This window comes from Actinomycetota bacterium (assembly GCA_030682655.1).
GTDB lineage: Bacteria > Actinomycetota > Coriobacteriia > Anaerosomatales > JAUXNU01 > JAUXNU01.
Genome location: JAUXNU010000054.1, coordinates 1 through 57,671, shown reverse-complemented (window position 1 = coordinate 57,671; position 57,671 = coordinate 1). Strand labels below are relative to the sequence as shown.

51 protein-coding genes, 1 tRNA gene and 1 riboswitch (1 of these 53 running past the window's edge) are annotated in these 57,671 nt (G+C 63.1%); of the genes, 7 read left to right on the top strand and 45 right to left on the bottom strand.

Annotated features, from left to right (window positions below; translation table 11 throughout):
• The 9 genes from Q8K99_03280 to Q8K99_03240 form a co-directional block, all read right to left on the bottom strand.
• Window positions 1–2,233, bottom strand: partial view of an ATP-dependent Clp protease ATP-binding subunit gene (locus tag Q8K99_03280; protein MDP2181575.1) — the 5' portion only. 308 nt of this gene lie to the left of the window's left edge; only the first 2,233 of its 2,541 coding nucleotides appear in the window; its start codon is at window positions 2,231–2,233; its stop codon lies beyond the left edge, outside the window.
• 188 nt (window positions 2,234–2,421) lie between these two features.
• Window positions 2,422–3,939, bottom strand: a complete 1,518-nt coding sequence (gene lysS, locus Q8K99_03275) for a lysine--tRNA ligase (protein MDP2181574.1) — start codon at window positions 3,937–3,939, stop codon at window positions 2,422–2,424.
• Between the two features lie 3 nt (window positions 3,940–3,942).
• Window positions 3,943–4,416: a transcription elongation factor GreA gene (gene greA, locus Q8K99_03270; GenBank protein MDP2181573.1), complete on the bottom strand. Its 474-nt coding sequence runs from the start codon at window positions 4,414–4,416 to the stop codon at window positions 3,943–3,945.
• 149 nt (window positions 4,417–4,565) lie between these two features.
• Window positions 4,566–4,817 carry a twin-arginine translocase TatA/TatE family subunit gene (locus Q8K99_03265; protein MDP2181572.1) on the bottom strand — a complete coding sequence of 84 codons (252 nt, stop codon included), beginning with the start codon at window positions 4,815–4,817 and terminating at the stop codon, window positions 4,566–4,568.
• Window positions 4,818–4,900: 83 nt separating this feature from the next.
• The gene (locus tag Q8K99_03260) at window positions 4,901–5,554 is read right to left on the bottom strand and encodes a redox-sensing transcriptional repressor Rex (GenBank protein MDP2181571.1); all 654 of its coding nucleotides are present in this window, start codon (window positions 5,552–5,554) and stop codon (window positions 4,901–4,903) included.
• 107 nt (window positions 5,555–5,661) lie between these two features.
• Window positions 5,662–6,786, bottom strand: coding sequence for a site-2 protease family protein (locus Q8K99_03255; protein MDP2181570.1), 1,125 nt, complete (start codon window positions 6,784–6,786; stop codon window positions 5,662–5,664).
• Window positions 6,787–6,814: 28 nt separating this feature from the next.
• Complete coding sequence (locus Q8K99_03250) at window positions 6,815–7,609, bottom strand: S-methyl-5'-thioadenosine phosphorylase (protein MDP2181569.1); 795 nt, start codon at window positions 7,607–7,609, stop codon at window positions 6,815–6,817.
• 71 nt (window positions 7,610–7,680) lie between these two features.
• Window positions 7,681–8,685: an HD domain-containing protein gene (locus Q8K99_03245; protein ID MDP2181568.1), complete on the bottom strand. Its 1,005-nt coding sequence runs from the start codon at window positions 8,683–8,685 to the stop codon at window positions 7,681–7,683.
• Window positions 8,686–8,743: 58 nt separating this feature from the next.
• Window positions 8,744–9,550 (bottom strand): SAM-dependent chlorinase/fluorinase, encoded by an 807-nt coding sequence (locus Q8K99_03240; GenBank protein ID MDP2181567.1) that lies wholly within the window; start codon window positions 9,548–9,550, stop codon window positions 8,744–8,746.
• 143 nt (window positions 9,551–9,693) lie between these two features.
• Here Q8K99_03240 and Q8K99_03235 point away from each other — a divergent pair, with 143 nt between their 5' ends.
• A complete protein-coding gene (locus Q8K99_03235) occupies window positions 9,694–10,149 on the top strand; it encodes a hypothetical protein (protein MDP2181566.1) in 456 nt (151 codons plus the stop codon).
• 11 nt (window positions 10,150–10,160) lie between these two features.
• On the opposite strand, the gene Q8K99_03230 is transcribed toward Q8K99_03235, so the two are convergent.
• The 6 genes from Q8K99_03230 to Q8K99_03205 form a co-directional block, all read right to left on the bottom strand.
• Window positions 10,161–10,400: a hypothetical protein gene (locus tag Q8K99_03230; GenBank protein MDP2181565.1), complete on the bottom strand. Its 240-nt coding sequence runs from the start codon at window positions 10,398–10,400 to the stop codon at window positions 10,161–10,163.
• A 98-nt stretch (window positions 10,401–10,498) separates the two neighbouring features.
• Window positions 10,499–11,188, bottom strand: a complete 690-nt coding sequence (locus tag Q8K99_03225; protein ID MDP2181564.1) for a DUF2085 domain-containing protein — start codon at window positions 11,186–11,188, stop codon at window positions 10,499–10,501.
• 61 nt (window positions 11,189–11,249) lie between these two features.
• Window positions 11,250–11,326 (bottom strand) — tRNA-Pro (locus Q8K99_03220).
• Window positions 11,327–11,484: 158 nt separating this feature from the next.
• Window positions 11,485–13,617, bottom strand: coding sequence for a NapC/NirT family cytochrome c (locus Q8K99_03215; GenBank protein MDP2181563.1), 2,133 nt, complete (start codon window positions 13,615–13,617; stop codon window positions 11,485–11,487).
• Window positions 13,618–13,793: 176 nt separating this feature from the next.
• Entirely contained in the window at window positions 13,794–14,261 is a 468-nt protein-coding gene (locus tag Q8K99_03210) for a RidA family protein (GenBank protein ID MDP2181562.1), read from the bottom strand.
• 5 nt (window positions 14,262–14,266) lie between these two features.
• Window positions 14,267–15,427 (bottom strand): methyl-accepting chemotaxis protein, encoded by a 1,161-nt coding sequence (locus Q8K99_03205; protein ID MDP2181561.1) that lies wholly within the window; start codon window positions 15,425–15,427, stop codon window positions 14,267–14,269.
• A gap of 456 nt (window positions 15,428–15,883) precedes the next feature.
• Here Q8K99_03205 and Q8K99_03200 point away from each other — a divergent pair, with 456 nt between their 5' ends.
• Both Q8K99_03200 and Q8K99_03195 read left to right on the top strand, forming a co-directional pair.
• Window positions 15,884–16,141 carry a DUF1462 family protein gene (locus Q8K99_03200; GenBank protein MDP2181560.1) on the top strand — a complete coding sequence of 86 codons (258 nt, stop codon included), beginning with the start codon at window positions 15,884–15,886 and terminating at the stop codon, window positions 16,139–16,141.
• 15 nt (window positions 16,142–16,156) lie between these two features.
• The gene (locus tag Q8K99_03195) at window positions 16,157–17,311 is read left to right on the top strand and encodes a DUF362 domain-containing protein (protein ID MDP2181559.1); all 1,155 of its coding nucleotides are present in this window, start codon (window positions 16,157–16,159) and stop codon (window positions 17,309–17,311) included.
• On the opposite strand, the gene Q8K99_03190 is transcribed toward Q8K99_03195, so the two are convergent.
• Window positions 17,308–17,616, bottom strand: a complete 309-nt coding sequence (locus Q8K99_03190) for a J domain-containing protein (GenBank protein MDP2181558.1) — start codon at window positions 17,614–17,616, stop codon at window positions 17,308–17,310. The two genes, Q8K99_03195 and Q8K99_03190, sit on opposite strands and share 4 nt — an antisense overlap.
• Window positions 17,617–17,628: 12 nt before the next feature.
• The gene (locus Q8K99_03185; GenBank protein MDP2181557.1) at window positions 17,629–19,623 is read right to left on the bottom strand and encodes a PBP1A family penicillin-binding protein; all 1,995 of its coding nucleotides are present in this window, start codon (window positions 19,621–19,623) and stop codon (window positions 17,629–17,631) included.
• A gap of 132 nt (window positions 19,624–19,755) precedes the next feature.
• Here Q8K99_03185 and Q8K99_03180 point away from each other — a divergent pair, with 132 nt between their 5' ends.
• Window positions 19,756–20,415, top strand: a complete 660-nt coding sequence (locus Q8K99_03180) for a hypothetical protein (GenBank protein MDP2181556.1) — start codon at window positions 19,756–19,758, stop codon at window positions 20,413–20,415.
• Here Q8K99_03180 and Q8K99_03175 read toward each other — a convergent pair.
• Window positions 20,412–21,314, bottom strand: a complete 903-nt coding sequence (locus Q8K99_03175; protein ID MDP2181555.1) for an EamA family transporter — start codon at window positions 21,312–21,314, stop codon at window positions 20,412–20,414. The genes Q8K99_03180 and Q8K99_03175 overlap by 4 nt on opposite strands.
• Before the next feature lie 107 nt (window positions 21,315–21,421).
• On the opposite strand from Q8K99_03175, the gene Q8K99_03170 reads away from it, so the two are divergent.
• Window positions 21,422–21,826, top strand: a complete 405-nt coding sequence (locus tag Q8K99_03170) for a VanZ family protein (protein ID MDP2181554.1) — start codon at window positions 21,422–21,424, stop codon at window positions 21,824–21,826.
• 37 nt (window positions 21,827–21,863) lie between these two features.
• Here the strand turns inward: Q8K99_03170 and Q8K99_03165 are convergent, their stop codons facing one another.
• The 3 genes from Q8K99_03165 to Q8K99_03155 all read right to left on the bottom strand — a co-directional run bounded on the left by Q8K99_03165 (window position 21,864) and on the right by Q8K99_03155 (window position 23,749).
• Entirely contained in the window at window positions 21,864–22,391 is a 528-nt protein-coding gene (locus Q8K99_03165; protein ID MDP2181553.1) for a hypothetical protein, read from the bottom strand.
• Between the two features lie 76 nt (window positions 22,392–22,467).
• On the bottom strand, window positions 22,468–23,190 hold the full coding sequence (locus tag Q8K99_03160) for a DUF5667 domain-containing protein (protein ID MDP2181552.1): 723 nt from the start codon (window positions 23,188–23,190) through the stop codon (window positions 22,468–22,470).
• Window positions 23,183–23,749: an RNA polymerase sigma factor gene (locus Q8K99_03155; GenBank protein ID MDP2181551.1), complete on the bottom strand. Its 567-nt coding sequence runs from the start codon at window positions 23,747–23,749 to the stop codon at window positions 23,183–23,185. Before Q8K99_03155 ends, Q8K99_03160 begins: the two co-directional genes overlap by 8 nt.
• Window positions 23,750–23,898: 149 nt before the next feature.
• Here Q8K99_03155 and Q8K99_03150 point away from each other — a divergent pair, with 149 nt between their 5' ends.
• Window positions 23,899–25,350 (top strand): radical SAM protein, encoded by a 1,452-nt coding sequence (locus tag Q8K99_03150; GenBank protein MDP2181550.1) that lies wholly within the window; start codon window positions 23,899–23,901, stop codon window positions 25,348–25,350.
• A 46-nt stretch (window positions 25,351–25,396) separates the two neighbouring features.
• Here the strand turns inward: Q8K99_03150 and Q8K99_03145 are convergent, their stop codons facing one another.
• The 13 genes from Q8K99_03145 to Q8K99_03085 all read right to left on the bottom strand — a co-directional run bounded on the left by Q8K99_03145 (window position 25,397) and on the right by Q8K99_03085 (window position 37,868).
• Window positions 25,397–26,503, bottom strand: a complete 1,107-nt coding sequence (locus tag Q8K99_03145; GenBank protein ID MDP2181549.1) for a PilT/PilU family type 4a pilus ATPase — start codon at window positions 26,501–26,503, stop codon at window positions 25,397–25,399.
• A gap of 95 nt (window positions 26,504–26,598) precedes the next feature.
• Window positions 26,599–27,516, bottom strand: coding sequence for an NlpC/P60 family protein (locus tag Q8K99_03140; GenBank protein MDP2181548.1), 918 nt, complete (start codon window positions 27,514–27,516; stop codon window positions 26,599–26,601).
• A gap of 181 nt (window positions 27,517–27,697) precedes the next feature.
• A complete protein-coding gene (locus Q8K99_03135) occupies window positions 27,698–28,612 on the bottom strand; it encodes a peptidoglycan-binding protein (protein ID MDP2181547.1) in 915 nt (304 codons plus the stop codon).
• Between the two features lie 8 nt (window positions 28,613–28,620).
• Complete coding sequence (locus tag Q8K99_03130) at window positions 28,621–28,962, bottom strand: hypothetical protein (GenBank protein ID MDP2181546.1); 342 nt, start codon at window positions 28,960–28,962, stop codon at window positions 28,621–28,623.
• A 24-nt stretch (window positions 28,963–28,986) separates the two neighbouring features.
• Entirely contained in the window at window positions 28,987–30,480 is a 1,494-nt protein-coding gene (locus Q8K99_03125; protein MDP2181545.1) for a sensor domain-containing diguanylate cyclase, read from the bottom strand.
• A gap of 34 nt (window positions 30,481–30,514) precedes the next feature.
• Complete coding sequence (locus Q8K99_03120) at window positions 30,515–31,030, bottom strand: chemotaxis protein CheD (GenBank protein MDP2181544.1); 516 nt, start codon at window positions 31,028–31,030, stop codon at window positions 30,515–30,517.
• 5 nt (window positions 31,031–31,035) lie between these two features.
• On the bottom strand, window positions 31,036–31,647 hold the full coding sequence (locus Q8K99_03115; GenBank protein ID MDP2181543.1) for a chemotaxis protein CheC: 612 nt from the start codon (window positions 31,645–31,647) through the stop codon (window positions 31,036–31,038).
• Window positions 31,644–33,698: a chemotaxis protein CheA gene (locus Q8K99_03110; protein ID MDP2181542.1), complete on the bottom strand. Its 2,055-nt coding sequence runs from the start codon at window positions 33,696–33,698 to the stop codon at window positions 31,644–31,646. The genes Q8K99_03115 and Q8K99_03110 overlap by 4 nt, the downstream gene beginning before the upstream one ends.
• Before the next feature lie 3 nt (window positions 33,699–33,701).
• On the bottom strand, window positions 33,702–34,784 hold the full coding sequence (locus tag Q8K99_03105) for a chemotaxis response regulator protein-glutamate methylesterase (GenBank protein MDP2181541.1): 1,083 nt from the start codon (window positions 34,782–34,784) through the stop codon (window positions 33,702–33,704).
• Window positions 34,781–35,152 (bottom strand): response regulator, encoded by a 372-nt coding sequence (locus tag Q8K99_03100; protein ID MDP2181540.1) that lies wholly within the window; start codon window positions 35,150–35,152, stop codon window positions 34,781–34,783. Before Q8K99_03100 ends, Q8K99_03105 begins: the two co-directional genes overlap by 4 nt.
• Window positions 35,145–35,645: a chemotaxis protein CheW gene (locus Q8K99_03095; protein MDP2181539.1), complete on the bottom strand. Its 501-nt coding sequence runs from the start codon at window positions 35,643–35,645 to the stop codon at window positions 35,145–35,147. Before Q8K99_03095 ends, Q8K99_03100 begins: the two co-directional genes overlap by 8 nt.
• A gap of 15 nt (window positions 35,646–35,660) precedes the next feature.
• On the bottom strand, window positions 35,661–36,977 hold the full coding sequence (locus Q8K99_03090) for a methyl-accepting chemotaxis protein (protein MDP2181538.1): 1,317 nt from the start codon (window positions 36,975–36,977) through the stop codon (window positions 35,661–35,663).
• Between the two features lie 48 nt (window positions 36,978–37,025).
• Complete coding sequence (locus tag Q8K99_03085) at window positions 37,026–37,868, bottom strand: CheR family methyltransferase (GenBank protein ID MDP2181537.1); 843 nt, start codon at window positions 37,866–37,868, stop codon at window positions 37,026–37,028.
• 144 nt (window positions 37,869–38,012) lie between these two features.
• Between Q8K99_03085 and Q8K99_03080 the strand changes: the two genes are divergently transcribed.
• Complete coding sequence (locus tag Q8K99_03080; GenBank protein ID MDP2181536.1) at window positions 38,013–38,999, top strand: L,D-transpeptidase family protein; 987 nt, start codon at window positions 38,013–38,015, stop codon at window positions 38,997–38,999.
• A 7-nt stretch (window positions 39,000–39,006) separates the two neighbouring features.
• Here Q8K99_03080 and Q8K99_03075 read toward each other — a convergent pair whose 3' ends face one another.
• The 11 genes from Q8K99_03075 to Q8K99_03025 all read right to left on the bottom strand — a co-directional run bounded on the left by Q8K99_03075 (window position 39,007) and on the right by Q8K99_03025 (window position 57,474).
• Entirely contained in the window at window positions 39,007–42,051 is a 3,045-nt protein-coding gene (locus tag Q8K99_03075; GenBank protein MDP2181535.1) for a cytochrome c3 family protein, read from the bottom strand.
• Window positions 42,052–42,246: 195 nt separating this feature from the next.
• Complete coding sequence (locus Q8K99_03070) at window positions 42,247–44,862, bottom strand: cell wall-binding repeat-containing protein (protein ID MDP2181534.1); 2,616 nt, start codon at window positions 44,860–44,862, stop codon at window positions 42,247–42,249.
• A 47-nt stretch (window positions 44,863–44,909) separates the two neighbouring features.
• The gene (locus tag Q8K99_03065) at window positions 44,910–45,776 is read right to left on the bottom strand and encodes a hypothetical protein (GenBank protein MDP2181533.1); all 867 of its coding nucleotides are present in this window, start codon (window positions 45,774–45,776) and stop codon (window positions 44,910–44,912) included.
• Window positions 45,773–47,236: a hypothetical protein gene (locus tag Q8K99_03060; GenBank protein MDP2181532.1), complete on the bottom strand. Its 1,464-nt coding sequence runs from the start codon at window positions 47,234–47,236 to the stop codon at window positions 45,773–45,775. The genes Q8K99_03065 and Q8K99_03060 overlap by 4 nt, the downstream gene beginning before the upstream one ends.
• 53 nt (window positions 47,237–47,289) lie before the next feature.
• Window positions 47,290–48,507, bottom strand: a complete 1,218-nt coding sequence (locus tag Q8K99_03055) for a cytochrome c3 family protein (protein ID MDP2181531.1) — start codon at window positions 48,505–48,507, stop codon at window positions 47,290–47,292.
• A gap of 5 nt (window positions 48,508–48,512) precedes the next feature.
• Entirely contained in the window at window positions 48,513–49,325 is an 813-nt protein-coding gene (locus tag Q8K99_03050; GenBank protein MDP2181530.1) for a hypothetical protein, read from the bottom strand.
• Window positions 49,326–49,377: 52 nt separating this feature from the next.
• A complete protein-coding gene (locus tag Q8K99_03045) occupies window positions 49,378–52,131 on the bottom strand; it encodes a molybdopterin-dependent oxidoreductase (protein ID MDP2181529.1) in 2,754 nt (917 codons plus the stop codon).
• A gap of 48 nt (window positions 52,132–52,179) precedes the next feature.
• Window positions 52,180–52,821: a twin-arginine translocation signal domain-containing protein gene (locus tag Q8K99_03040; protein MDP2181528.1), complete on the bottom strand. Its 642-nt coding sequence runs from the start codon at window positions 52,819–52,821 to the stop codon at window positions 52,180–52,182.
• Window positions 52,822–53,064: 243 nt separating this feature from the next.
• Window positions 53,065–53,183: riboswitch (molybdenum cofactor riboswitch) on the bottom strand.
• A 123-nt stretch (window positions 53,184–53,306) separates the two neighbouring features.
• A complete protein-coding gene (locus Q8K99_03035) occupies window positions 53,307–54,878 on the bottom strand; it encodes a 6-bladed beta-propeller (GenBank protein ID MDP2181527.1) in 1,572 nt (523 codons plus the stop codon).
• Window positions 54,875–55,921: a tetratricopeptide repeat protein gene (locus Q8K99_03030; GenBank protein MDP2181526.1), complete on the bottom strand. Its 1,047-nt coding sequence runs from the start codon at window positions 55,919–55,921 to the stop codon at window positions 54,875–54,877. The genes Q8K99_03035 and Q8K99_03030 overlap by 4 nt, the downstream gene beginning before the upstream one ends.
• Entirely contained in the window at window positions 55,921–57,474 is a 1,554-nt protein-coding gene (locus tag Q8K99_03025; GenBank protein MDP2181525.1) for a cytochrome c3 family protein, read from the bottom strand. Before Q8K99_03025 ends, Q8K99_03030 begins: the two co-directional genes overlap by 1 nt.
• Between the last annotated feature and the right edge of the window lie 197 nt (window positions 57,475–57,671).

Genomic DNA, 57,671 nt, shown 5'->3' with positions numbered 1-57,671 from the left:
TAAGGCCCATTCCATGCACGAGGAGCTGGTCGCGAAGGCGATCGACCATCAGGTCCACGATCGACTTGATCTCCTCGCTGTCCAGATCGTGGAAGACGATGACCTCGTCAACGCGGTTCAGGAACTCAGGACGGAACATCTTCTTGAGCTCGCCGGTCACGCGCTCCTTGAGGGTGTCATACGACAACCCGGTGGTCTCCTGCGCCGAGAACCCGAGGGACTGGCCCTTCACGATGTCGCGAGCGCCGACGTTGCTCGTCATGATCACGATCGAGTTCTTGAAGTCGACCTTGCGGCCCTGCGCGTCGGTAAGACGACCCTCTTCGAGAATCTGAAGCAGGACGTTGAAGACGTCCGGATGCGCCTTCTCGATCTCATCGAAGAGGACCACCGAGTACGGCTTGCGCCGAACCTGCTCGGTAAGCTGCCCCCCCTCGTCGAATCCAACGTACCCGGGCGGCGATCCGATGAGGCGCGAGACCGTGTGCTTCTCCATGTACTCGGACATGTCGAGCGAGATGAGCGCGTCCTCACTGCCGAAGAGGAACTCCGCGAGAGCCTTGGCAAGCTCTGTCTTCCCAACACCGGAGGGCCCCAGGAAGATGAAAGATCCCGCTGGACGCCGCGGATCCTTGAGGCCGGCGCGGGCGCGACGAATCGCCTTGCTGACCGCGGTGACGGCCTCATCCTGTCCGACGATGCGCTCGTGCACGCTCGCTTCCATGCGCAGGAGCTTCTCGGTCTCTTCCTCGGTCAGTGCGGTGACCGGCACACCGGTCCACATGGAGACGACCTCCGCGATCTCGCGCTCGGTCACCTCGACCACCCGACGGTTGTCGGGTTTGAGCCACTCCTCTTCCATTCCGCGCTTCTCCGTCAAGATCTGCTTCTCCTTGTCGCGCAGACTCGCAGCCTTCTCGAATTCCTGCGCCTCGATCGCACCCTCCTTCTCGGCACGGACACGGCGAAGCCGATCCTCGATCTCCTTGATACCCGGGGGAGCGGTCATCATCTTGATGCGCATCTTGGACCCGGCCTCGTCGATAAGATCGATCGCCTTGTCGGGTAGGAAGCGGTCGGAGATGTAGCGGTCTGCGAGCGTGGCAGCGGCATCAATGGCCGCGTCGGTGATCGAGACGCGGTGGTGCGCTTCATAGCGATCGCGAAGGCCCTTGAGGATCTCGACGGTCTCCTCAACGGTCGGTTCACCGACGGTGATCGGCTGGAAGCGGCGCTCCAGCGCGGGATCCTTCTCGACGTACTTGCGATACTCGTCAAGAGTCGTGGCGCCTATGGTCTGGAGCTCGCCCCGGGCGAGAGAGGGCTTGATGATAGACGCAGCATCGATGGCGCCTTCAGCCGCTCCAGCGCCGACAAGCGTGTGCATCTCGTCCACGAATAGGATGACGTCGCCCCGCTCGCGAATCTCCTTGATGACTTTCTTCAGACGGTCTTCGAACTCGCCGCGGTACTTGGAGCCCGCGACAAGCGCCGCCAGATCGAGCGTGTAGAGTTGCTTGTCCTTGATGGTCTCCGGGACCTCATCGTTGGAGATTGCCTGCGCAAGACCCTCCGCAACGGCCGTCTTGCCGACCCCCGGCTCGCCGATGAGCACCGGGTTGTTCTTCGTACGCCGCGACAGGATCTGCATGACGCGCTCGATCTCGCGCTCACGACCGATGACGGGATCGAGTTTGCCGTCCTTGGCAGCGCGTGTGAGATTGCGACCGAACTCGTCTAGCAAGGCACCGGTGCCGCCGCGTCCGCGCTCCTCGCCGGCCTCGGCTTGCTTGCCGTAGTGACCGGACAGCAGCTGGATGACGGCCGACCGCACCTTCTCCAGATCGGCTCCGAGGTTCAGAAGGACCTGCGCGGCCACGCCCTCCCCCTCGCGAATCAAGCCGAGGAGGATGTGCTCGGTGCCTATGTAGTTGTGTCCCAGCTGCAGGGCCTCGCGCAAAGAGAGTTCAAGTACCTTCTTCGCGCGTGGGGTGAACGGGATGTGACCCGTTGGCACGAAGGTCCCCCTGCCGATGAGCTCTTCGACCTGGGTGTGCACATCCTCGAGGGAGATGCTCAACGACTCCAGAGCCTTGGCGGCGATTCCGTCCTGCTCGCGAATCAGACCGAGCAGCAGGTGCTCGGTGCCGATGTAGTTCTGGTTGAGCATCCGGGCTTCTTCCTGGGCGTACACAACGACCCGGCGAGCCTTCTCTGTGAACCGTTCGAACATCGGACAACTCCCCTTTATCTGGATCGGCCGCGTCCCGCGACCGCGATTCTCGATTGACAGGGTTAGTATACCCGCCCTGCCGTGCCCGCGTGGCGAACGCAAGGGACATCGAGCAAGTCAAATGCCATGATGTGAGTCCGTCAGACTCAGATGCGACCGAAGCGTGCGCGCGCCCGTCGTGGCCGACCCTAGCCCCGTTCGCTCTCCGGGCGCATGTGCGGGAACAACAACACATCGCGGATGGATGGTGAGTCCGTGAGAAGCATGACCAACCGGTCGATGCCGATGCCAAGACCACCCGCCGGAGGCATGCCGTACTCCTGTGCCCGGAGATAGTCGCCGTCCACCCACATCGCCTCGTCGTCGCCAGCTGCTTTCACAGCAGCCTGTGCCTCGAATCGTGCCCTCTGGTCGACGGGGTCGACAAGCTCCGAGAAAGCGTTTGCAAACTCGCGGCCGGTGACAATGAGTTCGAACCGGTCGGTGAGCTCCGGGTCATCGTCGTTTCGCCGGGCAAGCGGCGAGGTCTCTGCAGGATACAGTGTCACGAATGTCGGCTGAACGAGCGTGTGCTCCACAAGCTTCTCGAACAGTTCATTCAGGATCTTGCCGCTGCCCCACGCGGACTCAACCGCAATCTCGTACTGCTCGCACAGCCCGGCCAATTCGCCGGCGGGCGTGCGCACCCCCACATCGCGACCAACCGCTTCGCTCACAAGTTCAGCCATCGTAGCCTGCCGCCATGGGGATACCAGGGAGACCAGAGTCCCCTGGTACTCAAGCTCCAGCTTGCCGAGAACCTCCTCGGCGACGGATGTGATGAGTGACTCGGTCAACTCGCGCATCGTCTCCATATCGCCGAAAGCCTGGTACGCCTCCAGCATCGTGAACTCGGGATTGTGCCTGGGAGACATGCCTTCATTGCGGAAGGAGCGGTTGATCTCGTAGACGCGCTCAAAGCCGCCGACCAGCAGACGCTTAAGGTAGAGCTCTGGCGCGATCCGCAGAAAGAACTCCATGTCGAGCGCATTGTGATGCGTCGCGAAGGGCCTCGCCGTCGCCCCGCCAGGGATGGGGTGGAGCATTGGCGTCTCTACCTCTACGAAGGATCGGTCCTCCATGAAGCGCCTGATTGCGGCAATGATGCGGAACCGCGTCTCAAAGACGGCACGGACCTCCGGATTCGCGATCAGATCGACGTAGCGCTGCCTGTAGCGCGTCTCGGTATCGGTGAGTCCGTGGAACTTCTCGGGAAGCGGCCGAAGCGACTTGGAGAGGAGCTCTACCGTGGCGGGCACGACCGACAGCTCTCCCCGGCGCGTTCGTACGACGATTCCGGTTGCACCGACCCAATCGCCGAGGTCAAGATCGAGCACTCGCACGAAATCCTCTTCGCCAAGGACGTTCACACGGCAGAAGAGCTGAAGATCCCCTGTTGCGTCGCGAATGACGATGAAGGCGAGCTTGCCCTGCTCGCGCTTGGCCACGACGCGTCCCGCGACCGATACGACCGTCCCAGTCTCCTCGCCAGGACCCAGGGACTCGTGCTTCTCGGCCAAGGACGCGGCACGGGCGGTGACATCGAAGCGGGAGCTGTATGGAACCTGGCCCGTCTCTCTGAGACGGTCGAGCTTCGCCCGGCGGACCGCGAACGGATCGTCACTCGATCCGGCCTCGGGGGCACCTGTCCGCTCGACTTCGTCCATTCGCTAGCGGGTGATCTTGCGGACCGTGTACTCCAGAACTCGACCGGAGGGTGTGTTCACCTTTACGGTCTGCCCCTTCTTGGAGCCCATGATCGCCTGCCCGACGGGAGATTCGTTCGAGATGCGGTCGCGCGCCGGGTCGGCCTCGGCCGAGCCGACGAGCTGGTAGACGTGTACGTCACTGTTGTCGGCGTCTTGAAGCTCGACGCGGCAACCGAGAGCGACCTTGTCGCTCTTCTTGGGGGATTCGATGATGGTCGCATGCGCGAGGATCTGATTGACCTCGGCGATGCGGCTCTCCACCCATGCCTGCTCGTTCTTCGCATCGTCGTACTCGGAGTTTTCGGACAGGTCCCCGAACTCCTTGGCTTCCTTGATGCGTTCTCCGACTTCACGACGACGGACGGTCTCGAGATGGTGCAGTTCCTCTTCGAGCCGTACCTGGCCTTCGCGGGTAAGCGCAACCTCTTTGTGCATGCCTTCGGACTCCCTGCTGGGTCTTTGCCGGCGACTAACCGGCTCTCCCTGCTAGCGGACGGGCTGCCCTACAACAGGCAGCCCGAAAATGTCCACGAAAGTATAACCGAAAACCCGGTTCCGGCAAGTCCGGTGCGAAAGGTCGAGGACTACTCCTCGTCCTCTTCCTCGTCCTTGGCGGCGGCCTTCTTCTTGGGAGTAGCCTCTTCGTCTTCGTTCTCGTCCTCGCCGTCGTCCTTGTCCACGCCATCGCGAATCGCTTTGACTGTCTTGCCGATGGACTTCCCGAGCTGCGGCAAGCGCTTCGGGCCGAACAGAACGAGAACGATCAGAAGAATGATGCCCAATTCCATAGGCCCGAGTCCAAGAATCGGGCCTATCGCCAGCGGTAGAACACTCATGATGCCTCCATCTTCGAAGCAAGCCGCTTCCGTCAGCCGACCGTGGGCCAGCGTGAACACCTCGGGTTAATGTAGCACCACCTTCAGGCGTGCGCCACGGTTTCGGTACGTGACAGGTAGTACAGCGTGTGTAGCAGCTCCCGCACCGGGTCCGTGTTGTGAAGCGTTACGCCCTCCGGCACCCTCACCATGACCGAGGTGTAGTTCAGGAGAACCTTGATGTCGACCTCACACATCCGATCCGCTACAGTCTGGGCCGCCTCAGGAGGAACGGCCACGATTCCAATGCGAATGCCCTGCTCTTCGACAACGCGCCTCATGTTGGCGATGTCCTGGACGATGATATCGCCGATTCGAGTCCCTATCTTCGTCGGGCTGTTGTCGAAGATCGCGGCCACTATGAACCCCCTGGCCCGCAGCCCATTGTACGCGGCGATCGCTGACCCGAGATGACCCGCTCCGACGAGGATGATCCGGTGCGTGTGGTCCGAACCGAGGATCCTTTGGATGCGATCGATCAGCAGTACGATCTCGTAGCCGACACCGCGCTTGCCAAAAGAACCGAAGTGGGTGAGGTCTCGTCGAATCTGCGCGGGATTGATGTCAGTCAGCTCCCCGAGCCTTGCCGAGGACACCGTGTAGCACCCGTCCTGTCGAAGCTGAATGAGCACGCTCAGGTACGTCGGAAGACGCTCTATCACGCCTTCAGGTATCCGATCCTTGTCTATTGCACTCACTGGTGAGTCCCGCCGACGCATCCCTGAATGTGAATATAGTAACAATAGTTACAAATGTGAACAAGGCCGTATGCCACGTTTCGCTCCATGGCACGGCCGACCCGGGATCAAACGCCCTCACCCGCTGAATCCTGCAGAGCCGAGACAACATCGGCACGTGTGACGATGCCCACCACGTGCCCGTCGCGCACCACAAGAAGGGCGCCGGGGCGGTCCTTTCCGAGGCTCACGAGCACGTCGTCAACTGGCGTGCTGTCGTCAACGACGAGTCTCGCGAGATCGCGGTCGGCCGCTTGTCCCGCGGTCATCCGGTGCCACTCCTCCTGCGGCACCAGCTTCACCTGCGGCAGGGAGACGAGGCCCACCACGCGGCCGTCCTCGACAACAGGATACCGGCTGTGCCGATCGCCCAGAAAGCGCTCGTGAACGAGCGCATAGAGAGTGGTATCGCCACTGACGACTACAGGATTCGGGGACATGATGGAGCCAACATCCACCTTGGCAAGATGCGACTTGACGACCTGCTGGCGATAGGATCCCTCGGCCAGGAACGTGATGAACCATCCGACGAGACCTGTCCAGATCATCTGCGTCATCCCGCTGAGCACGCCGACCACGGCCCCGCCGATCATCAGGTAGCCAATGACCTGACCGGCCCTGCTCGCCCAGCGCGTCGCTTTGAGGATGTCATGACTCGCTGCCCAAAGAATCGCCCTGAGCACCCGTCCACCGTCCAGGGGGAAGCCCGGCAGCATGTTGAAGACGGCAAGGGACAGGTTGATGAGCGCGAGATACTCCAACGGCCCCCAGACCCGGTCACTCACACCCGCGAATGCAAGAACGGCGTAGACAGCGAAGAAGAGCGCTGCCAGGAGGAGGCTCGCTCCCGGTCCGGCAACGGCCATGACAAGCTCCCGCCCGGGACTGCGCGGCTCCTCGTCCATTTGCGCCAGGCCGCCGAAGATGAAGAGCGTGATCTTCGATATCTTGATGCCGCCCGCCCGTGCCACCAGGCAGTGGCTCATCTCGTGAACGAGAATCGAGGCGAAGAACAGCAGCGCCGTCAGAACGCCGTTGAGGAGCGCCACACCGACAGGCCAGTCGAACACGGCCGGAAACACATTGAATGACAGCAGGCCAGCGAACAATGCGAAGGCAATCAGCCAGGTCGGATGTGCCTCGATGGGAATGCCCAGGAGCCGTCCCAGGCGAAACTGCGGCAGATTGAACACGCGTGCTCCGTCCGTGACCTTCGCTGTGCTAGAACGCGGCGCCATCCAGAGCATGTGCACACGAGCAATCACGACTGACCGGCAATCCCGGAATCATCGTGTACAGCAGGTCTCTGACCTTGGCGTTGTTCTCGTTGAAGACCCTCACGACTTCGTCATTGGTTACGGGCTCGGCGCCCTCTGCACCGGCATCATGGTCGGTGATCAGCGAGATGTTGCAGTAGCAGATCTCCATTTCCCGTGCGAGGTAGCATTCCGGGTACTGCGTCATGTTGATGACTTCCCAGCCCTGCGACGCGAACCACTTGGATTCCGAGCGTGTTGAGAAACGTGGACCCTGGATCACAACGACGGTTCCAGTCGGGTGGGCCTCGATGCCGCGCTTCCTCGCGGACTCGATCGCGACCTGTCTCATCGTCGGGCAGTAGGGATCTGCAGATGATACGTGGGTGGTGATTGGACCGTCGAAGAACGTGTCCTTTCGACCCCACGTGCGGTCAACGAACTGATCGCAGATGACGAAGTCACCAGGCTTCACGCCCTGCTGCAGCGAACCGCAGGCATTCGGGCCGATGATGCGCCCGACCCCAAGCTGTTTCATCGCATAGACGTTCGCACGGTAGTTGATCATGTGCGGAGGCAGCTGATGCTCCTTGCCGTGCCGCGGGAGGAAGGCGACACCCCTGCCACCGATCTCGCCGTACATGACTGGCGACGACGGCGATCCGTATGGCGTGTTGACTCGAACCTCACGGGGGTTGTCGAGAAGCTCGTAGAAGCCACTGCCGCCAAAGACTCCGATCTCGACCTGAGGGTAATCCATGAAGCTGCTCCTTCTTCGTGAGCTTGAACGAAATGCACCGTCGATTGTAGTCTACTTCCCCGGCGTGCGGCTTAGGCCATCGCAAGAAGGTACTCATCATCTTCTCGCGCGGGAGACGGTCGATCAGCGTCTGCGGGAGTCGGCACCGAAAGAGGACGCCTGAACAGGTTGTCCGCGTCAGTCCAGCGCTCCTCGACCGAAGAGGCATGCGGCAGGAGCGCAATGAAGCCCGCTGCTTTCGCGTCCATGTTGTCAGCGTGATGCAGCGCGAGCGCTTCAACGGTCGACGGCCTCTTGGGAGACCCCCACTCCAGCTCACCGTGATGCGAGAGGAGCGCGTGAGAGAGTCGCGTGAGGGTCCGCGGCGAGACACCCGGACACTTGCGTGCAACAGCCTCACGCATTCGCCGCTCTCCAAGCACCACATGGCCAAGGAGGCGACCTTCGTCCGTGTACTCGATCGAGGTGCGGAACTGAAGCTCGTCGGTCTTGCCGATATCGTGCAGAAGCGCCGCAGTGACCAGCATGTCACGGTCGACTTCGTCGTACAGGGCCGCGAGGTGGCGACAGATCGAGGCCACTGCGACCGTGTGCTCAAGAAGACCGCCCACGTAGGCATGGTGGTATGTCTGGGCACCGGGACATGTCGAGAATCTCTCGAGGAACTGCGTGTCCCCGAACACGGCTCTGAGCACACGGCCCAGGTCCCGATCGCGCACGGACCTCACAAGGCCCTTGAACTCGGCTTGAGTCTCTGCGCGCTCTCTCTTGGGCCCGGGCAGCAGGTCCGTGACCTCGTATCTGGAGGCTACTGCCATATGCTCGACTGAGACACGCTTGCGGCCCCGGTAGACGGTCACGATGCCCGTTACGCGTACGACTGAATGTGTCGGAACCGCCGACTCCTGCGCTGAAGGCCGGAACAGAACCGCCGGAATCCTGCCTGACCGGTCGGAGAGCTCAAGCGCGAGATACGCCTCGCCCGTGCGTGTGCTACGCATCTCTCGCGTCGACAACGCGAACACCGCATCCACGCGCGCGCCCTCGGCCAACTCTCGAACGAATTGCGCCTTCATTGCCGACCCTCTCGCCGATCACCGCTGTTTGTGCCAGGGTACCGCGCGGGTCTGACAATCAGAGGAGGGCCTTCACCCGTACCGAGACGCCAGGCTCCACTCCATAGCGGTCCGCCGCGTTGTCCATGCAAAGCGCCAGGGTGAGCCAACCGGAAGAATCGACGAGCGCGACCGGCTCTCCTTGTGCCACGTCAAAGAAGGTCCTGCCAAAAGGAACCTCCGCAACAACATGCCCGAAGGACAGCTCAAGCCTTTCGGGACGGAGTCCAAAGGCCTCGATATCCCGGGCGGACAGGCTCACCCGGACAGATCCGAACCGATCGATGTCCACAACCTCGGCAATGACCGTGCCGTTCTCCACGCGACTCGACTTGAAAGGTGCCGGCGCAAGAACGTCAGGATCCACAGGATGGCCAAGCGCGGAAGGTTCTACTCCGCAAGCAAGCGCAGCTGCTGCCGGCGCAAGAACGTCTCGTGCGTGGAACGTCGCCAGGGGAGCGTGGAAGTCGATCTGCTCGGACTCTATGGCGTATGCCTCCGCCACGCCGCCAGCTCTTTCGGCGGCAGGCATCAGCACGCCGTTGTCCGGCCCCACGAGACTCGTACCTCCGCGCGTGACGATGCACAGGTCCTCTCTCTCCCCTCCCACCCCGGGGTCCACAACTACCAGGTGGATCGCGTCGGGAAGCTGGTACACCCCCGCTGCCGCGACTGCGGCTCCTTTCCGGATATCGAAGGGTGGTATCTCGTGCGCAAGATCGACGACATGCACCATGGGGCAGGCCCTGAAGATGACTGCGCGGCAGACTCCTACCCATGTGTCGCCCAACCCGAAGTCAGAAACGAAGCAGATGATGTTTTGCACGCTACCCCCATCTAGAGAACGGGCCTTCCTTTCGAATATATGCCCCTCTCGTCCGAGACATGTGCCGGTGCGGAGGAAGCGCCCCCTGCTCTCGACTGCCTGATGGACTAGTATGGACGCGAAACCGTCGAAAGGATGGCGCTGTGAGGTCGATTGATCGGCTCGTGGTGTCTGTTGTGCTCGCAGTATCACTCTCCGCATGCACCGTCGTCCTGGTCGGATGCAATCAGAAGATGCAGTACTCCGATCGGGGTGGCTCGTACACACGCGAGGAAGTGATCTCTGTGTTTGACGCTGTAGCCGAGCCGTCTTTCCTCGGACGCCCGACTGAGGAGGCCGATGATCTCCGCCAGAGCCAGCTCTCCTCGTTGCGTTCGAAGGGCGAAGAAGCTTCCGCCCTCGCCACGCTGCTGACCGAGCAGTTCCCCGGCGAGTCCCGCAGCGTTCCCTACTATGCCGAGGCGGCGGTCGTCGGCGGAACAGACGCGTGGATCGTGCTCGAGGCGTGGGGGTCTGAGGGAAAGAACATCGATCGACTGCGGTTGTGGGCGTTCGACCGGGCCACAGGGGACGTGCTCACCTCGGCCGCGCGCAATTAGAAGAGAACAACCTAGAGCGGGAAGACCAGCGAGATCGCATCCCGGTTGACAGCGAGATACGCAGGCTCGTACAGCAGCGCATCTGTCTTCAGATCGAACACCTTGGCATCGGTAAGCGCGAAGAAGTCCTTGGCCTTCGAATTCAGAGCATCCGTGAGCCTGCTGCCTGAGAGTACGTACATTTCGCCTTCAACGCGGTGAGAATCGGTCGCGATCACAACACGCACTCTGTCTTTGTTCGTGTAGACCACCGCACGTCCCCCTTCGCGAATGCCGTCCTCTATCGACTGTACCGCACGCAACTAGGTTTGAGAACCGTATGTCTACCGAAGTGTTCATGCATGACACGCTACGAGACTGCTCCCGCTAGGCCGAGCAGGAACCCGCGCACTGATGCTGCGACGGCGAGCTCCGCAAAGGACACGACGATCGCGAGGAAGACGGCCACAAGTATCTCCCGTTTGCACGATGCCCTCTGATCGAACGGCGGAAGAAGCGCAACCAGAACGAGGTTCACCGAAGCGAAGGTCATGACTATGGATGCCCCTACAGCGATCGCGTAGATCACGCCTGCTCGGGGCCCGGCCCACCACAGGACGGCGAAGGCGGCTGGTAACGCCGCCAGGTATGCGACACCCTGTCCCGGGCCGCCGAGAACGCGTCCTGCCCCCGGACGGCGCCACAACTGACTGTTCAGCAACGGGACCGTGTATGCGGCGATCGCGAATCCCATCGCTAGGCCCGTCGCGAGTCTCAGCGCGTTGGTGCTCTCCCGCAAGCCGAACAGTTGGGTCGCCCCGTCGACTGCTGCCGACAGAAGCCCTACGCCGAGCCACACACCGAGCCACGCCGGCGGAAGCTCCGAAGACCTCCGCTCCCTGTCGAGAGCCACAATCAAGAGGAAGGCCATCGCGAAACCCATGTAGCTCCCGGTATCACGGGCGCACACCGGGAGCTGCAACGCACCGCCGAAGAAGGACCGCTCCGGAAGCTGGTGACACAGGCCATAGCCGAGCCATCTGAGGAACGCCGCAATCATCTGGACTCCGAAAGACGAAACGGCAGACCGACATGATGTCAGCCTGCCGCCGTTGTCATCCTGGTCGGGATGGCGGGATTCGAACCCACGGCCTCTGCGTCCCGAACGCAGCGCTCTACCAAGCTGAGCCACATCCCGACGAGGCGCTATGATACACGGTCGGTTGGCCAGGGGCAAAACCCGGAGTCACGACACCTCTTCGCACACCTGGCCGGGCCGCTCCGGACGAAGAATCACGAGGGCCTGGCTCCGCTGTTGCGGAGCCAGGCCCGTCGCCGATCGCTCTTCTCTCAAGGCTAGTTCTTGAGGTACTTGCCAGCCTCACGTACGTGGCAGTACGAGCAGGTCGTCTCCTCATGGCACTCGAAGCAGGGCGCAGCGCCGGACTTCTTGACCGTAGCCGGGTGGTAGTTCACCCAAGGCGGCTTCGCACCGTCGTACCCGTGGTGGCATTTGTTGCAGAACCGCGTGCTGTGACAGTTCTCACAGGTCGCCTTCTTGAGGCTCTTGTTCTTGAAGCCTGCCTGGTGAACGCCACCATTGCCCTTGCCCTCGGCACCGTAGCCATCGGGGTGCGGCATCTCAAGCTTGTGGCAGCTCTGGCAGAACTTGGCCTTCGCGCCCCCGCTGCCGTGGCAGTAGGTGCAGCCGTCGGGCTGCTTCTCAAAGCTGGAGGGATGGATGGCGGGCTTGTTCAGAGATGGACGCTTCGTCCAGCCCTTCACCTTGTGCGAGACCGGAACGACCTTCTTCGAGGTGTGGCAGTCGACGCAGAAGTCCTGCTTGTGACACTTCTCGAGACAGCCTGTACCACCGTTCTTGTTGACGATCGGGCCGTGGACCTTCAGCCAAGGCGTACCGTTGACAGCACCCTCGTGGTGACAGTCGCTGCAAAGCTCCTTGAAGGTGTGGCAGTTCGCACAGACCTTCCGGTTGCTGCGACCGGTCTTGGCATGGAAGTCCTTGAACTCCTGCTGGTGCGGCATCTCGAGCGCATGGCAACCCTTGCAGAACTTGTTGCCGTTCGGCTCGTCCGGGCCGTGGCAGACCTCGCACGAAGTAGGCTGGGCCTTGAAGCCCTCGGCATGGACGCCGAGCGCCTCCGCCTTCTTGCGCAACCAGTCCTTGGCGGTGTGTGAGGACGGCACCGGCTTCTTCTTGGTGTGGCAATCCGAACAGAACGTCGTCTTGTGACATGCCTCGAGACACAGATCGACGCCGTTGGCGGTGACCGTCTTGGCGTGCTGGGTCTCCCAGACGACCGCGGGATCGTACTTCCAGTTCGACTTCGTGCCATGGTGGCAATCGTTGCAGAACTTGAAGCCGGTCTTGGTGACCTGGTGACACATGTCGCACTTGTCGAGCTTCGTCTTCACGAGCTCGGGGTGGGACTTGTCGACGAATTCCTTGGGGTGCGGGAGCTCCATGCCATGGCAGCTGTCGCAGAAACTCTGCTTGTGGCACGTAGAGCAGTAGTTCACCTGAGCCAGCGGGGGCATTGCCGCAACCCACTCGCTCTCCGCCCCGCCACCGGAAGCATAGGCCTTCTCGGGGCCGAGGAGAGACGCGCCGTTCTTGCTCTCGGTGGCCTCTTCGGAGCCTTCCTCGCCCTTGGTGGCCTCTTCGCTCTTGCCCTCGGTGGCCTCTCCGCCCTCTTCTCCGTGGGCACCCTCGGCCACGGCTTCCTCTACACGCTTGATCTCGGTGAGCGCCATGTCCGCGTGGCCGCGTGGATAGAAGTCGCCCTTGAAGTGGCTCTCGGGCTTGAGCTCGAAGTCCGCAGGATGGCACTTAGCACACGCACCGGGCGCCTTCGCGCCGCTCTCAAGACCGTGGCACCGGAAACACGCGGTCATCTCCATGAAGTCAGCGTGCTTGTAGGCTAGTTCTCCGGTCTTTGGGTTCTTGGTGATGGGTTCCCAGTCGCCGCTTTCGTCATGCGCGACACGGTTGTGACAAAGCGTGCAGTGGACGCCCTCTTCCGAGTGGATCTCGTGGTTGATGATGATACCAGGTCCCGGAGTGATCTCACGGTTCTCCGAGTGACACTGGGTGCACTGCTTCTCCGGCATCAAAGCCAGCGCCACGTGGGACTCGGGATTGAGCGGATTCTCATAGTTGTTCGTGAGGGTGTGAATGCCGCCGAGAATACCGGCCTCCGCCTTGTGAATCACGAACGTGATCGGATCCGCTTGGACAGGCATGTGGCACGCCAGACACGAGATCTTTGAGTGCGCCGAGCGGTTGTAGGCGGAGATAGAGTCGTCCTGCACCTTGTGACACACGTTCGCGCAGAACCAGTAGGTCGATGTCACCCCCAGGGCAACGACGACGAAGGCCGCGAACAGAAGGACGACAACGCCCGTCCAAATGATGTACCGCGGCCGTCGGACCGGGTCCTTGAACCCGGCCAGCGAGATCTTGACCATACACACCTCTCCTTGCTCACCTCGGGGCCAGCATACGCACGTGAAAGACGGCACATGCGTCCGCCTAACTCGCAACGATATAAGAACCCGCCCTATGACTCAACAGAAACACGCAACACGCAGGGAAACTCATCCCCCATCTTCTTCTGCGCCCGGCGCGCAATTCCTGTCCACTGCTACCGCATCGGCTTCAACTTAAACACGACTGAGATCTCAACTGGAGAGTCCAAGGGCAGTCGCGCGACTCCCACCGCTTCGCGAGCATGCTTCCCGCTGTCACCGAATGCGATCACGAGCACCTCGCTGGCGCCGTTCACCACTGCAGGTTGCGCGATGAATCTCTCCGCCGAAGCGACGTATCCGACCACCTTCACGACGGCAGCCACATCATTGAGATCGCACACCGTCGACGCCGCCGCAAGCGCATTCAGAGCGCACTGGCGCGCACATTCCCGGGCCACATCCTGGTCCACTTCCTCTCCGACGAGCCCCGACGTGATGAGAGTGCCGTTGCGCATCGGAAGCTGGCCGGACGTGAAGACGAGGTCGCCGCTCCTGACCGCCGGAACATACTCGCCAAGGGCGACCGGGGGATCCGGCAGCACGAGACCCTCGCGCTCGAGGTTATGTAGGGGACCGGCCACGACAGCTACCGGCTCATGAGGCGGTCGGCCAACATGTTCAAGTCCATGATGGCAGCAGCGATCTGCCTGGAGCTCTCCGCCGCATGCTGGCTGACCTGGGCGACCTCTTTCATCGAGAGAACGACCTGGTCCGAGGCGGTACGCTGCTGCTGAGTGGCAATGGATATCTGCTTGGCGGCATCTGTGGTCTTCTCGACCTGATGCACGATGTTCTCGAGTGAATCGGCGGTCCGCACCGCGAGATCCTTGCCTTCGGTCACCTTCTTCGCTGCCCGTTCGGTGGACATGATCAACTGCGAGGTCGAAGCCTGAATCTCCCGCACGACGCGTCCGATCTCCTGAGTGGACTCGGTCACGGAGTCCGCCAGCTTCCGAATCTCCTCGGCGACGACTGCGAACCCCTTGCCCGCCTCCCCTGCACGGGCCGCCTCGATGGCAGCGTTCAGTGCCAGGATCTTCGTCTGCTCTGCGATGTCGTCGATGATCACCAGCACGCGCCCGATCTCCTGACTGCGGTCGCCTAGCGCAAGAATGCGATCGGAGGATGCCTGCGTCGTCTGGCGGATCTCCTCGATTCCCTCGGCGGTGTCCGCAACGGCCTGCATGCCCTCCTCGGCGCTCGCAAGGGTCCGCTCCGCGACTGCCACCACTGAACTCGAGTTCTCCGCGATCTGCTTCGATGTCTGGGCCAACTCCTCGACCGTCGCCGAGGTCTGCGTCACCGCTGCCGCCTGCTCCGACGCCCCGGTGGCCTGCTCCTCGGTGGCCGAAAGCACCTCCGCAGTGAGCGCTCTCATGTCGTTGTTGACCGCCTGCGCACCCTCGAGCATCACGTGGAGTCTGCGAAGCAGGCCAAGGATCTCGTGCTGGAGATCGTCGACCGTACCCTCGCTCCTGAGGTCGAAGCCGAACTCCTTGCGTGCACTGTCAACGACCTCGCGAAACAGCCTGACTCCCGTGCGAACCGCGACTAGAACACACATCATCCCAAGCAGGAGACCTGCCACGATGCACAGCAGGCAGAACACGATCCACGCCGAAGCGCTCTTGGGAGTCACAAAGACACCCGCGACCAGTGGAAACGCGACGCCGATGGCAACTCCCGCCGCAAGCATGTACGCGAGCAACCGCTTGTTGGTGGCGGTGAGCTTCAGGATCCTGGCCAAGGGGGTCTCCCGTTCTCGACTGGAGCATCAACACATAGTAACAGGGCGGCAGGTTGTCACCGTATACCCCTATGGGTATACTACAGGTGAACGAGGCTTGCGTCCGATGACGCAGTCGGCCCCGAAAGGAGTCCCACACCCACATGACCACTGTGACTATCGACAACGAGAGATGTGACAGATCGCCTGGATGCCCTTCGCGCCGGGTATGCCCCACTGGCGCTATCGTCCCCCTTGATGGAGGCCCGTATCCTGGGGCAAACGGGTATTCTGTGGTTGATGAGCTGTGCCGCGGATGCGCGGTATGTGCTCGAGTGTGTGCCGGCGGCGCCGTCCATCTGGGCTGAGAGCGAGGTACTTGTGACTGAACCTGCCATCCTGGTCGAGGTCTTCGACCTGCCTGCCCAGACCGCATGCTTCAGTGGGGGTTGAGGCCCCTCCTGGTCTCCGGAGGAGATCACGGCCATCATCCGCCAGGAGATGGACCGCCGCTTCGAAGGAAGCGCGCGCATCGAGTACGTGAACGTGCAGGAAGAGGAGATTCGCTCCGAGCGCGGTGCCCTGATCGATGAGATCGAGGCGCGCGGATTGCTCTACCCTGTCACAGTCATCGACGGAGTCCCCGTGTATGACGGCGCCGTGTCCTACCCGGCCATCCTCCGGGCCGTTGGCGACAAGTTGTCCTCGGCGGAATCGCCTGCAAGTACTGCCTGACACGGACGGGCTGACATGAGTACGGTCTCGATTTCGCGCTGTTCAACGTACGACGCTGCGGAGCTGCAGGAGTCCCTCGAGCGCGCCATGGCTCCGCTCGGGACCATGTCGGCGTTCGTGGCACCAGGCCAGAAGGTGCTTCTCAAGGTCAACTTGCTCGCCAAAGCCGAGCCCGAGAGGGCGGTGACGACCCATCCTGAACTGGTTCGCGCTCTGATCCGCTCGGCGCGCGCCGCGGGCGGGATCGTCACGGTTGGCGACAGCCCCGGGGGACCCAACACTGCGGGCATGGTCCGCGGGATCTTCCGGACCTCCGGGATCGCCACGGTGTGTGCCGAGGAGGACGTACCCCTCCTGCTCTTCGACGACGACGTCGTCCGAACCACCGGGGTCGCTCATTCGCTCTACGGCTCGTTCACTCTCGGACGGGCGGTCGTCGAGACCGACGTCCTGATCTCGGTCCCGAAGTTCAAGACCCACGGGTTCATGATGTTCACTGGCGCGGTCAAGAACCTCTTCGGGTGCGTACCCGGGCTCGAGAAGGCCCAGTACCACCTCAAGGTGCCGGAACGTGAAGACTTCGGCGCGATGCTAGTGGATCTCATGCAGGCGTGCAAACCGGCGCTAGCGGTCATGGACGCAGTCGTGGGCATGGAGGGAGACGGCCCCGCAGGCGGCAGTCCCAGGGAGATCGGCGCCCTGATCGCTTCGGCCGATTGCGTCGCCCTCGACGTCGTTGCGTCTGCGATGGCAGGCTTCGACCCCATGGAGGTCTACACGAACGCGGCAGCAGCCCGCCAAGGTATGGGCCCTCGGTCTGCCGAGGAGGTGCAGGTCGTCGGCGAAGACTGGCATCGCCTGGCGCCCGAGGCGTTCGCCCTGCCCGCTCGCGACGTCGGGCGTCGCATGCCCCCATGGCTTAAGACCACCTTGCGTGGGTGGACACTCGCCCGGCCGGTTCTGGAGAGCGCCGCAGGTTGCACCAAATGCGGTACCTGCGCTGAGAGCTGCCCGGTCGATGCAATCGTCGTGGGGTCGAACGGCCCCACATTCGACCGCGACACGTGCATCCGGTGCTACTGCTGCCAGGAGCTGTGTCCCCCGCAGGTCATCGGCTTGAAGACGCCGCCGATGGCACGCCTCATGACACGGGCGCGCCGATCCCGCTAGCGGACGCGCGAGCGGGTGAACGCCTGATCGAACCACAACCCGAGTAGTCCTTTGGACATGAACTGCTCCCACGCGCTCGCGCCTTCCGCGACAGGAGACAGCGTCTCAGTGTATCGTCTCCTCGCCTTCGGGTCGGAGAGGACTCGATACGCTTCGTTGATGCGCTGCATGCGCGCCGTCGCAGCGGGGCGGTGTTCGGGCGCAACGACGTCGGGATGGTACTTCAGACACAGCGCCTTGTATGCACGCTCGACCACCTCGGGTTCGGCGTCGCGCGAAATCTGTAGTGTCCTGTAGTAGTCCATTCGACCTTCCCGTCAGTGGCGATCGCACGCCGCCTTTGGCACCAGCTGCGGATCGAGATACATCTCGATCGGGTCCGGGCACCTCTTGTTCGCAAGCTTCATGGAATCCGGACACACCCGCACGGGGATTCCGGTCTTGGGAGAACCCTCGCTCGACTTGGTCGGCGGTGGCGTCACGGCCGACCTCTGATGCTTGAGAGCTACCGCCATGAACTCGCGCCATATCTTCGCAGGGATGCTTCCGCCTGTCACCTTGATGCCATGGACGTTCGTCATGTCGATCTGACCTTCGCGGTAGCCGACCCACACCGCACACGATACGTCCTCGGCATACCCGACGAACCACGCGTCGCGGTATGACTGGGTCGTTCCGGTCTTTCCGGCGGACCACACGCCGGGGATCCTGGAGTCCACTCCCGTCCCATTCTCTACGACATCGTGAAGCATCAGGGACGCTTCCACTGCAGTGGACCGGGAGAGCGCGGGAGTCGATTCTCGCGGTGGTTCGTAGACGGTCTCGTCACGATCGTTTGTGACCTGCATGATGCCACTTGGAGGAATCCGGTTCCCACCGGTCGCGAGGGTGCCGTATGCCGACGCCATCTCAAGCGGCGTGACGCCCTGCGTGAGACCGCCAAGAGCGATGGCGGGGTTCGCCTCGATCGGACTCGTGATTCCCATCTTGTGCGCGGTGTCAACGACGTCCTGGGGTCCGACCTTCATGATCAGCCGTGCGAAGACGGCGTTGACCGACCAGTTCGTGGCCGCGCGAAGAGATAGCCGGCCCTTGGTGACCTGGTTCTCGTAGTTCTGCACGTTCCAGGTGCCGTCTTTGACCTGGACACTGTACGGGGATGCATCGAAGACCTGTTCGGGGCGTATGCCCTCTTCGAGCGCCCTCACGAGTACGAACGTCTTGAAAGCCGAGCCGGGTTGCCTGCGGCCCTGTGATGCAAGGTTGAACTGGTTGGTCTTGAAGTCGCGTCCTCCCACCATTGCGATCACGCGCCCCGAGCCATGCTCTATTGCCACGAGAGCGCACTCGGGGTCGCCCGGTGCGCCAAGGTTGGCCGCCGCGACCTTGTCCGCTTGCCTCTGCACGGCAGGTTCCAGGCTTGTCTGAACCCGCAACCCGCCCTTGAAGACCGCGTCGGCCCCGAGTTCGCGAAGCAGTTCCTGCTTCACGTACTCCACGAAGTAGGGAGCAAGGTCCGGAACGTCCTTCGGCGGTGCCACCACAAGCGGCGCCTGGCTCGCCTCAAGTTCCTCGGCTGTGTCGATGAATCCCCGGTCTTCCATCTTGGCGAGAACCAAGTTCCTGCGTTCGAACGCGTCGTCCGGCTCATCGATCGGCGAATACTGACCGGGCGACCTGATCACTCCCGCGAGCATCGCACATTGCGGGAGTGTGAGTTCGGAGACGTTGGTGCCGAAGAAGCGTTGAGCCGCGCTCTCGACACCATACTCGCCGTGGCCGAAGTAGACGGTGTTCAGGTAGGTCTGGAGGACCTCGTCCTTGTCGGCTCTCGCTTCGAGCTGATATGCGAGTAGGGCTTCACGAATCTTGCGGGTAAGGGTTCGCTCGCCATCCGTGAACATGATCTTGACGAGTTGCTGGGTGATGGTGCTGCCGCCCTGGGTGATCGCGCCCTCCTCGGCGTTCGCCCGGAAAGCACGCATGACGGCCTGACCGTCGACCCCGTTGTGGCTGTAGAAGCGCTCGTCTTCGATCGCGACAACCGCGTGGCGGAGATCCTCGGGAATCTGATCGAAGGAGACTACCGTGCGGTCCTCCTCGCCATGCCACTCAGCGAGTACACTTCCGTCGGCTGCGTAGACGATCGAGGTTCGGGCGGCCTGAAGGGTCCGGTTCGTGACGTCCAGTTCGGGTAGCGTGGCCGACAGCCGATAGAGGTACGCGCCGCATGCCAGCAGCAGAACGAACAGGGTGCCAAGACCGACAGCGGTAACCTTGAGTATCGTCGCAAGACGGCTCGAGACGAGCACCGGTACCTCCAAGCGATGACACACGTCGAGTACACTCACACCGGCGAGCAAGTCCTGCGCCTTGTGCGCGCGGAGCCGCCCCGTTTCGACCGATTCGAGGTACCTGGTACCCGCAGGAACGAGGCTCAGAACATGGTATCACGCCGCAGCGACGACCCAGTCGTCTCCCGGTTCGCGAACGGAGCGCGCGTCCTCTTCGAGGCGTGGCGCGCACTGCTGACCGACGCCCTCTCTGCGTCGACACGGCTGGCGCGTCGCGTGGGTGCGATCTCACGCGGCAGCCTGTCGCCGATCGCGAGGGTTCCCGGGCTCCTCGCTCGTTCGCCCGGGCGGGGTTGCGAGCCCTTCGACCGCGCCGACGCACGTGTGGCCGCCTCCTGCGGCGCCCTTGCACTCCTCGGCGGGGCAGTAGCAGCGGCCGGTCTGGGACTGTGGCAGTCACGCACACCCGGCGAGCTCGCCGCGGTGATCGTCGTGGTTCTTTGGGCACCCGGCCGGCTCCTCGTGATGCGCGTGGCGGCCGAGCCGGGAAGCGACGTGGAGCGCGTGGCTGTGACTGCTGCGTGGGGCCTTGGCCTGCTGCCCTTCGGTCTGGCGCTCTGGCCCGCCACCCGGGCAATGGCATGGGTGGCATCGGCAGTGATCGTGCACCGCGCCATCCGCTGCGGGTTTGACACGCGCGACAGCCGATGGATATGGGCCTGGACCTTCGGCATCGAGCTCGTCGCGCTGCTTGCGGTGTGGCTGCTGAGGAACCTCCACGTCGCCGCGCTGCTATTCGGCGGCGGCTAGACGGCAGGCATTTCCTCGACGCGCCTCGCAACCATCTCGGCAGCGACAACGCCCGCCAGCACCAACCCCGCTCCGATCCACTGCACCGGCGTCAACCTCTCGCCAAGGAGAACCGCGGCAAGTGCGATCGTGAACAGCGGTTCGAACGTGGAGACGATCGCAGCTTGAGAAGGACCGAGCGTGCGCAGCGCGGCGAGGTACAGAACGATCGCGATGAAGGTCGGAAACGCGACGATGGCCGCAAGCAACAGCCATACGTCTGCCGACCAGCCCGAAACCGACAGCGATGTCCCGGTCGCGCATGCAGCTCCCCCGGCCAGCACGGTCGTGAAGAGGAACATGTACGCCATCAGGCCTGAGCGCGTACGTCCGGGAAGCCACCGGTGGCTGAGAACGCTGAAACTCGCATAGGCGACCGCCGCACCGATTCCAAGAAACACGCCCGGCCACGCCACTGTGCCGTGCGAACCGAAGGGGTCAGCGACAAGCGCACACCCCGTGAATGCCACCAGCACGGCCAGCAACCGCGGAGAGCCAGGACGCAAGCCGAGGAACGCCCACTCGGCCAACGTCACGATCGCCGGATACGTATACAGCAGGATGCCCACGACCGCGGCGGGAGCGAACGTGAGCGCGAAGAAGAAGCAGATCGACGCGGCACCGTAGCCGGCGAACGACAGTACTGCGAATCTGCCGATATCGCCCGGGCCCACACGCAGGGATTCCGGCTTCCGGAGGACCAGATAGCCGCCAAGGAGAACGGCTGCGAGTCCGAACCGCCATGTGAGGAGCTGAAGGGGCTGCGCTCCGCGCTCGTACGCGAGCGTCGTGAGCACCGCAAGCGAGCCGAAACACGCCGCCGATGCCACGGCGCCGACAACCGCGGTCTTGCGATTCATCGCCCCTCCGGTCCAGTCGAGTGGAGCCAACACACTCTCACCTGTCGGTCGGAAGCGTCAACCGCCGTGCTAGACTCCTGTGCCATGAACCAGCACCGGGACCCACGATGAACCGCCGCAACCCACCGAGCCTGCGCCGCCGGGCGATTCTCGCCCGCTGGAGCCTGGTGTTGGCCTGGATGGGAGTGATCTTCGCCCTGTCCTCGATACCGGGATCACGGGTACCTGGACGCTTCGGGAACGCGGCCCACGTCGCGGAGTACGCCGTCCTTGGCCTGCTTCTCGTCTTCGCACTGTACCCGGGCACCGTGGACCTGCGCATCATCGCAGTAGCCGTGGCAATCGCGTCCCTCTACGGGATCACCGATGAACTCCACCAGTTCTACGTCCCCGGGCGAGTGCCCGATCTCGCAGATTGGGGTCGCGATACTCTGGGAGCGTGCGCGGGCGCGGTGGCAGCCGCACTCGCCGTGCGGGCCGCCACCGCATCCCGTTCTGCCGGCAGGCGCTGAGGCGCCCGGTGCCGGCCAGCTTGCCAGGGCAAGTCGACTACGCTGCGCCCCCGAGTCCGACCAACCCGAGCATCCACTGCCAGAGTGACTCCAGCCGGGTCGCAACCCGGACCACGATACCCGCTTCGGCCGAATCCTCTTCGAACTCCTCGGGCTCGACGACCGGATCGGGCGCGTCGCCTTCGTCATCGTCAGCCTGTGGTTCGGTGCGCGTGTTCAAACGCGTTCGAACGATGGTTCCGGAAGCCTCTCCGGATTCCTCGCGAATCTGGGCACGAGTGCGGACCTGGTCAGGCCCGTCGCAGTCCTCATCGCACTCGCCGCTCTGGTCCTGGGTCTGCGTGCGGGTCTGCGTCCGAACCTGGGTCTGAGTCGAGCTCTCCGTCTGAGGGGCCGCGACGCTGCCGGTCTGTTCCGCATCACCCTTGGTCGCGCTCTGCACCTGCTTGGCCGAGCCGGCCGCATCCCCGGATCCCGAACCGCCCGCGCCTTGTGCCGCGAATGCCGGTCCAGCCACCAGCATGCATGCAACTAGCGCGGCCAACATCGTGTTCCGTGCGCTCATCCCGTCTCACTCCTCGAGACTCACGCCCCTCCGGTCAGGGAAACGCTTCGGAGCGGCCCGAGGGTACGGGTGGTGACTACGGCGCCCCTGTCGAACGGCCACCCTCCTGCGGAGAGCCGCCCGGCGCGTCCGGGTTCTGCCCCGACCCCGACCCCGACCCCGACCCCGAACCGGAGCCGTCGCCCGATCCACTGGTCGGAGGCTGTTGGGGCTCGCCCTGCTTCGGGGGCTCGGGCTGGACGGGCGTTGCGGTGCCGCCCTTGGGCAGCTCTTCACGCGCACGTTCCTGGACCGGAGCGGGCTGGTCGTCCACCGTCTTCTCGATGGTGCGGGCCTTCTCCTCGGCAGGCTTGCCCTCACCCTCCAGGGCACGGCGCGCCGCCTCCCCGAAGTCGTCTGCGGCTGCGTCGACCGAACCGGCCGGCGCACGCTGCTCTATCAGGCGGGTGAGTTCCTCTGCCCGTTTGCGCGTCATGCCCAAGAGCTGCTCGTCGCGGTTCTCTTCACGCACGGTGAGCGCAACACGGGTCTCCTCGATCGCACGCTTGAGCCCGTAGAGAACATCGCCAGGCATGGCGTATGTCGCGGCGTAGGTAACAGATCCGGTTGCTAGCCCGATGGACACGAACACGGCGGCGGCCCTCATGAATGCACTATGAAACCGTGCCGGGGTTGCGGCCAACCCACGAGACTGCGCCATGATGCGTTCGCGTACGTGTGCGCGGACGTCAGACGGCATCTCCCCGGCCGAAGACCTCACGAGCTCCTCCAGCTCCAGACCCTGCTCTCGATCACTCATGTGTACCTGACTCCTCTAGCATCCGCGCCAGATTCCTGAGCGCGCGATGCTGCAACGCCTTGACCGCTCCTTCTGTCCGCCCAAGCGTTCGAGCGGTTTCGCGGATGCCCATGTCCCAGTAGAACCTGCAGGCGACCACTGCCGCCTGGTCCTCCGTAAGCTCACGTACGCACCTCAGAACCGCTTCGCCATCCACGAGCGACGCAACATGCTCATCGATACGCACCGGATCGGGATCGAGAAACGGCTCGACGTCCTCCTCCGGGTCCGGAGTCCTGCCCCGCTTGCGCAAAGCGTCGACACTGGCGTTGCGAGCGATCCGAAACAGCCACGCCCCGAAGGGCAGTCCCCGGCGGTCGTAGGTCGAAATGGCCTCGAACGCCTTGAGGAACACCGTCTCGGTGACATCCTCGGACTCGTGATAATCGCCGATGCGCGCCCGGACGAACGAGTACACCCGGTCGGCGAAGACGTCGTAGATGTCTCCGAACGCCTCCGCGTCGCCGCGAACGGCCCTGCCCACGAGCTTGTCAACGTACCTGTCGTCCCGTGCGTCCATGCGCGCAGAGGCTCCATCTCTCGAAACGTCCGAACCGACCATCAAGTTACGGGGTGCAGGATGTCGATGATAGAATGAGGGCGGTTCCCCCGCCCCGCCTCGGTGATGAGGCTCCCCGAATTCTAGTGCATCGAAAGCGAGGCTGCCCGATGATACAGCGCGTCGCCCTCGTGACTCCCCCGTACCACAGTGGAGTTGTCGAGACCGCCGGCAGTTGGCCCAACGTGGCCTTCGTCTACATCGCCGGTGCGCTGCGGGCCGCGGGATTCGACCCGGTGATATACGACGCCATGACGGCGAACCACGATCTCGAGACCATCGCACGAGAACTTGAGCGCATCGCTCCCGACATGGTTCTTACGAGCTGCTACACGTCATCCTATCCCAAAGGCGTCGAGTTGCTCCGCATAGCCAAGGAGACTCTTCCCGGGGTCGTCACCGGGATCGGCGGTGTACACGCGCACTTCATGTACGAGGAGGTTCTGGACCTCGACGGCGACGTCGTGGACTACGTGCTTCGCGGCGAAGGTGAGCTGACCGCCCCGGAGCTGGTGGCCTGCCTGACCGCCGGTGAAGATCCCGGCAGGGTCGCCGGCATCGCGTTTCGCGACGCCGGCGGTGTTGTGCGCGCCACTCCGACCCGCCCGCTCATCGACGACCTCGATTCGCTTCCCACGGCGTGGGACCTCGTTGATTGGGACCTCTACAGCTTCTACCCGATGCCTGACACGGGACTGGCGATCGTCTCCTCGTCCCGGGGATGCGACCAGGCATGCTCTTTCTGCAGCCAACAGGTCTTCTGGGAACGCACGTGGCGTGCCCGCAGCGCGGAGAACTTCGTCGACGAGCTTCAGATGCTCAAGGAACGCTACGGCATCGGTGTGATGATGCTCTCAGACGAAACACCGACGCTTGACCGCGTGCGCTGGGAGCGCATCCTCGACCTGCTGATCGAACGAGACCTCGGGCTGCACCTTCTCATGGAGACCCGCGTGGATGACGTGCTGCGCGACGAGGACATCATGGCCCGCTACCGCGAGGCCGGAGTGCACCACATCTACGTCGGGGTGGAGCGAACCGATCAGGCAACGCTTGACCTGTTCAAGAAGAACACGCAAGTCGACATGGGGAAGCGGGCGATCGACCTCATCAACAAGCACGACATGATCTCGGAGACGAGTCTCGTCCTTGGCCTGCCCGATGACACGCCCGAGATGATCCAGGCAACGTTCGACCTGGCCGTGCACTACAACCCGGACCTTGCATTCTTCCTCACGATTGCCCCGTGGCCCTACGCGGACATGTACGCCGAGCTGGAACCGCACATCGTTAGCCGTGACTACGAGGACTACAACCTAGTCGCGCCGGTGGTCAAGCCAACAGCGATGTCGACGGACGAACTCATGAAGCTCGTCATCGACTGCTATCGCAAGTTCTACATGGGGAAGCTGAAGCAGGTTCCGAAGATGTCGCCCTTCAAGCGCGACTACTTCATGATCACGATGAAGCTGCTCATGGAGAACAGCTATCTGAAGCAGCATATGGGAGGTCTGGGCAACATGCCCAAGGAAGTGGAGGCGCTCTTCTCGACGCTTCGGTGACCGGTACCGCAATCCCGCGCGTACGCGGCGTCGCCACGAGAACCCTCTAGTAGATGCCGCTCTCGGCCGCCTTGGTCGCATCCACCCCAAGCTGTCTCACCTTGATCTTGAAGTCGTGCGCATTGGCCGCCATCGCCGTCGCGTCATCGAGGGTGATCTGGCGATCCTGATACAGCGACAGAAGGCTCTGGTCGAAGGTCTGCATGCCGTAGTACTCGCCCTCTTCCATCGCATCTCGTATGAGGTAAGTCTTCTCCGAGTCCGTGACGTACTCGCGAATCGTGCCGGTCATCACCATGATCTCGACCGCCGGAACCAGGCCGCCGTTGATCGAAGGTATCAGGCGGAGCGACACGATGCCCTTGAGTGTGGCCGCCAGCATCAGTCGAACCTGCTTCTGCTGGTAAGGCGGGAAGAAGTCGATGATTCGGTTGATCGTCTCGGTCGCGTCGATCGTGTGCAGCGTCGAGAATACGAGGTTGCCGATCTCCGCGGCCGTGAGCGCCGCGGACACGGTTTCGTGGTCGCGCATCTCGCCGATGAGGATGACGTCGGGGTCCTGACGGACAACGTGCCTGAGCGCGTCGGCGTAGCTTCGCGTATCGATACCGATCTCTCGCTGATTCACGATGCACTTCTTGTCCTTGTGCAGCACCTCGATGGGATCCTCGATCGTGACGATGTGCCCATCGCGCGTGCTGTTGATGTGATCGATCATCGCGGCAAGCGTGGTCGTCTTCCCCGACCCTGCGGTCCCGGTGACAAGAACAAGCCCTCGCGGCTCATCGGCAAGGCGACGGATAACGCCCGGTAGGCCGAGGTCCTCGATGCTCGCCCGTTCGGTCGCCACACGCCGCAGCGTCATACCGATGCTGCCCCGCTGATGGAACACGTTCACGCGGAAGCGCCCGACGCCAGACAGGGAGTAGGCGAAGTCCGCCTCCCTGTGATTCTCGAATGACTCGGACTGACGCTCGTCCATCATGCCCATCGCGAGCGCTCGCGTCTGGTCGGCGGTGAGAGGTTGAAACTCGTCGCGCAAAACAACGAGCTTGCCGTTGAGACGGACCGCCGGAGGGCTTCCCGCCTTGACATGCAAGTCCGAGGAGCCCCTCTCGGTCATCAGCTTCAGAAGACCGTCGATCTCTGCCATCGCGTCACCGTACCTTCGTCGGGCCTGCCAAAAGAAGAATACCGCATGAGAGGTCCCATGCGGCATCCGGAAGTCACATACGGCGACGAGACTCGCTAGGGCCTGCAGGCTCCGGCATAGTCGCCCCGGCTCAACGGATCGATGCTCACAACGTCTCCGGTGTGGGGTGCGTGGATGTACATCCCGCCGCCAACGTAGATGCCTACGTGGTGGATCGGAGATCCGAAGAAGACGAGGTCGCCTGGTTGCAGATCGCTACGCGACACTCGCTCGCCGTGTCCGATCTGCGCCCGTGACGAGTGGGGAAGCGAAACGCCCACCTGCGAATACACGAACATCGTGAAGCCGCTGCAGTCAAACGAGTTCGGGCCCGAAGCACCCCAACGATACGGAGCGCCGAGGTAGCGTTTGGCGACATCCACGACCTCGCCGCGGGCAGCACGTGTGGGAGCAGGGAAGCTGCGTTCGGGTGCGTACGAGCGCGACCGGGACACGGCGGCCGCTGCCGCTGCAGCGCGTGCGCGATCGGCTGCCTCGATGGCGGCGATCTCATTCTCAAGACCCGTCAGCATGCTCTTGCGCTGTGCCAGGTCGCCCTCGATCGAACGCTTCCTGGCAGACATGCGGTCAAGGACCTTCTTGGCCTCACCTTCACGGGACGCGAGCTCCTTCGCCACGATCTCCGCCTCTGCCTTGGTCTTCTTGAGTTCGACCGTTGCATCCGCATCGTGGCGGTTGATGTCAGTCAGGAGATCCCATGTGGCGGCAAACTCCTCGAAGTCATTGGCGCCGAGAAGCACCTCCACGAAAGAGAGTGGTCCGTTGCGATACATTGAGTTGGCGCGTGTCGACAGCATCGTCTGGAGCTGGTCGATGCGCTTGTTCGTCTTCTTGAGCTTCGCCTTCGTGGAGCCGATCTGGCCCAGAAGGTCTGCATGAGTGGCGTACGCTTCGTTGTACGCCTCAGCCGCAACCTCGACCTTCGCATCGAGATCGTCGATCTGCTTCTTCACACGAATAGCCTCGCCACGCTTGTCGCTCATCGTCGGCACAGCGACTGCAGGCGAAACGCCCATGGCGAGAACTAGCACCAGCGCAAGGGATAGGGTCTTCAGGTATCGTGCTGTCAGGATGATTCCTCCATAGGCACTCGGTTTCAGTTCAACCGCCGTATACTAGCACGTCAAGGGGCATTCAGGCGAGTGCCACGCACAGGGCGTCCAGAATTCGGACGGCGGTCCGCTGGCGGTCCCTCTCGTTCATATCGGACGCCTGGTCCACTGCGACACACAGCTCAACGGAACCCTCTGGCCGGGAGCCCAGGGCAATCAAGATGCGGGCCGCCAACGCGGCTCCCTCGTCGCTCCCGGCCTGAACGACGGGCACACCACCACCGTCGTGAACGCAATCCCCCACAATCCGCAGGAAAGCGAAGGCCCCTGCTGCAATGCCGGCTTCCGATAGCGACACCCTCGCCTCTTCTGTAGTGGCACGAGCGAGGTTGACCACACGCTCGGCGATGTCCAAGGTGGCCGCACTGTCTCCGGCGAAAGACAATGGGAATCTGCGCAGCACGTCGCATGCGCGCGCCGCCGCGACTTTCGCTTCTCGAGGCGTCGAGACGTCCTTCCCTTCCCACACGTGTCGGAGCCCGACGACGGTCCGCACCGTCTCAGGACCAACGATTCCGTCGGCAGGCTGGCCGCAGTTGAGCTGGAACTCGCGAACCGCACGCTCTGTGTAGGCGCCGAAGATGCCATCAGGCTGCCCGGAGGAGAAGCCCAGGGTATTCAGCGCCTCCTGCAGCCCGGCGACATCGCGACCGTGGAAGTACGGCAGCCGCAGGTACAGCATGCGATCGCCGAGGGTGAAGGTCGCATCAACGAGCGCATTCCAGGTCTCGTCGCCAACGACACCGTCTTCCACGAGACCGCGCTCTGTCTGAAACGCGACGACTGCGTCCCGGGTCATGCCCAGGAACACGCCGTCGACGCCGGTCGGCCCAAGCTCGTAGCCCAGGCCGAGAAGACGTCTTTGGATATCTTCGACTGCGGGTCCCCGAACCCCGGGGAGTATCGGTATCACGCTGATCCACACACCTGTCGACACACCGGCCCCTAGCGGGCACCGAAACGACCTCGGAATTTCTCGACGTTTGATTGGAGCTTACCCGCGCGGCCGTCGGCTCGACGCAGAAACCGGTCGATCTCCAAGTCAAGTAACCGGTCCTTGTGATAGGCATACCGTGGCGGACCGTCGTCGAAGTCTAGCACGAATGCTGTACCCAAAATCCCGAGAATGTGCTCCGCCAGCGACGGCGGGACATCGGCGATCGCGGCCACCCTTGATGGCTCAAGCCACTCCTCGGCACGCCGGGTGAACAGTGAGAGGATCTCTCGCACTGCGGTCTCCGTCGTCCGGTCTGGCGAGATCCTCTCGAGTGCCGTTCTCAGGCTCACAGCGGGCTACCCCTTCCGCGCCGCTCAGTTCGCCACAACCACGCGATCCTTCCCATTCCTCTTGGCAGCATACATCGCACGGTCTGCAGCTTCGATGAGGCGGGCCTGACTTGTTGCGTGCGCGGGGTAGGTCGCGATTCCTATCGACACGGTCTTCCGGACCGGAGGGATGTCGTCGCCCCCGATGAAATCATACTCGGCCACACTGTCCCGAATGCGCTGGGCAACCAACAGCGCGCCCTCCGCGTCCGTTTCCGGCAACACGACGACGAACTCCTCGCCACCGTATCGTGCGGCCACATCTATCTCGCGCAGATTGAGTTTGATCATGGCGCTGACCGCCTGAAGGACTTTGTCTCCCCTTGGATGACCGAAAGTATCGTTGAAGTCCTTGAAGTCATCTATATCCAGCATGATGAGCGACAGGCGGTGCCCGAACCGATTGGCCCGGCCAAGTTCCTCCTCCAACCGCTGCTGGAAGTACCCGTGGTTGTAGAGTTCAGTGAGCCGGTCGGTTACCGAGAGGCGTTCCAGCTCTCCATGCAGCAAGGCGTTCTGGAGAGACAGCGAAGACTGATTGCCGATGACCTGGAGACGCTCCATCTCAGCCACAGTGAGCTCGCGGTAGCTCGCGCACGCGATCGCCATCACGCCGATGACGTGATCGCCCGTCTTGAGCGGGACTGCGGCCTGCGACCGAACGCTCTCCGGATTCCGCACCCATCCTGCGGAGGGTGACCCGATCCGGACGTCCTGCTCCTGGATGATGCCGTCACGGAATGCCGAGCCAAGGATTGTCTCCGAGACCGAGATGATAGGCTCGAATGCGTCCTCGGCCCACCCCTGGCACGCCCGCAGCCGTAGGGTCCAATCAGTGCGCTCGAAGAGATACACGCAGCTGATCTCGGCGCCCAGGATTCCGTTGGCCCCGTCGACGATGAGACTGCACACGTCTTCGACAGAGCTGTAGCTCGTGAGCGCCTTGAAGAACTCGTGGGTGAAGAAGATCTCGGCGAGCCTGCTCTCTAGCTCCTCATTCGCCCTCTCCAGAGCCTCCTTGCTCGTCTGAAGGCGCCGCTCGTGGCTACGGATCTTGTCGTAGGCCACCTGAAGCTCGACGAAGAGCTTCTCCTGCTCCTCGCCACGCTTCTTGGCAACGAGCAGGTCCCAGACTAGCTCAGAACCGTTGGTGCCGACCATCTCGACATGCTCAGGACGCTGGGACAGAAGTGTCGCATGGGTCGCCGCGTCCTCGGACATGTCGATGATGAGGTCGAGCCCCGGTATCTGGAAGACCTCGGAAACGTCGCGCGTCGCATAGATGCCCAGGTCCTCGGCAAGGCGCACCGCCGGAGCAGCCGCACTGGAGCAGCACACGGCCGCGACATCGATGTTGTCGACCTCGCTGAGGAGCCGCAGGATGGAGGCCGCGCGCAGGCTTCCTCCGACGATCGCGATCGTCAGCTTCCCGCCAGCACTCTGGCGCGAGGGAACGGCGACCACGTCGGCCTCTTCCATAGCCAGACCTTGTACTTCCTGTTTCTCCACTGTCTCACAGTTTCCGTACGCCGTAGAGATAGCTCCGGACCACGTACGTTCCGTTGTCGAGATGCAGCTCTACAGTCCTTGCGTGACTCTCCCCTGTATCTTCGGCAATCACGAGGATGTTCAGTAGTTTCAGCTGCCTGCGAACCTCGGCGACATTCCGCTCGCCAATCTGAGCCAGAGCCGAATCGGTACGGAACATCGCAGCTCCTCCGGCCAGTTTGGCCATGAGGCGGCGGCGCGGCGACCCGGCCTCCGAGAGCATCGAGACAAGCCTGGGAATAGCATTCGAGGCAAATCGGTCCTCGCTGGCGACCAGACCGCTGTCGAGCGGCATCGGGAGCATTATGTGGGCAAGTCCCCCCTGCCTGAGCGTTGCGTCGTAGAGCGCAACGCCCACACAAGACCCGAGTGCAGGCGTCATCAGGTACTTGGGGTACTCGGCGATTGCCAGCATTCCGACCCCTACCTCGACAAGGTTGGGGTCACTGTAGTTGACAGTCGCGCTGTCAGTTCCTTTCATCACTTTCAGGCTATCCCGAGTCTTCCGAGGATCACTTCAAGGCTGTCGGGGTCCGGCAGGAAGAACAGTGCGGCATCGACCGAGGTCGAGTCATCGAAGAAGCTGGTCTTCAGCAGGAGCGCGGATGTTGCCTTCATCCCGACTTCGGCGGTGGCCACCTCGAGGATGGCCCCGGCCATGTCCAGCGCGAACGCCGGTTGCGACGGGAGGACGTTCAGATCCGCCATCCGGGCCACGGCAGCGATATATGCCGACGCGAGGATGGTGGCTACATGCGTGACCAGAGCTTCCTCGGAATGTCCGAAGGACTTCGTGGTGCCCACTTTGCGATTGTGCATGAGGTCGACCAGCGCGAGGGACGTGTCGCGTGGCGCCATGAACAACATGCCGCCCTCAAGGTCGCCGAGGAGTCTCAGATAGACTGCCCCGACCAGCTGCTCGGGCCCACCGAAGACCCGGGGCACTTCACCAAGGGGAATGATGTCGAGCACCGGATTCGTGAGTCCGACGGCCTTGTCAACCAGCTGTGAGAGCGCTGTCGCCGCATGTCCGGCACCGATACTGCCGACCTCACGCAGGGCATCGCGCTGCAGAGGGGTGAGATTCTCGAGTCTCATCGAGACTCCTCTCTCATCGGGAAGATCGTTCTCGGATCGATAATGAGGGCGACTCGCCCGTCTCCGAGTACCGTAGCCCCCCCGATTCCCTTGGCGTCACGGAACATGCGGGAGATCGGCTTCACCACGATCTCATGCCGGCCGTAGAGCTTCTCGACCACAAGTGCCCGCCGGTGGCCGACGGCGTCTTCGACGAGAACCAGATGCTCGGCATCGTCGGGCAACCGGCTTGCGACCCCGCCCAGGCCAAGGAGCGCATCGACCCGGAAGACGGGCACGATCGAATGGTCGCGCATCACGATGACCGGCGCCCCGTCGACAGTGTCGATCGCCGCATCTTGCGGGGAGAAGACCTCGTCGACCGAACTGAGCGGTATTGCGAACGTGCGACCCGCGGCACCGATCATCAGAGCCTGGATGATTGCCAGCGTGAGGGGAAGCGTGAGCACTGTCTCGGTCCCCAGTCCGGGTGCCGAGGATATCGTGAGTGAGCCTCCCAGGTGCTCGATCTTACCCTTGACGACATCCATCCCGACCCCGCGGCCGGAGACCCTCGTCGCGTTCTCGGCGGTCGAAAAGCCGGGCATGCATGTGAGCAGGAGAATCTCCTCGTCGCGATAGGCCTCTCTGGCCTCCGGCTCCACGACGTTGAGCGAGCATGCCTTGTCCCAGATTCGCTCGACGTCGATTCCGCGACCGTCGTCCGACACTGTGATTCGGACCTGGTCGCGCTCACGCGCCGCAGTCAGTCGCACCGTACCGCGAGCGGGCTTGCCGCCCGCCTCCCGCGTGGCAGGGTCCCCGATGCCATGGTCCACGCTGTTGCGCAACAAGTGGACTATGGGATCGCCAATCTCATCGAGCACGGTCCGGTCGAGCTCGATGTCGAGCCCATCCATCTCGAACGCGATGTCCTTCCCAAGGTCACGGGCGAGATCGCGAACCATTCGCGGAAAGCGGTTGAAGATGTTGCCGACCGGGACCATGCGAGTATGCATCACCTCGTGTTGCAGCTCAGACGAGACGCGGTGCAACTCCTCGAGCGTGTCATCGAGCTCGCGGTCCTTGAGGTCCCTGGCAACCCGCTCGAGTCGCGACCGCAAGATCACGAATTCGCCAACGAGATTGACCATGGAATCAAGGTGCCCGATCGCGATACGCACGGTCTGGGTCTCGGAGAGTTTCGGTATCGCTGGACGCGATGCCTGTCCCGACAGCGCGCCTCCGGCAGTCTTCGCCGTGCCAGCCGCTTCTGCGGTGACTTCCGCGACGGCCTTCTCGATCTCGCTGACGCCGAGTGTGGCCTTCTGTACGGACTCAGCTGTCGCGGATGTCCGGACAACGACCACGAATTCCCGGTCGAAACGCTCGTCCTCGATATCCCTTGCTTCCGGAATGGTCTCGAGGACTTCTCCCATGTGCGTCAGTCGCTTGATGACCATGTAGGCACGAACGGCCTTGAGAACGCATGCCTCCTCGAGCGTAACGGTGACACGATACGTTCGGGCAGTCTCGGATCCTACCTCCGGTCTCATCGGGACCCCGGGAACCTCATCTAGCTCATCGTCAGACTGCCCTCCGATTGGTGCCTTGACTGCAGTTGGCTTCCGACGTGCAGTTCGCTTCCGAGGAGCTGCCCCCGGAGCCGCGGCGGGTCCATCCGCGGTCGCCTCCCCTTCCGCCATTGCGAGGATTCGCTCGATCATGGGACCGGTATCGACGTCCGAACGGCCTTCGGACTCGTCTTCGATCAGAACTCGCACCGTGTCCACGGCCTCCAGCATCAGATCGATGAGCCTCGAGTCCACGGCCAATTCACGCTTGCGAACGCGGTCCATGAGGGTTTCCATGCGATGGGTGAGGTCGGCCGTGCGCTCGTACCCCATGGTCGCAGACATGCCCTTGAGGCTGTGGGCGCCTCGGAAGATGACCTCCACCGGCTCGAGATCACCTGCGTTCGTCTCTAGTGCAAGCAGCCCCTCGGTGATCGCCTGGACGAACTCGGCGCTCTCCGACATGAAGATGTCCTTGTACGCATCCATCTCTCCCATGAGCTAGGCCTTCTCTCGCATCGTGCGTCGTATCTCCGCGGCAACGAGTCCGAGCGGCACCACGTGACCCGCCGCCTTGCGCTTCACCGCGGCCCCGGGCATCCCCCAGACCACGCTCGTCTCTTCGTTTTGGACGATCGTTTCCCCTCCGGCATCGCGAATGGCGGCCAGACCCTCCGCTCCGTCCGAGCCCATGCCGGTGAGGACAACTCCGACCGCATGCTCGCCATACGTCCTTGCGACAGCCGCGAACAGGGGGTCGGCTGCGGGCTTGACGCCGTGTATGGGCTCTCCGTCTTCGAGCAGCAGCCGGCACACGTCCCGATTCGAACGGGCGACGGTCATGTGCACGCCATGTGGCGCGACATATGCGGTGCCCTGTTTCACGACCATACCCTCACGCGCTTCGAGCACCGGAATGTCCGATGCGGAACACAGTCTCCGTGCCAGCGAAGCGGTGAAGCCTGCAGGCAGGTGTTGTACCAGTAGAAACGCGGCCGGAATCGCGGAGCTCAGGCCGGAGAATACACGTTCCAGGGCGGGGGGTCCCCCGGTGGACGCGGCAACCGCTACGACATATTCGAGTGCGATTGGCGCCGTATCCGTGCGTTTCGGGGCAGCGGGGGGCGGCGTATCTCCGAAGACCCGCTCGGCCGCCGCCATATGCTCGGGATCGATCCGATACGCGATTCGGATCTTCTTGAGCAGCAGGTCGGAAAGCTCAGCGAGTGAGCTCGCAACACCCGCCTTGGGCTTCGTGAGGAAGTCAACGGCGCCACGGCTCAACGCAGCATAGGTCGTATCGGGGTCATCGAGTGTGCTCAACATGATCACACGCGCGTCTGAGAGACGCTTGAGATGCGGCAATGCCTCTAGGCCGGTGAGTTCGGGCATCTCGACATCGAGGGTGATGACATCTGGCTCGAGAGTACGCGCCTTCTCGATGGCCTCGACGCCATTGCGGGCAACGCCCACGACTTCGATGCGGGGGTCGAGCGACAACACACGTGTCAGCATCTGGCGGATGAGTGCCGAGTCATCAACGACGAGCACCTTGATAGCGGAGTGCATGGGACCGGATGTCACGTGGCCTGGCTCTGCAGGCACTTCTTGACGGTCTCGAGCACCTTGGTCGGCTGGAACGGCTTCACGAGGAAGTCCATCGCCCCCGACTCAAGCGCCTCCACGATCATCCTCTGCTGCCCCATCGCCGAGACCATGAGTACCCGGGCACTCGAATCGCCGGAACGAATCTCACGAAGCGCTTCAAGCCCGTTCATCTCGGGCATCGTGATGTCCATGGTCACGAGATCCGGACGGACCTCGCCGTACTTCTCGACCGCGTCGCGCCCGTTGACGGCCTCGTGGATGACGTAGCCCTCCTTGGCCAGAATGTCGCGAATCATCATCCGCATGAATGCCGCATCGTCGACGACGAGGATGGTCCTAGACATCCGTGTCTCCCTCCAAAGCCCGCTCCGAGCAAAGGGCTTGCACGTACTGGGTCCGTGGAATCGCCTCATCGAGGTCGATCAAGATGATGAGTTTGCCATCCCGCTCGGCGACACCCTCAAAGACGGCCACCGTATCGGCGTTGAGAACGCTCTCGGGTGTGGGCTTGATGGCCTCGACGGGGATGTTCGTGACCTCGCTTGCAGAGTCGACTGCCAGCCCGACAAGCCCGACCGCCGCCTCCGCGACCACGATGCGGGACGTCGCTGTCGGGACGAACGCTTCCCGGTTGAGACGACTCGCCAGGTCCAAGACGGGAATGACCGTGCCGCGCAAGTTGATCACGCCCAGTACGCTCTCGGCGGAGCGGGGCACCGGCGTGGCCTGCTCGAAGCGAATGATGCTGCGCACGCGGTCTATGGCGAGCCCGTACTCCTCGTCGCCAAGGCGAAATATGACGAATGGCCTCGTATCTGTATCTGCTACCTGCGACATTCGTCACTCCACCCCCTAGTCGACCGTGAAGCTATGGACAGAATCCTCAAGCCTCTGAGCCATGTCCGAGAGTTCCTGCGCCGAAGACGTGATCTCCTGCATGCATGCCGTCTGCTCCTGGGCAGCAGCCGCGGTCTCCTCGGCAGACGCTGCGTTCTCTTCGACGACAGCAGCGATATCGTGCATCGCCTTGTCCACCGAGGACGTGCGCGTCTTCTGATCGCTCATCGCGTGGGAGATCTGTTCGGCGAGCACTGCTGTGCGCGACACGGCGTCGGTGATCTGACGCAGTGCCTCGCCCGTCTTGCCAACGACCTCGGTGCCCATCTCCACCTCGCGCGTGCCGATCTCCATGTACTTGACCGCCTTGGCGGTCTCCTCCTGGACTTCCTTGATGAGATCGCCGATCTGCTCGGCTGCCTTGCCCGAGCCCTCGGCAAGCTTGCGGACCTCGTCGGCGACGACGGAGAATCCCCGGCCCGACTCTCCCGCCCGCGCTGCCTCGATGGCGGCGTTGAGCGACAGAAGGTTCGTCTGATCGGCGATGGAGGTGATCACGTCCACGATGGATCCGATCTCACTGCTCCGCTTGCCAAGGAGCTCCACCGAGTTCGCCAGCGTCTCGATCGCCTGCTGGACCTCGGCGATCTTCATGACGGCCATGCCTGTCGTCTCTTCGCCGTGTGCCGCGACGCGCGCAGCCTCTTCGCTGGTGCGCACCGCCTCTTCGGCCTGCCCCGCGACCTCGTTCGTCGTGCCGTTGATCGACTCCATCGAGCCGGATGTCTCCTCGACTTTGCGCGACTGGAGCTCCGCGCCGTGCGCGATCTGTTGCACCGAGGACGAGATCTCCATGGTTGACGAGGATATCTCCTCGGACGATGCCGAGAGTTGTGCTGCGGCCGCCGACACCGTCTCGGCGGAGCGACGGACGTGAGATGCGATTCCCTGAAGGGACTCGATCAGGCAATTGCACTCGTCGGCGAGCACACCGATCTCGTCGCTGTGGATGATGTCCGCCCGGACAGTGAGATCTCCCTGTCCCGCCTCGACCATCGTGCCTCCGAGATCGCGCAGCGGGCGCAGAACGCGCTCGTCGAACTGCCACCGCCAGGCGAAGGAGCCGGGAATCGACATGACAACCATGACAGTGGCCCCGAACCCCATGACAGGTAGCATCTGGGCAATGGTCAGATGGAGGTAGAAGTAGGCGTAGATCGCGGTCGCCGCGAGGCCGATCCCGACCGCCGGAGCGATGGTCGCCCACGTCAGCAGCGTGAACGTGAGCGCAAGCCCCCGCTTGACACGAGTCCCTCGATGCTCATGAGTCATGACCTGTGGTCCTCCTCCGTTCGCGGCGCTCTCGCACCGCCTATCCCGCTACCGGAGCGGCGGCTTCCGGTAGACGCGCTCCCTGCCGCTCACCAACTCGAACCGCTTCGCAGCCGACGGTGCCAGCTTCTCGCTCCGTCCGAGTACGAGGTAACCCCCTTTGGCCAAGGCACCCCAGAACATCTCGAGCACCTTCTCCTGCTGCTCCCTGCTGAAGTAGATGAACACGTTCCGGCAGAAGATCACATCTACGACGCTTATCGGCTTGTCCGCAAAGAGATTGAAGTGCCTGAACCTAACGTGGCGGGCCACCTCCGGCTTCACGCTGAAGGTATCTCCGTGCACATCTAGGTATTTTACCTGATGCGTCTTGGGAATGGTCTTGAGCCTTTCGGCGGGGTAAACCGCGGCCTTCGCCTGCGCGATCGCCCTGTCATCGAGGTCGGTCGCAATCACTGTGAGCACGAAGTCCTTGGTATGGCTCCCGAGTCCATCTAGAAACGACATCGCGATCGAGTAGGGCTCCTCGCCGGTCGCACATCCTGCCGACCACGCGCGCAGCATCCGCTGTCGCGCACGAAGTTTGTTTTCGATCATCGCCGGGACGATGGTCTTCCGGAACAGATCGAATACCGGGGCGTCCCGATAGAACTCGGTGACGTTGATGGTGAGGGTGTCGATCAGTTTCGCGTATTCATCGGCATGTGTGTCCAGGTAGTCCACGTACTGCCGGTAAGAGTGCAGGTCAAGCGAACGCAAACGCGTAGCAATCCTTCGCTCGAGATACTGCTGCCGGTATTGCCCGAGGTCCAGCCCGCGCTCGTTGAGCACTTTGGCTGTGAGTTTGTCGAGGTTACCGCGGTAGGGTTGACGGGTCTCCGGCTGACCCACGACGCTCCTCCCTTTGCGCAACATGTCGCGCGAACATCCAAGCCATTGTAGAATATGCAGGACTCGCCCGCCTCCTTCTTCGGGAACCACATGAGTATTCGCACGCGAGCTGTACGCTTCTGCGCCGCAATGTCTGCATGCGCAATGCTCGCACTGTCGGCGGGTTTCACCTGGTCGATCGTGGACGACTACGGTGCGCGTGCCATCATTCCGGTGGGTGTGACCGTCGACGGAGAGTCTCTGGGTGGCCTCGGACTCGATCAGGCGCGCGAGCTGATCGGACGCACGGTAGCGACCCCGCTGCTACAGACGGTCCACGTCGTCTACGACGGCAAGACCTTCGATCTGGACCCGAAGACCAGCCTGGCGATCGATGTCGACCTCATGCTCGAAGAGGCGCTTCATCCCAGCCGGCAAGCGACTATCGCCGAGCGGGCCCTGCGCCGATACGCCGACCGGACCGTGGACGTGGAGATCGAACCGGTCCTGTCCGTGGATGGGGCACCGCTGGAAGGGTGGATCGACGATGTCGCTTCGCGCATCGACACGCCTGCGGTGGACGCCACAGTAACGATCGACGCCGACGGCGCTGTGGTGATGTCGTCCTCGGCGAAAGGGCGAGCGGTCGACCGCGCAGCTGCACTCGCGGCTATCACGAAGGCGCTGCTTGCGGGCGAGAAGACAGCGGAGTTGCCGGTCCGTGTGGTGGGGCCGAAGGTGACCGACAAGACGCTCGGCAAGACGATCGTCGTAGATCTCTCCGAACGGCGACTGTACCTCTACGATGGTCTCGAGCTCGAGAAGAAGTTCGGCGTGGCGGTCGGCGCCCCGAGCTTCCCGACACCTCGCGGCACCTGGGAGATCGTCCAGAAACGATACCGCCCGACCTGGAGCAACCCCGGGAGCGCGTGGGCCAAGGACATGCCGAAGTCGATTCCCCCCGGGTCCGGAAACCCGCTCGGAACGCGCGCAATGAACCTGAACGCTTCCGGGATTCGGATCCACGGGACATCGAAGGACTACTCGATCGGCACTGCGGCGAGTCACGGCTGCATGCGGATGCACAGGTGGGACATCGAAGACCTCTACGAGCGTGTCGAAGTGGGAACGCGCGTTCTCATCGTCAGCTAGAGGGCGCTCACCGCTCGTACGTGTGGGTACCACCGGTGTGGCAGTCGTTGTCGCACGAGCCGCCCGGATTGCTCCCGGGATCGTTGACCCAGCCGAGCCCGCTCCTGATAAGATGCTCGCGGTCCACGCCGTGTGTGACATGGCAGGCCCCGCAGCCGAGCCCACGCTCGCTCGTGTGCAGGTAGTGCAATTTGGGCTCTGTGAGGCCGAGTACCGCGTCGTGGAACCGGCTGATCGACGTGCCGGAGTCATCGTCACCTGTGTAGTACACGGTGCGCTTGTGACAGCGGTAGCAGAGTCCGGAGCTATCGCCTGAGGTCAGACCCCAGTAGGGCTGCACAAGGACCGGGGCGTCCTCGCTCGTGTGGGGGCCGCGGGCCTCGCCCGAATCCTGATTGGTGTGGCAGTCCACGCAGTAGACGACCGATGAGTTGGTCCAGGCCGGGGTCGTCTCCACGAATGAGTCCAGGGTGGCCTGCGAGTTCGTTGTACCCGATTCGACACCGTGGAACGACGCGTTGTAGGTCTGGAAGTCCACGGACACATCGCGGCTGCCGCGCAGCTGCGACCAGAACGAGTGACACTTCATACAGACTTCGTACTCGTAGGCCACACCCTGCTTGAGACCGTAGGTGATCGACATGTCCGCGAAGTTCGTGACCTCGACCCCCCACGCTCCCTTGAGTGGTCCGTATGCCGCGGGTGCCGAAGCAGACGCTACAGTGGGCGTGCTCGTTGACTCATGGGAGTTGTGGCAGTCGACGCACTCGACGTGCCGCGTGAGAGTGAACGTCTCGGTCGAGACATGCGTGTCGGGGACAGCGTCAATGGGGTGACGACTCTCACCGACGCCGCCGAAGTCCGCCACGACGACTGCGGGCGCCTCGGACGCGACCTCGACGCCACCGCCCCACAGGGTCTCGGGCGTTGTCTGCAGGTCGAGACCATCGGTCGTCGCCTTGAACACCTGCACCGACGGTGCCTCTCGCGGCGTGCTACGGCTCCAAAGACCCGCGTTCCCGACTACCAGCTCCGAGCGGCCGTCGCGGTTCACATCGCCAGCCGCGAGCGACGAGGACCGGTAGTACTGCCCGGTGGTGTACGACTGACGGTTCCCGAGTCCGCCCCCGCTCATCCCGGCAAAGACGTTGACACCGCTGTCGCCGGTCTCATGTCGCAACGCGACAACCGTCTCATCGCCCCCGACGCCGGGCAGTACGTCCGCCACGAGCGTGTCCCATGCCTGTGCTCCGGCCGCAGCCGTCGCGTCGTAGCTCCCCAGGATCGTCCCAGACCCGTTGAAGACCGACACGGTCCCGGCTGTCTCGCCGGAGTTCGCAACGGTGATCTCCCTCTGACCGGCAACGCCGTCCCACGCGTCCCCGATGCTCGGCCCGCGGGGGCCACTTCGGGTGGCGTAGGGACCGTTCGTGGCCAGGGTGCCGGGTGTTCCGCTGTCCTCGGTCAGGATGTAGAGATCGTCGTCCCCGGCGGCAGTGACTGCAACGTCCGCGAATCCCGAACCGGTCACGTCCCCTACAGCGATTCCGGACGCGTCGTTGCCGACGCTCACCGGTCCATCGATCTTGACAAGCGACGCCCCACTCAGCCGGTACACGTAGACCGAACTCGGGTGAGGGGCGGTCGCTGAACGTGTCACAGCGACGATCTCGGGCCGCCCTGAGCCGTCATCGAACACATCGGCCACGGCAACGTACGTGAATGCCGCATCCAGCGATGTGTATGTGGTCGGAATCAGACCGGCCAAGGAGTCCGAGTAGAACACCTCGAGCCGGCTCGTACCCGGATCGCACACAACGAGCTCGTTCACACCAAGGCCATCGACGTCACCCGCAGCAGCGTCGCCGGCCCGTCCGGTCACGCCGAACTCCCGTGGCCCCACAAGTCGAGAAGTGCCAGCAGCCTCCTGCGTGTAGAGCGAAACGCGACCGTACATCGATGGCAGCGTCGAGGGGTCGTAGGCAACAACGAGCTCTTCGTCCGTAGCGCGAGCCGGCGGGAAGGCGAGAGAGGCCGTGTCGGTGGCAATCGTCGACGCCGCCGCGTGACACGTCTCGCACAGCGCACGGCCTGCCTTCTCGGCCAGCTTGTCGATCACACCGCCAGCGCCGTCCGACCTGCCCATGGGCGCATGGCAAACCTGACACTCGCCGACCTTTCGACTTGCATTCACCGCGGGCCATTCGCCCGGGACGGAGATCGTGGCCGCTGACGACGCGTGTCCGCCGGTGACGTACGCGGACATCCCGGCGTATGTCGCCTGCGAACCCGCGTGGCACCCGTAGCAGAAGCGCCGATCGTTCGCAGGGACCGTGACCGTGCCAGGAGCCGACGGGGGCACGAGCTGCTCTGTCACACTTGGCGGGTTGTCGGAACCGTGAGGGTCGTGGCAGGCGGAACAGACGATGCCTGTGCCCGATATCGGCGGGTCAATCGAGGCGGCGTGGCCGGTCTGCTGCCAAACAGCGAGCCCGTCCCACCGATCGGCGGGACGGCCAATATGACACGCCGCGCAGTAGGCATCGCCTTCGAAGAACTGGTTGTCGGCCAGGTCGCGCACGCGCAGTAATGCCGGATAGGGCGTGTCGTCAACCCGTCGTTCAATGCCGTGGCTGTCGTGACAGTCACTGCACTGCTTGGGCGTAGGTCCCCAGTCCGAATCCTCCGGCGCGAGCTTGTGACTCGATGCCGAGGAGAACGGCGTCTGGATATCGGTGCCGGAACCTAGCGCCTCGATCCCGTGACAGGCGAAGCACAGGCCCGTGTCGGCCTCGCCCGCGCTGCCCCCGCTGACAAGCAGAGCGGTCCTCGTGATCTCGAATGACCCCAGCTCCCGGTACCAGCCGTCACCGAAGGCCGTGTGCGCCCTGTGGCACATGGCACACGCGTCGGTCTCGACCTCGGTCGTGATGTGAGGGGCAGTGTCCGCCCCGGCCATTCCCGCTGATACGCCGAGCAAGAGCGCCGCTGCCAGCAGAACCACCGGCACGCCCTTTGATACTCGCATCACGAAACGGCTAGCAGCGGTCATGTGCCTGTCTTTCCCCGGCAAAGCAGCACAGATACCACCGGAGCCGACCCGGCGGACCGTCGTCACGAGGCCATGCAGACGCCAAGCGCATCCGCGCCACGTCTTCGCCATTGTACTCGCGAGAGCCGGTTCGCGCATCACCCATATGGGGGATTACCTGGGCAGTCATCTCACTTCAACGGTGTCATCGACATGCTACTTTATCGCACTCTGTACCGCCGTCATCACCGAGGGGCGAACGGAGTCCGTTCCACCGAGCACGTAGCATGCTCCGATGCCGCTCTTGCGCTGCTTCAGCCATTCCCTCGTGTCCGAGGACAACTGGTCGCTTTGCGTGAGAAGCAAGACTCCCCCTGCACGCCCGACCATACTGCCGCCGGTGAGAGCGTCAGGCAATCGCGCAGCCACTCCGACGGTACCGGACGTGAGCCACCCTTTCTCGTCGATGGCCTTGCTTGCGATCGTAGTCGCCGTCGAGTACCGGGTCTGACCTGCCCAACGCACCGCTCCGAGTTGCCTGCGAACTGCCTCGGACACTGTGTTGACCCCTCCGCCGACGATCTTCGTGGTCGGCGCTAGAGCCGAGATCGCCGAGGAGGTCGCGGACGGCACACCGTTCGCGCTCACGAGAAGGATCGGGTAGCCATTCCTGGCCGCTATCGGTGACAGAGCCAGCGCGTCGAAGAACTTCGCCGGGTCTGCGCCGTTCGCGAGCAGAACGGTGTCGGGAGATGTCCCCGCGCCGTTGCGTCGTTGCCATTCGGCCTTCACGTCGAGAGCGATCGCACGAGCAAGATCGTACCGCCCGCCTGTGGACAGCACGCGATCGGTGGCGTTGAACTCGGATGGCCCGACCTTGGCAAGGATGTCCGAAATCCGTGCGTCAGGCACGGAGATGGGCCCGCCGACCACGTGCAGCGTCACCTTCCCGGTCCGGGCAAGCGCTATCTCCCGAATCGCAGAAATGACCTCCGCCGGCGTCGATCGCACGCTCACGAGGAACAGCGGGGCGTCATATGCCCAGCACAGACCCGAAGCCGCCAGCGGATCGGCAGCTGCCCGATCGTCCCCGCTCGCGATGATCACATGGCTGACGCCGGGCCAGCTACGGCTGCCGTCGTCGAATCCGGTCCGTGCGATCTCGACGGCTGTCGAGTACCTGGTCGCCGAGGAGACGCGCTCCGTCTCGGGAGTTGTCGGCGCCTCGATCATGATCGTCTTGGTCGCGTGTGCCGACTCATTGCCGGCACGGTCGAATGCCCAGTACTCGAGCGAGGCCGCGCCCGCAACGGCCCTCGACGCGACCGCTGTAGCCGCGGAGACCGTCACGGTCGTGCCGACGTTCCAGCGGTACTTGATCGCGGTGACCCCTGATCCACCCGTATCCGCTCCGGTGATTGCCACAGAGGCCGTCCCCACGTACGGGACAGACTCATTCGCATTCGAGGACACGGTGGGTACAAGCGCGTCCACACGGACGGTGAGATGCCGAGGAGCGCTCCACCTGTTCGCGTCGTCCTTGGCAGCCACGTGCGCATACCACACACCGCTGGATGTCGCCGTGAATGGAGCGCTCGTGTCGGTGGTAGTCACCACCGACGGAGCGGTGGAGGGACTCTGATCGAAGACGTAGCCGTAGCCGACGATCCCGCTGCCACTCGCTGTCCACTGGACCGTGCCCGACAGCGATGGGTACCAGACGTCGGAAGACGGGTGCGTCGGGGACGACAGACCGGTCATAACCGGAGCGCCGCCGATCGCCGAGGCGGCCTGCCATGTGGTGCCGTTGGTCGTGAAGAGAATCGTCCCCGAGCGGCCGACCGCCACGGCACGCGTGGCGGAGAGCGCCGAGACCGATTCCAGGTACGCCGAGGCGCCTGAGGTCTGCGCGGACCAGTTCAGACCGGAATCGACCGTCTTGATGATGGCACCCGATGCCCCGACCGCCCAGCCAGTGCCACCGCTGACCAGCGAGACTCCGGACAAGTCACCGGAGACCGGCCCCGTGATGGGTGTCCATGTGGTTCCGCTATTGACCGTACGGGCGATCTTGCCAACTGAGCCCACCGCGACGCCGGTCGTGGAGCTCTCAAACGACACGTCGTACAGCGGACCGGTGCCCGTGTAGGTCTGTTTCAGCCACTTGGTGCCTGCACGAGAGTCGTCCCAGCTCCAGATGACGGGCTTGTTCGCGTCCTTGTAGCGGTCGTGCCCAACTGCCCAGGCCAGGCTGGTGCTGGGGTAGTCGATGCCGTAGAACTCCCCCAGACCGAGCTTGGGGTAGGCAGGCATCTCGGGCGGCGGCTCGTACGAACCCGCAATGAAGTCGTCTCTCCAGTCACCGTTCCCGGCTGTGTAGGTTTCCCACACGACCGGCGGCGTGTCCTGCGCACCACCAACGGCCACACCGTAGCTCGTCGAGAGGAACTCAACGTCGAAGACCTGCTCGACCACGAAGAACACGCCTCCGAGGTCCGAGGAAACCTCGGACCATGTGTTCCCTCCGTCGCTCGTGGCAAGAACGACACCGGTCTTGGACACCGCCCACCCGTGCTGGGCATCTACGAAGCTGATTCCCTGCAGATCCAGGGTGCCGCCTGACCGCACGACGCCCCATGTCAGTCCACCGTCGGTAGTCCTCACTATCGTGCCCGAGGCACCTGCGGCGAAGCCGAGCGCGCCGTCAACGAACGTGACGCACCGGAGGTCGGCACTGGTTACCGGCCCCGCCGCCGCCTGAGGAATCGACTGGCCCCAAGGCATGACCGCGAGCGCGATAGTCGCCGAAAGCAGCGTGCGCGCCCCACGCACCCAGACACTCTTCGAGCATGCGGTTGAACGAATCACTGTGCATACACCTACTTGATCAGGCTCTTGGCGATGTCTGTCAGTGTCGCCCTCAGTCCGGGACCGTCATCGGACGAAGATGTTCCCTCGACAGCGACAAGGACGGCGCCGTCAACGAACGCAACGATTCCCGTGCCGTCGCGCGCGCCGGAGTACCCGCTCTTGCCCGAAATGGTGACGGCACTGCCCGCCTCGGGGTAGTCGCGCTTGATGGCACCATTCATCTCCGCCCCAGCGGCCTTCGCGTCAATGAACTGCTCGGCAACGATAACAAGGAACCTCATCGGGCCCGGCTTCGCAGGAAGGTAGTTCCGCGTGAGTACGAAGGGGTCGGCCACAAGGCCTTGTCCAACGAACCCAGGCAGCTTGTCAGGCATATAGCCTGCCAGGCTCATGATGGGTCCGACGGGTTCGTCCCCGGTGCCGGCGTCCTGCCCGCCGGTGTTTCCGTTCCCGGAGTCCCCGCCGTCAGCGGGTCCCGTGCCGGGGGAACCATCGGCGGAGGTGGTCTTGGTCTTCTTGATGTCCTCGGCTTGCTGACCAGCCTTGCGGTAGGTCGGGTCCATCTCGACGACCTGCGCGAGCAGGCCAAGTGCCGTCGCAAAGTCCTTTGCGCGGATGGCCTGCTGAGCCTTCTCGTAGAGTTCGGGGAGTTTGGTGTGGCGATCGCAAGTGGTCACGCTGGTCTTCACATAGTGCTCGCCGACCTCGTCTTCGGGCACCTGGATCTCTTCAGTGGTGTCCGAGACGATCTCGCCTTCAGTGCACAGCACGATCTCACCCGTGCTCACTGTCACCATCTTGCGGGAGCACCCCGCCGAGGCGAGCATGAGTACGAGCATCAGTGCCGCTACGATCGATGAGACGCGCCGAATCATGGGGCAGTCCCCTTCTGTGCAATACGTCCTATGCCAGATCGCGAGGACGCAAGAACCACGACCAGCAGCGCGACCAAGGCTGTAGCGATAGCGAGCGCTTGCCACATCACCGGAACCCCTCTGAAAACGATACCCGCATACTCCGTCCCATAGTCCTGCTGCACCTCCGGAGGGATCCACGTCACCCACGTATGCAGGGGCGTGAATCGTAGCATGAACCACGCCGACGCCGAGATGGCTGCTACAGACGCGACAACGAGAGCCTGACCCCTGCCTGCAATCCTACGCCCCGACGCCCACGAAGTCACGAGCACCACGATTGCCAGCGCGATCCAGCCGCCCGCCGTCTCGATGCCGGCCATTGTGAAGCGAGCGAAGAAGTCCTCGCCGCTACCGGGCACCGCGCGCACGGTCGCATGCACTCCCGGCGCAACGAGTGCAACCACCGCCAGTCCCATCGCGATGACCGCGAGCGCGATTGCGAGCCGTGGCGCGCGGTCGGTTCCGCTGTGCACTTGCTCGCCCGCGAGCAGAGCGACGACCCCGGCCAGCGTCAGAATGGAACCCGCGACGACAGGCACAACGAGCAGCGGTTGCGGCCCAAAGGAGCCGGTGGCTTGCTCCACAATCGTCAGCAACGACATGGCGACCGGTACCAGGAGCAATGCGGCTGCGGGAAGACCCGTTCCGACCGAAGCCACCAGCGACACGGTGAGTACGAGCACGAGCGCGGTCGTGACCGCGAGCACGAGAAGCGTCTCGCTCCCGAGAAATGCGGTTGGCATCTTGGAGCTCGCGGCGAGCGCCATCACGGCACCACCGACGAATGCCCCGAGCCCCGCTGCGGCGAGCACGGGTCGCGTGCCATGCGAACGAGCCGCACTCGCGAGAACGAGTACCGACACCACCCACACGACACCCGCCGCCGCGAGAGACAACTGCTCCCAAGGGAATCGTGTGAGGAGTGAGAACGAGCTCGGCCTCTCCCAGTTCCCGAACACTCCGAAAGCGCCAGCCAGCGCGAGCAAAGCACCGGCGATGCGACGGAACCAGGAGCTGATGCTCACCGCTGGTGCGGCGGCAAGGATCAACCCCCAGAACACTGTCGTCCAGAACGCGACGACCGACCCGGACGGAGCGTCCGTGTGGCGCGAGGCGAGCACCATCCAGGTCACAGCACCGAGTGCGACGAACCCGGCTACACCCGCACGCACGGCACCAAGCCCGAGAATCCGAATGGCCCTGGGAGGACTCCATTCAACAAGAAGAAGCGCGAGACCACCGACCATCGCCACCGCAGCACCCGCAGCGACCGCAGGCATCCTACCAACGGCCAGTGTGGAGGCCGTATACTGTCCGGCCGCAGCCAGCAGAAGCACGATTCCGGCTGCAAGGTGCCACACATCCGGCCCACGGCCCGCAGCAGCTGACGTCCCAAGGGACGGGTGGGGGCCAGGCATAGCCTGGCCCCCACCGTTAGTACCTGTTGCGAGCAGCATGCTGTGATCGGTGCCTACTTGTTGTGACACGATTCGCACACAGCACGATTGTCCATGCGCAAGAGAGCATTGCTCCCCGTGGGCATAACGCCACCCGTACCACTATCCGGCAAAGGATCGGTTGTATCGGCGACGTTGGCGTAACCAGTCATCGTCGTATTGGAACCGTGAGCGACGTGACAGGTCAAGCACTCCATCCAGTCGGTGCTGTCCTGAGTGCTAGCGTCACCAGCCCCATGGGCCAGCGGTAGAGGGTTCGTCCCAATGATGAGCGGACGAACACCCTTAAAAACGCTGAGCTCGACGTTGACCGGATGGCGATGACGCGTGACAGCGCCGAAGCCATCGTTGGAGTCATAGCCCAGGAGGGCGTCGGCGACAAGCGTCTCACCGAGACCGGGATCGGTGTCAAGCACCGCACCGGACCTCTGCATGTACTGGATGTGACAGGACGCACACCAACCGCTCATGCCCTTGTCCGTATCGGGACCTGCTGGCAGAGCCAAGTCAGGAGCCTTCGCGTACATCGGCTCGGTGTAATCCGGTATGTAGCCCGCCACCTGCGCCGCACCAGGGGCGTGCAGGAGCCAGCCACCCGAAGGATAGCCGGGCTCGGTCGACACGACCCAGGGCGTCGGCTTCGGATCATTCGGCGTATAGCCAGAAGCCGCACCGTCGTAGCCACCGACCGACCTGCCGTTGACGACGTCCTTGAGCAGACGGTAGTTCGAGCTGCCGTGCACGTCATGACATGTGGAGCAGCTCATCTCGATCTGCGGACCGTCCTTGAGATTGCCAAGGATGTCCGGAACGGTCGCACCACCATAGATCTCCCACGTCGCACCTGTGTACATGTGCTGCGCAGGATAGAGCGTGGCCTCGAAACCGCCGCCGTTGAGCTGGGCGAACTGGGTACCGTAGAGCGTACCTTCGTAGATGCCCTCCTCAACGTTGGTATCCGCACCCAGGCTCACCGCGTCATGGCAGGTGTAGCAGAACTCATAGATCTCGCTTGCGGTCGATATGAGCAGCGCGCTGCCCTCGCTCAGACCATCACTCCGCGTCCAGGTGATACTGCTGGCGGCTGTGTGTGCACGGTGACATCCGGCACACGCATCCGTATCCATCTCGTATCCACCGTGGATTGAGAAGTTGGCCAGAGCGACCGACGGTGTCAGGGCAATCACGACGATCGCGGCAAAGACCGCAAGAAGAATCATGCGCTTCCGCATCTCGATCACCCCTTCCCGTTCAGCATTGCATCATCGGCCAGCTGCATCCTGCGAAGAATCACGGCGAGCACGCCTCCCGCGACAAGCGTCGGCACAAGCACGGCGTTGTCCACCGATTCGCGCAGTACGCTTGAGATGAACGGCGTCACGTGATCCTCGATGAACGGATCGGCCTTCGGACCGGCAAGGATGTACTTCTTGCTCGCCCAGAACATGCTGCCATCACCCTGGTAGGAAACATAGCCCTCATCGGTGATCTTCGTGAGGATCTTCGCCTTGGTGTCCCAGGTCATGGCCTTCGCCGGGCACGAATACACGCAACTCGGCTCGTGGGCCTTCTCAGGGACTGTACCGATCTCGCCTGGCGTCGCCCGCGTCGGAAGAGGCTCTCCGTACGCTGCGTCGAGATCGGTGTTTCTTCCGGCGCGACCGTTGCACAGAGTGCACTTCCACGCCTTCGCTGTCGGGAACAGGTCACTACCTACGCCGACCTTGGGATACCCTCCACGCTGGCAGTCAGACACACACTGCCGAACGCATTTGACGCCCTTCGGGTTCGTTGCGTCGGGATCACAGAGCGTAGGATCGATCGATACTGCGCCGTTCGGCTCCTTCACCAGTGCCTTGAAGGGGCACCTCTTGACGCAGGGCGGGTCAGGGCAGTGCCAACAGCTGAACCTGAGGAACGCACCCATGTCGACACGCTTCTGCGACTTGATGATGACCCTCTGATCGGGGGCGGTCTTGTGGACGCCAACGTTCAGGGCCTTCATCTTCCACGTGCGTTTGCAGCTGATAACACAACCGTTGCAGCGCATGCACTTATCTACATCCTGAAAAACAGCCATCGTTGTCATCGTCACCACCCCCTTATGCCTTCTCGATCTTGCACAGACAGGCCTTGTACTCGGGAATCACGGTGTTCGCATCACCCGCATCGATGCACAGGTCATTGGCGCGAGAGCCCGTCGAGAGCCCTCTGTCGCCCCAGTGCCAGGGTATTGCTACCACCCCGCGTCCGACTCGCTGGTTGGACTGTAGACCGACTCCGACCCGCGCCAGGAAGCCATCGGCGAACGGAGCACCGGTGGTCCGGCCCTCCTGGTCCGTCGTGCTGTTGGAGCGAGCAGTGATCACATTGACCCAGTCGCCTGTCGCGATACCCGCAGCCGCGGCATCGAGAGAGTTGATCTCGATCCAGGGATAGGGTTCCGCCTCGACGTTCCAGGGGTTGTTGCGTGTGATCGGACCGCCTTGGAAGTGCTCCACACAACGGATCGTCGTGAGAACGAGCGGGAATCCTGAAGCGTCGAGATCGCCAACGCGACCCGCAGCAGCAAGCGTGTCGGACTTGAGCAGGTCCCACGCACCGGTGCCCTTCGTGTTGCGACCCCAGAGTGCGGCCAGGTCGGCCCTTGGGGTCTCGTAGGGCTCGGTGTGCGCCGGGAAGCGGCCAGGTAGGATGTGCTGGGCGGTTGGACCGCCAAGGGCGACATCGGGCTTGTCGGCCAGACGGTTGATCGTGCGGTACCAACGCGAGTAGTTGAGAGTCGCCGTGTTGGTGCTGACGAACAGACGAGCGACCGAATCCGGCCCCATGTAGAAGTCCCCGATATCTCCGGGGATATCGGCGTTGTTGTACAGGACACGACGGTTGACAAGCCACGCGTAGCCCCAGCTGGGATATGCCAGCGTGGAGTTCGGATCGGCGTTGTTTCGGCTCTTGGAGCGGTTGGCGGTCTGCCAGTCGACCTGACCCGGGTGCTTGTTGACCCCCCGAGTGGTGTTGTAGGCACCCGTGTACAGCCACGACGTTCCGGTCGCCGGCGTGCACAACTCGCGGTAGATCTGCTCGCAGACCCACTCCGAGCCATGCACCGTGCCGTCCGCACGAGGCGCGGTTTCGGCCCCGGTCCAGATGTTGGCAGTGCCGCTCGCGTCCTCGAACGCTGTGGCACCGGGCGTCCAGCCGTAGCGTTCGCCGTACAGCGTGGTGTAGGCGTTGACCCATGCCTTGCCCTGGTCGGTCCACTGGGCCGTGATATGCGAGAACGCGCCCGCATCATCGAATGCCTTCGCCATACGGAAAAGGAGCTCGATATCCGCCTTGCTGTTGCCCTTCGGAAGGGTGGCACGCTCACGCCACTGAAGCACGCGACCGGAGTTTGCAACGCTACCGGCTTCCTCGACGTGCGAACACGCGGGAAGAAGGTACGTCGCGCTGTTGGCCTTGCGCTTCACAGCGGCCGTCTCGTTCTCGAACATGTCGACGACCACGAGGGTGTCGAGGTTCTCGAGACCGGCGCGGATCGCGCTTTGGTTGGGTTCGGTGACCGCAGGATTCTGTCCCCAGACGACTGCGGCCTTGATGTCGCTGGTCGCCATCTTGCGGAACATGGTGACGTGATCATCACCGTTGGTTTTGGGCCACAGATCGTAGAGAGCATTGGTAAACGCGCGATTGGCGGTCGTCAGGTTGCCGGACGCATCCTTCATCCACTCGGGGCTACCAAAGAAGTTGTAGGTCATGTTGATGAAACCACGCTGCTGCAGACCCATCGCCGCCGTGTTGTAGGCGTCATCATAGGAGTTGTTCATCGTCGTACGGGTACCTGTTCCACTCACGGGCACACCCCACAGGGTGTTCATGTACTTGCCGAACGCGTCGGGGTCGGCCAAGGTCATGGTCGACGGGTTGCCCGAGTAGAACGGAATCAGATGGTACAGGTTGCCCATGTCCGTCGAACCCTGAACGTTGTGGATACCGCGCAGCGCGTTGATGCCTCCGCCGGCACGTCCCATGTTGCCCATAAGGGTTTGAAGGACCGTGAACGACTTGACGTTCTGGGCGCCGTGCGTGTGCTGCGTGAGACCCATCGCGTACAGCATCGTGGTGCACTTGTAGCCCGTCGCGAGCGGATCCTGTGAGGAGAGAGTGTCGCCGACGCTCGAACAACGGCCATTCTGAATGTAGGCGTCGATGACGTACGCGATGTCCGCCTCAGTGCAGCCACAGATATCCGCGACCGTCGCAGTGTCATATGGTGCGACGTGCGCCTTGAGCCGGTTGTACACCGTGTTCACATTGCCGAAGACGTTTGCAGCCTTCTTCGGGAAGTTCGAGATGATCGTGTTGGCGGACTCTCCGCCAACGGCCGGAAATCCGGTGGCTGCGACGATAGTCTCGCGCTCGTAATCCGTGCCAGCGCCGTTCAAGATGAAACGGGCATCGGAGTACTTCGAGTTGCCAGGAACCGCCGTGCTAGTGCTCCCCGTCGCATCGTCACCGTCGGTGAAGAACGTGCCGCTGCCCGTCTGGTCCAGGAACTTGTAGAACTGGTCTCGAACCCCGTCCGGACCGTCACTCGGGCGCGCTTCCATGTCCGCGATGATCCCGCGCACTACGCCGTTGATGAAGGCGATGTCGGTGCCGGGGCGGATACGGATAAAGCGATCGGCCTGAAGCGCGGTGCGGGTCTTGCGCGGGTCGATGACGATGAGCTTCGCGCCCTTGCCGCGTGCCTTGTTGATGTGCGCCATGCTCGCCGGGTGATTCTCCACCGGGTTGGCGCCCATGACCACGAAGAGCGACGAGTTGCCGAGGTCGGTCCAGTTGTTCGTCATGGCGCCTCGTCCGAATGCGGCGGCCAGACCGGCCACCGTGGACGAGTGTCAAATACGGGCCTGATGCTCGACGTTCGAGGTTCCGAACTGAGCGATCAGGCGGCGGTACGCGTAGTTCTGCTCGTTGTTCATGTGCGACGAGCCGAAGAATGCCACGGACTTGCTGTTGTAGCCGTTGGCTGCGTTCACAGCACCGCGTGCGGTAACCATGGAAGTCCCGATCTCGCCGAGAGCGTCCGTAAGGCCCATCTTGCCCCAGCCGCTGTCGACACCGCTGGCGTCGCAAGTGCGCTTGTACGCGACACCATCTGTGTAATTGCCATCGTAAGCGAACGCCGGGTTGACCGGGTGCGAACCCGCCTGTGAGCCTATTCGGCGCGAGTTCGTCACTAGCTGATATCCGGCGGCACCCTTCGCGCACAACCCGCCGGAATTGAATGGAGACATGTGGTCGCCATAGACATCGAGGACGGTGCCGGAAGCATCGACGTCGACAAGCTGTCCACAGCTGACGGAACAGTACGGGCAGGTAGTGTGATATGTCTCATCGACCTCAGCAGCGACGGCCATTGAAGGTGCTACAGCGAACTCGAAGCCCGCCGCTCCGGCACCGGCTACTGCAGCTCCGGTCTTGAGAAAATCACGCCGGCTGAGCCCGGACTCCCCTTCTTCTCTGTGTCTCTTTCCCATACCCTCTTCCCTTCTCAATGTCGCGGAGTCGCGTTCGCGGCTCCGCGCCTGCACGCGGACCTTCGGGTCCGCGCATGACGTCACCGGTCTCGGTCGCCTCCTTCCGGCCCGGTACCCACAAGTCGTAGGCACGAAGAAACCGATATCAGCCAGGCGATACCGTGAGCCTGTCCGAAACCGGTCTTCATCTGTCTGCGCCCCCCTGTGTCGTGCGCTTAACACGTCAGCCGGATGTCCCGGCCGACTGCCCTGCGCACGTTCCCTTTCCAAACGGGAGGCACTCTCGTTTCCGATTGCACCCTATCGGCTGCGATCCCCTGGCCTCAGGCTGTAGGTATCTCAGCTCGGGAACGTCGTCCCATATGTGTCATCGCCTGGTTTCCGAACCTGAGTTGCGGCTGTAACCGCGAGTTACAAGCGACCCCTGGATATTACGCCCGCACTCCCACCCCGTCAACAAAGACTATGCTCGAAACCCGCGGTTTCTACTCACGTCCCTTTGGCTTGTCCGCTTGTGAATCGCCGTACTTCCGCATGAAGCTGTGTGCATCATACACGGTTGCTCCGAGCGTCGCAGCCAGAGAGGCCAGGCGCTCGTCCTGCGTGCATATCCGCTTCGCCCGCTTTGCAAGAACAAGCAGTGCTGCCATCTCGTAGCCGACACCCATCCGCTCGACGAGATCGCGCGCGTCGGAGTCCGAGTGGGTCTCGGCACGCACGAGCTCGCCAAGGTCGATGTCTTCCGCGACGCGTCCATCCAGGGCCGCCCACACGGTGTGTGTGGTCACCCACTTCCACCGGCGGCGTTGCATCGTCCCCACGGCGTGTTCCTCGGCAAGTGCGTCGATGAAGTCGGCGGTGACCACCCAGCGCTTTCGGCGCAGGAGGAACAGCGGTGGTATCAGCAGGAGTGGCGAGAGACACAGCGCCCATTGGGCCGGCGTTTCGGGCGTTGGCGGCACCTCGAAGCCCTCTTGCGGCCATGCCCAGACCTGTATCTGATGGTTCTCGCGGTCGGAGACGTAGATGTGCCCGGCCTTGTCGAGAGAGATATCGTTGGCGTACCGGAACTCTCCCGGCCCCACTCCCTCCCTGCCAAAGCTCACGATCCGTTTTCCCTCAAGGTCGAACACGTCGACCATGTGAGAGAGCGCGTCGACCACGTAGAGACGTTTCTCTGGGTCGATCACCATGCCACGCGGGATGCCTCCCGTCCGGATGAGAGAGCCGAAGTGGCCGCCAGTTGAGAACACCTGCACCCTACGGTTGTTGCTATCCCCCACCATGAGCTTGTTGTCGGGCGCCACCACGACACCGTTCGGGAAGTAGAACTTTCCGGGAGCGTCCACCATCTGGTTGGCCTGCGCGGTGGAGCCGAAACGCAGGATCTCCGTGCCCGAGCCACCGAAGACAATCACGCGATGCTCGGTGGTAACTCCCACGTCGGTCACATACAGGTTGCCTTCGGCGTCAAACGCCATCCCGAGCGGGCTCCAGCTCTTCGCGTCCTCGCCCGCAGGGACGATCTTGCGCAGGTACTTGCCGTTCTTGTCGAAGACGTAGATGGCCCTCCGGCGTCTGTCCGAGACGTAGACGCTGCCCTGCGCGTCGATTGCGAGGTGAGCGGGAGTGCCGAGAGTGGAGTTCAGACCGTCCTCAATTGTGTTGAACGAGAACCTGTATTGTCCCTGGGTGGTGAAGACCCGGATCGTCCGCGCGAGAGTATCCGTCGCGTAGACCAGCCCGTTCTGCCCCACGGCCACACCGACAGGTCGCGTGAGAGCGTCTTCGCCCCGGGGGCCCGAGATCGAGTACAGGTACTCTGGAGGAGCAACCTCTTCCTCTCCCCGCGACAACCGCGGGATCGGAAGTCTCCTGTTCACGAGATAGTAGTAGGTCGAATACCCGACGAGAGCCAGTAGTGCGAGGAGTATCGCAAGCAGAACCATCTTGCGCCTGTTGGAGGCGGGGGGGACGTGCTCTGCGGCGGGGTCGCTCAGACCGCGTCCGATGGTCGGATCGCCGTCCGTGCGCCGGTCCCTGTCGTCGTAGGTCACTCGGACTTCCCTTCAAGCCGTTTCACAGCTTCTTTGGCTTCCTCGTCTCCCGGAGCGACTGTAAGCACGCGCTCCCAGGCTTCCCTCGCGAACTCCTTCTCGCCGAGCTGCTCGTGCAACTGTGCAATCAGCCTCGAGGCCCGGATGTTCGCGGGATCGATGGCGGCAGCGACCCGCGCCTCAACGAGCGCATCGCGGCGCTTGCCTTCCCCGAGCAGCCGTTCGGAGGTTGCAAGCCGCTCCTCGGCGGTACCGAGCTTGGCGAGCTCCTTGGCAGGTTCGGGACGTTCCGGTGGCGCGTGGTCCGCAGAGACCCGGAATCGCTCCGCCGCGCCAGCGACATCGCCGTCGGCCAGCAATATCTTGCCGAGCTCGAGGTTCGCCTCGGGGAGGAGCGGGTCGAACTGCAGTGCGAGTTCGACTTCCTCACGGTACTTCATCGGCGAGTCCATCTCGCGATAGGCCACGCCGAGGAGGAAATGCGAATCGGACGCGCCTGGGCGCAGCCGGAGGGCCTCCTTGAGGTAGCGTGCCGCCTCTTCGTACTCCTTCACTTCCATAAGCGTGGACCCGAGGTAGTAGTAGGCCTTCTCGAGACGCTGGTCGATGTTGGCGTATTGGCCGGTCCTCAGCACGTCGATGATCTTTCGCCAGTGGCCCTCGGCGGTTCGCCACTCTCCCTGGTCCATCGCGATGGTTGCCAGACCCGCAAGAGCGCCGGGGTCGTCCTTGCTTAGGAGGAGTACCTCCTGGTACTGCTCCGTCGCGCCCCTTTGATCGCCCGCAGCGAGGAGCGCGTCGGCAAGCCGAAGCCGCGCCACCGGGTTGTTCGGGTCCGCGTTAACCGCCTCGATCAGGTTCTGCGCCGCACGGGCGGCCGGAGAGGTGCGCTGATCGCGTAGCTTCGTGGAAGTGAGGCTGTAGACCAGGAACACCAGGGCGGCAACCAGCATCGCAACGGCGACCTTGATCGCGATGTCAAGATACTTGGAACTCTGAACGGGGGTTCGCACGCTCCTGCCTTCCTTTGCAGTTCCGGCCATCAGATCCTCATGTCTGTGTGACAGCGTCGGCACAACTCGGAGCCCGGCCACGGCGCTATCTGCAGCTTGCGCACGTCAAGATTCCCGTGACAGTCGTAGCACAGCCTCAGGTCGTGAACCTGCGTCGGCGACGAGGGCTGCAACACGTGTGCCGTCGAGAACCCGATGTGGCAATCGTCGCACACGTAGGGCCTGCCGACACGCTCCACGACATCAAAGTGTACAGCGTGCTCGGCCAGGCCGGTGTTCTTGATCTTGGTGGGAGGCTCCGTCTTCATCTCTTCGTGACAGTCTACGCAGTTCTCGGGAATCAGCTCTAGCTTCGCGACCTTGGCGTGGTGGCAGCTCTGACAAGAACTGCGGTCCGTGTGACATACATTACAGTCTTCGCGGCCCACGTCTGTGGAGGGTTTGTGGTTTTTCAGCCAGTCCGCGGGGTGCGGCATGACCGTCTTGTGGCAGAGCTTGCACGACGGCGAGTCGTGGCAGGAGCCGCAAGCACCCTCCTGGGCCAGGTAGAGCCCACCATGTCCGCTGAGCCACGCGGCCTTCTTGTGCTCGACAGGAATGACCTTCTTCGAGCCCGGACCGCTCTTGCGCCGTCCCATGTGGCACTCGACGCAGAAGCCGGGCTTGTGGCACATCGCGCAGTACTCGGGTTCTTTGTTCGCCCGCTTCTTGTGGTCACCGACCTGGAACTTCTTGGTGTGGTCGTCCGGCATGAGCTCGAAGTCCCTGGGGTGACACGCGTAGCAGTCCTCCGTAGCGACTACTCCCGCCGACGCGTGAGTGAGCCCGTGACAGCGGTAGCACGACAGCATGTCCGGTCTGCGGATGCTCTTTGTGCCCGTGCCGTGCCCGAACTTCGGGTGGCACACGGTGCACTGGTAGTTGCGCTTGAGGTGATCCGCGTGGGCGAAGATGACCCTGCCCGGCAGGAAGTCATCGATGTCCGGATGGCAGTACATGCACTGCCCCATCGAGGTCGGCTGGGTCGGATAGACGATGACCGCCGGCCGGTCGAGGTCCACCGGGATCGTCCCGAGGAACGTCGCCGGCATCGGCCCGACGTCCACCTTCTCCTGTCTGTGGCACTCGTCGCAATCCTTGGGCGCGTCGTGACACATCATGCACTGGTTCGTGTCGTTCTTGGCGCGTTCGGCGTGTGGCGCCTTGGCCCAGGTCTTGATGTGGGTTCGGGGCCGCAACTTGAACGACGGCGAATGGCACGCAGAGCATTCCGCCGCGGCGATGTCGCCCTGGGGACCGTGCGAGATGCCGTGACAGTTGAAGCAAGACTCCATGGGCGGAGAGTAGGTCTTGCCGGCCTCGTGGGCCGGCTTGTAGTGGCACGCGGTGCAGCTCACAACGAGGTGCATACCGTGTGAGAATATGAGCCCGGGCTTGCGCGACTCCGCTATCTGTATGTGGCACGGCGCGCAGTTGAGCGCCTCCACGTCGCCGGTCAGATCCAGGCTGTCGGGAATCTGCCCGCCGCCCGGAATCGGGGCGACAAGAAGGAAGGCGGCGGCCAGCACAATGGCGGCCGCCACCCCCCATGGGTTCAAACGTTTCGGTCTATGTCTTAGCTGAGCCACGACCTAATTCGGGAGAGGAACTGACGGAGAGGATTCTCCTCGGCGGCTTCCACCTTCTTGTGGATCAGCCCGCCAGATTTCTCCACGAACGCCTCCTCGGATCCCTTGTGACATATCCTGCAGGTCTCGGCGACCTTCTTTGGCGAAACCCA

Bases quoted from the DNA above. Each gene is read 5' to 3' on its own strand.
- lysS (MDP2181574.1), bottom strand. From the start codon at position 3,939: ATGGACGAAGTCGAGCGGACAGGTGCCCCCGAGGCCGGATCGAGTGAC.
- greA (MDP2181573.1), bottom strand. From the start codon at position 4,416: ATGCACAAAGAGGTTGCGCTTACCCGCGAAGGCCAGGTACGGCTCGAA.
- Q8K99_03265 (MDP2181572.1), bottom strand. From the start codon at position 4,817: ATGAGTGTTCTACCGCTGGCGATAGGCCCGATTCTTGGACTCGGGCCT.
- Q8K99_03250 (MDP2181569.1), bottom strand. From the start codon at position 7,609: ATGGATTACCCTCAGGTCGAGATCGGAGTCTTTGGCGGCAGTGGCTTC.
- Q8K99_03245 (MDP2181568.1), bottom strand. From the start codon at position 8,685: ATGAAGGCGCAATTCGTTCGAGAGTTGGCCGAGGGCGCGCGCGTGGAT.
- Q8K99_03225 (MDP2181564.1), bottom strand. From the start codon at position 11,188: ATGATTGCGGCGTTCCTCAGATGGCTCGGCTATGGCCTGTGTCACCAG.
- Q8K99_03215 (MDP2181563.1), bottom strand. From the start codon at position 13,617: ATGGTCAAGATCTCGCTGGCCGGGTTCAAGGACCCGGTCCGACGGCCG.
- Q8K99_03195 (MDP2181559.1), top strand. From the start codon at position 16,157: ATGAGTACGGTCTCGATTTCGCGCTGTTCAACGTACGACGCTGCGGAG.
- Q8K99_03190 (MDP2181558.1), bottom strand. From the start codon at position 17,616: ATGGACTACTACAGGACACTACAGATTTCGCGCGACGCCGAACCCGAG.
- Q8K99_03180 (MDP2181556.1), top strand. From the start codon at position 19,756: ATGGTATCACGCCGCAGCGACGACCCAGTCGTCTCCCGGTTCGCGAAC.
- Q8K99_03175 (MDP2181555.1), bottom strand. From the start codon at position 21,314: ATGAATCGCAAGACCGCGGTTGTCGGCGCCGTGGCATCGGCGGCGTGT.
- Q8K99_03170 (MDP2181554.1), top strand. From the start codon at position 21,422: ATGAACCGCCGCAACCCACCGAGCCTGCGCCGCCGGGCGATTCTCGCC.
- Q8K99_03165 (MDP2181553.1), bottom strand. From the start codon at position 22,391: ATGAGCGCACGGAACACGATGTTGGCCGCGCTAGTTGCATGCATGCTG.
- Q8K99_03160 (MDP2181552.1), bottom strand. From the start codon at position 23,190: ATGAGTGATCGAGAGCAGGGTCTGGAGCTGGAGGAGCTCGTGAGGTCT.
- Q8K99_03155 (MDP2181551.1), bottom strand. From the start codon at position 23,749: ATGGACGCACGGGACGACAGGTACGTTGACAAGCTCGTGGGCAGGGCC.
- Q8K99_03150 (MDP2181550.1), top strand. From the start codon at position 23,899: ATGATACAGCGCGTCGCCCTCGTGACTCCCCCGTACCACAGTGGAGTT.
- Q8K99_03145 (MDP2181549.1), bottom strand. From the start codon at position 26,503: ATGGCAGAGATCGACGGTCTTCTGAAGCTGATGACCGAGAGGGGCTCC.
- Q8K99_03125 (MDP2181545.1), bottom strand. From the start codon at position 30,480: ATGGAAGAGGCCGACGTGGTCGCCGTTCCCTCGCGCCAGAGTGCTGGC.
- Q8K99_03120 (MDP2181544.1), bottom strand. From the start codon at position 31,030: ATGAAAGGAACTGACAGCGCGACTGTCAACTACAGTGACCCCAACCTT.
- Q8K99_03115 (MDP2181543.1), bottom strand. From the start codon at position 31,647: ATGAGACTCGAGAATCTCACCCCTCTGCAGCGCGATGCCCTGCGTGAG.
- Q8K99_03110 (MDP2181542.1), bottom strand. From the start codon at position 33,698: ATGGGAGAGATGGATGCGTACAAGGACATCTTCATGTCGGAGAGCGCC.
- Q8K99_03100 (MDP2181540.1), bottom strand. From the start codon at position 35,152: ATGTCTAGGACCATCCTCGTCGTCGACGATGCGGCATTCATGCGGATG.
- Q8K99_03095 (MDP2181539.1), bottom strand. From the start codon at position 35,645: ATGTCGCAGGTAGCAGATACAGATACGAGGCCATTCGTCATATTTCGC.
- Q8K99_03090 (MDP2181538.1), bottom strand. From the start codon at position 36,977: ATGACTCATGAGCATCGAGGGACTCGTGTCAAGCGGGGGCTTGCGCTC.
- Q8K99_03080 (MDP2181536.1), top strand. From the start codon at position 38,013: ATGCTCGCACTGTCGGCGGGTTTCACCTGGTCGATCGTGGACGACTAC.
- Q8K99_03075 (MDP2181535.1), bottom strand. From the start codon at position 42,051: ATGACCGCTGCTAGCCGTTTCGTGATGCGAGTATCAAAGGGCGTGCCG.
- Q8K99_03065 (MDP2181533.1), bottom strand. From the start codon at position 45,776: ATGATTCGGCGCGTCTCATCGATCGTAGCGGCACTGATGCTCGTACTC.
- Q8K99_03060 (MDP2181532.1), bottom strand. From the start codon at position 47,236: ATGCCTGGCCCCCACCCGTCCCTTGGGACGTCAGCTGCTGCGGGCCGT.
- Q8K99_03055 (MDP2181531.1), bottom strand. From the start codon at position 48,507: ATGCGGAAGCGCATGATTCTTCTTGCGGTCTTTGCCGCGATCGTCGTG.
- Q8K99_03050 (MDP2181530.1), bottom strand. From the start codon at position 49,325: ATGCGCTGCAACGGTTGTGTTATCAGCTGCAAACGCACGTGGAAGATG.
- Q8K99_03045 (MDP2181529.1), bottom strand. From the start codon at position 52,131: ATGACGAACAACTGGACCGACCTCGGCAACTCGTCGCTCTTCGTGGTC.
- Q8K99_03040 (MDP2181528.1), bottom strand. From the start codon at position 52,821: ATGGGAAAGAGACACAGAGAAGAAGGGGAGTCCGGGCTCAGCCGGCGT.
- Q8K99_03030 (MDP2181526.1), bottom strand. From the start codon at position 55,921: ATGGCCGGAACTGCAAAGGAAGGCAGGAGCGTGCGAACCCCCGTTCAG.